We start from the raw sequence: 57,671 nt of genomic DNA on the forward strand, positions 1-57,671 counted from the left end.
AATATACTTTTTGTTGGAACTCCTGGAGTGGGCAAGACTCATCTTGCTACTTCCTTAGGAATAGAGTGTGCAAAGCACAGATACTCTACATACTTCATTCATTTTCAGGAATTAATTTCACAATTAAAAAAAGCTTTAGCAGAAAACCGATTAGAAACTAGATTAAAACATTATTCAAAGTATAAAGTATTAATAATAGATGAAATAGGGTACTTACCGATAGATACAGATGCAGCTAACTTATTCTTTCAACTAATATCTAAAAGATATGAGCGTCATTCAACTATAATAACTACTAATGCTGCTTTTTCTAACTGGGGTGAAATATTTGGTTCAGCTACTTTAGCTCATGCTATATTAGATAGATTATTACATCATTCTCATGTTATTTCAATTAAAGGACCTTCATACAGACTTCAGTCAAAAATTGAATATTTTGACAGTTCTTCTGAAAACTATTGATTCGCTTTTTTGTACAAAATTATTTTCCACTTTTCGTACAAAGTTATATTGACATTTACATTTTAGCAAATTCTTTACGATCTTTATAACTTACATATTTAAAAGAATTTCTTAGCTGATGTATTATGCATCTTTGTATTTCTGATTTAGGAAATGCAGCCTGGATAGCTTCTTTAATTCCAGTTAAACCATCTACACTAAATATTAAAACATCTTCTACACCCCTGTTTTTAAGTTCATTTAAAACTCCTAACCAAAACTTTGAAGACTCACTTTCACCTATCCATATTCCTAGAATGTCTTTAAAACCTTCTAAAGTAACACCTAAAACCACATAGGCTGCCATATTTTTTACATGTCCATTATCACGTACTTTAAAATGTATAGCATCTAGAAATACGAAAGGATATATATGATCTAAAAGTCTATTTTGCCATTCTTTAACTCTAGGCATAACCTTATCAGTTATTTTACTTACCATATCTGCTGAAAGATTAATTCCATAAATATCTTTTATTTGTTCATTTATATCTCTAGCTGACATTCCTCTAGCATAAAGTGATATTACTTTTTCTTCTATTCCAGATATATCTGTTTTATTCTTAGGAATTACAATAGGCTGAAAATCTCCATTTCTATCCCTAGGTACTTCAATATCAATCTCTCCATATTTAGTCTTTACAGTTTTATTGGTATATCCATTTCTCTTATTATCTGTTTTTTTATTTGTTCTATCTCCCTTACTGTAACCCAGTTCCATTTCAAGTTCCGCTTCAAGCATTTCCTGAAGAGCATCCTTAAACATATCCTTTAAATATTCATAAAGATCGTCTGCTGTTTTTAAACCTCCTTCTGAAATCATTTGTCTTAATACTTCTTTAGGTAATGTGCTCATAAAAATACTCCTTTCTGACTTAATATTATTTTAGATTCTTGCCAGAAAGGAGCTTAAAATTACATCCAGACACAGATTTTATTACACTACCTATGAGGTAGATGATTAATTCATCTACCTCATACTCGTTTACTTTTTATATATTCTATTATGGGTATTACAGATTGAAAACATAATGCATAACATAAGCAAAACATAAAGATTAATAGAATTGTGATATCAGCATTTTTTAGAATAATATCTTGTTTTTGTATAATTGTAATGAAACTATATAGTCCTAAAGCAGCAAAGAATAAAAATCTTAATATCCAGTAAAGGAAAAATTTAAATTCCTTACTCATATCATCAACTCCTTTTTGTTAGTTAGTAAATTATAATAACTGTATCAAGTTTGAATCAAGGCAAAATTTATAATAAATTAACAGTTGGAATGTATAACTATTTAAATGGGTAAGGGTATACAAAAGCAGATTTATAGTAGATATTGAAAAAGTTATCATTTAGGTCAGGACAGTATTGCTTAAATGTTTTATAGTTTCTAAATGAGTGTCTTAATGCAGCAAATATCATTTGTTTATAAGGTTTATCTATTTGTTGAATTTCATGCTCTAATTCTGCAATTATAGTTTCAATGTTATTTAATTCAAATAGTGGATATTTAGTGTTTATGTAGCCGCAAATTTCAGGATTCAATTTAGATAAAAAATAAGCATCACTATTGCTAAAAACTTTGCAATAATCATTATTGAGTTCATCTAATATACTCAAGGGGATTTTGGTGAGGTCAAAATCAATAATTTTTGCATCAAAACCTTTTTGTTTAAGCCAATATGCTATTGAAGATGGTTCGTCGATTCCATCGGTTTCTATTAGGAATTTATTTAAATTTTCTAATGCCTTTTTTGAAAGTATATTATTATTGTTAACATGTTTTCTTGGCTTATTTAATAGCGATATGATCCTGACATCCCTATATAATTTGTTTTCAATTGGAAATATTTTAACTAAAGTTTCAATTTTATAAAAACGCATAATTTTAACCTCCTATTTTAGTGCCAAAGGGAATTTCTTTATTGCTTTATTTAAATGATTCATATCAAGATGAGTATAAACTTTAGTAGTATTTAGATCTTCATGACCTAAAAGTTTCTGAACACTTAGAAGATCTGCACCATTTTGAATTAGCAAAGTTGCGAATGAATGTCTACATTTGTGAATTGTATAGCCTTTGCCTTCTAAGCCTGACAATTTGATGTATTTTCTAAATAATGTCTGAAGGCCTGTTATACTAAGTCTATTACCTGTCGATGAAATAAATATTGCGTTATTTTTTAATGGTAATCTTGTTTGTAAATAGTTCCATAAGTCTTCATCGAGAGGGCTAAGCAAAGGAATAATTCTTTCTTTATTACCTTTTCCTTTTTTTACTGTAAGTGTATTGTTTTTAAAATCTACATCTTCCCAATTTAATGAAAGTAATTCGCTTCTTCTAACTCCAGTCATAATTAGCATTTCAAGAATTACTTTATCTCGAAGTGAGGTTTCGGATTTGTACTTCATAGGTGCATTTACTAGTTTTTTAAATCTTCTTCAGCAATAAAAATTGGAACTTGATCTGGCTCTTTTGGAGCATGGATGGGGAGCATTGGGTTTTTCATAATATATTCCATTTCGAGCAGGTATTTAAAAAAACTAGAGAGAGAATGAATTTTTCTCCTGATTGTTCTTACTTTATATTTTTTTTCAATTTTTAGATGTGTTATATATCTTCTCAAATCAGGTGTTCTTATTTTCTCAACATCAAGTGTGATTTTATTGTTTTTAAGAAAGGTTAAAAAAACAAAAAAGTCAGTAGAATAACTTGTTATAGTCGATTTTGAAGCATTTTTTTCTGCTTTTAAATAATTTAAAAATTCATCAAATAAATCTTCAATATTGTACATAACCCTTCACCTCCATTTTGTACAGAACCCAATAAATTTTTAGTTGCATAAAAAGAAATAATAATTTATAATTCTAGTTATGTACTGCAATTTTAAGTACATAACTTGGAGTTCTGTGCAATATTTTTATTCTTTGAAATATAGCCAAAAATAAAAATGGCTTAAAATAGCCATTTGCAGCACAAAAAGCATTCTTAAAAATGTTGATATAGAACTCGGCTTATAGACTTGCTCGTATATTGATAACATCTGCATTACAGCAGATGTTATTTTGATTTTGCCACCATTTAGTTTAGATTTTGATAACATAGATTTACAAGTAAATGAACAATACCATTAATTTGAAAGATATGACCATGTTTTATGGTCTTTTTTTTATAGTTTTGATAAAAGGTCAATGAAAATTAAATATTTTCGTATAAAGAATTTGGAGATTATAAATGCATATGTGATATAATTAAAATCAAAGTGTAAAGTGGACCGGGAAAGAGGTGAGATTGTATAAAAATGTTAAAATATACATCTACATTAAATCAATGCCTTTTTTGTATTTAGAACTTAAAAAGGCTGCCGCTTTTAAATTACAAGGTTTTAATGATATTGACATAAAAAGAAAAGCCATTAAAAGCAAATTTATTGGCTAAGATTTAAGATGGAGGTGAAGAAGTGAGATTTATTGAAAATTTATTTATAAAAAGTTTTAGAGGAATTAAAAATTTAGAGTTGAATGATTTGGGAGATATTAATATTTTTGTCGGAAAGAACAATAGTGGTAAAACATCTGTATTAGAAGCAATTGGAATTCTTCAATATCCTCTTGAGATAGGAAATATTATAAAGATAGGTAGATCAAGAGAGATATTTAATAATAAGAGTTCAGCCTATACGATTTTTACTAGCATGTTTAATAAAAATCTTAAAAACATAGAGATAAAAGCAAATGTTAAAAATAAAAGTTTTGAAATATCAATTAAGGGTAACGAATTTTCAATTTTAACGGAAAATGTTTATTCAGAAATTAAAGAGTTTGAAGGACAGATACTAGTTAAACATGACAATAGTATTTTTGAAAAAAATATAAAGTTAAATCAGAACGATAAAGACTTTAAAATAATTGGCGATTTTAAATTAATACCTATAGAATATGTTACTCCAGCAGAACATTTACTTAAGAATGTTTCTAATGAGATTATTAAGAAAGGTAAAAAGAAGGAATTAATAAATTTACTTAAAATATTTGATAAAGATATAATTAGTCTTGAAATGATAGAAGAACAAAAAAAGATAGTTCCATATATTGAACATAAAAAACTTGGATTAATGCCTTTATCTACATATGGAGATGGGCTTAAGAAGGTACTTTTATTGGGTTCATCTATTATAAAGGCAGAAAATGGAGTGTTGTTAATAGATGAAGTTGAAACAGCAATTCATATAGATGCATTAGTTGAATTTTTTAAATGGTTTGTAAAAGCATGTAATAAATATAAAGTACAAGTATTTATGACAACTCACAGCATTGAGATTATTGATAGTATTTTAGAAAGCCAGAAAGATTTAGACAATACTAGTTTTTTGAAAGATTCTTTAAGGATAATAACTATCAAAAATAGCACTGAGGGAGAAAAAACTAAAGCCAGAATATTAAATGGATTAGAGGCATATGACAGCAGAATAGACTTTGGGATGGAGTTGAGATAATGAAAAGCATACTACTGTGTGAAGGGAAATCAGATGCTATTTTGATTAGTTATTATCTTAATAAAGTTAAAGGATGGGAATTTTACAGAAAAAAAGATAAAAGAAAAATAAATATTCCTGTAAGAAATATACAAAATGAAGAAGCAAATTGGTATAGACTGGGTGATGATTTATTAGCCATTTGGGGTGTTGGAGGGAAAGACAATTTTAAATATGCTATTCAACAAGTTTTAAAAATAAATAGACTAGCAGATAAAGAAGATGCATTTAATAAAATTATTATTTTGACAGACAGAGATTATTCAGAAAGTGATGAGGATTTACTTAATGAATTAAGTGAGTATTTAGAAGAAGTTGATTTACGAAATAATGAATGGTCAGAAAAAGAATATACTAATGAATTTGAAGAATCTATAATAGTTAGAATACTTCCTATTATTATACCATTCAATAAAAATGGAGCATTAGAAACGTTTTTAATGGACGCTATTTGTGAAATTGGCAAGGAAGAATGTTATATTGTTGAAAAGAGTAAAGAATTTATAGCAGGTTTTGATTTAAATAAATATGTCAACACCCAAAGATTGAAAGTAAAAGGAGAATTGGCAGTAACTTTTGGAGTAATGTTTCCACAAAAGACATTTGCTTTAATTGATGAGATGCTTAAAAGTGTTGACTGGGAAAAATATAAAACTATACAAAACGGATTTAAAAAGTTAGAAGAAATATAGAAATAAGCAGGTGAAAATATGAATCTAAAAGAAATAAAGAACATATTAGAACGAAATTTTGATAAAGAACCTTCGGATGGTAAAAATAGGCATATAATTTTCTGATATGATTCAGATGAGTATGTTTTTATTACAGATTATTTAGCAGAGTTTTTTAGGAAAATGAGAAAAAGATCCTACACAGATGCTTTTGATAGATATTTTAGATTGGGAAATAATTTAAACCAAAGAGATGTTATAGCAGTTAGAAAAACAGTTTCTGAACTTGTAAAAATTATATATCCTAATGGAGAATTTAAAAAAGATGATATAGAGGAGATTCTAAAGTACGCTTTAGTTGGGAGAAGAAGGGTAAAAGAGCAATTGAAGAAAATTGGTGGTATGGAATTTTATGATGTTCATTTTTCTTACATAGATAAAGAAAGTTTTAATGAAGAATTTGTAACTGTACCAGAGCAGGGTGGAGGCAAATTAATTCCAGGTAGAATCATTTTTAAAATATTCTGAAATTTTAACTTTTTATTTTGTCGTCGACCTTCAGTAGTGTAAAAATACCTGGGGATCGACGACTTTTTGTTTTGAGCAAAAAATGTGTAAATTTCAATATATAGAGATGTTAAATCATAGTAAATTAGTATGAATTAGCATAAAAAACAATAAATTGACACAAACTAAAAGATATGATAATATCAACATGTGCAATGGATTATTAGACTACCTATAAGGAATTGAAACCCTCCTATCTATCTGCTGATGATACAAAGAAAATATCTATTATTAGACTACCTATAAGGAATTGAAACAGGTATTTGTAATAATTTAAAAAGGAGTGAAAAAATGCAGATTATTAGACTACCTATAAGGAATTGAAACAGGTATTTGTAATAATTTAAAAAGGAGTGAAAAAATGTATTATTAGACTACCTATAAGGAATTGAAACGTAACAGTTGTTGAAAATAAAGCAATATTAAAACAATTATTAGACTACCTATAAGGAATTGAAACATGCATCTATCAAAGATTTAGAATTTTGCTCAGCCATATTATTAGACTACCTATAAGGAATTGAAACTACGGTATACCTAAGTCTTGTAAATAAGTAATTACGTCGTTACTAGACTACCTATAAGGAATTGAAATTTAAATTAGCAAAATCCAATAATGACCTGCTCATTAGTTATTAGACTTCTTATAAGTTTTGAAGAAATACAATTCTTAATTCTCAATTTTCAATTATCAATTATCAATTCTCAATTATCATTATTAGGCTACCTATAAAGAATTAAAATAAAGTATAAGTAAACATTTTAAATTTTTTAGTTGCATAAATCTAAATATTTATTTATAATTCTATTTACATACTAAAATTTTAAGTATGCTTAATTGTATAATATCGACACTAGCATGAAGCTAGTGTTTTTATGTTTGTTTAAAAATTTCAATATAAAAAATATAATATTTAAACAAAATAAAATTAAAATACACAGTGAATTGAAAATTATTTACAGCAAAAATACTGGAGGGGAATGAAATGATTTTTGTTTTTGGACATAGAAATCCTGATACAGATTCTGTTGCTTCTGCAATAGCTCTATCATATTTAAAAAATAAATTGGGATACAATACAATTCCTTGTGTACTAGGAGATTTAAATAAAGAAACGGAGTATATATTAGATAAATTTGAAATTGAAAAGCCTAAACTGCTTGATAATGTAAAAACTCAAATAAAGGATTTAGATTACGATAAAGTAGATAGTATAGGACCTTACGATACAATATTAACGGCATATAAAATCATGGAATCGAGAAAAATAAGAACACTTCCTATAGTTGATAAAAGTGGTAAACTGCTAGGAATTGTTACAATGAAAGATATAGCAATGGAATTAATAAGAGGAGATTTTTATTCATTAAAAACTAGAATAAATAATATAGTAGATAATTTAGAAGGAGAAATTTTAGTTGGAGAAGATAAAGAAATAGAAGGAAAGATTTCAGTTGTAGCTTTTTATTATGATACTATAAAAGAAGATAAAATATTGAATGAAAATAGTATAGTTATAGTAGGGGACAGATACGACATAGTTGATTATTCCATAGAATGTAAAGTAAAATTGATAATAATTACAGGTGGAAAAAAGCTACCTGAAAAATATCTAAAAAAAGCTCAGAAAAACAATGTAGATATTATTTCGGTTAAAGGAGATACTTATACTATTTCTAAGTTAATAAATCAATGTAATTACATATCTTCTATAATGAAAGATAGAGATATAATTAAATTTTATGAGAGAGAATATTTAGAAGATGTAAAAGAAGTTTTACTGACAAGTAAGCATTCAAATTATCCAATAGTAAATGACGATAATCAATTTTTAGGTTTTATGAATAGACGACATATATTAAATCCAAATAGAAAAAAAGTTATATTAGTTGACCATAATGAATCTAATCAAAGTATTGAAGGATTAAGCGAAGCAGAAATAATTGAAGTTGTAGACCACCACAAGATAGGAAATATTTCAACATCTAGTCCTATATTATTTAGAAATATGCCTGTAGGAAGTACATGTACCATAGTTTATAAAATGTATAAAGAATATGGTATTGATGTAGAAGATAAAATTGCAGGAATACTGATTTCGGGTATAATATCAGATACCATGTTTTTTAAATCACCTACTACAACTGAAGAAGATAAAAAAGCTGTATATGAATTAAATAGTGTATTAAAGTTAGACTTAGAAAAATATGCTATGGATATGTTTAGAGCAGGAACTTCTCTTGAAGGACAGAGTATAGATGAAATATTTTTAAAAGATTTTAAGGAATTTACTGTAAAAGAAAAAACAATAGGAATTAGCCAAGTTTTTACTTTAGATATAGAGCAAATATTCAATAAAAAAGATGAATTTTTAAGTTATATAAATGACATTCATAAAAATAAGCAGTATTATTTGACGCTACTTCTTATAACAGATATTTTAAAAGAAGGTTCATATATATTTTATAAAAGTGAAAATGATAAGATAATAACAGTAGCTTTTAATAAAGAAGGCAAACAGGGAATGTTTGTTGAAAGTTTAGTTTCTAGAAAAAAACAAGTTTTACCTAAAATATTAGAAGCCATTGAACTGTTCAATCAATCGATTTAATGGAGAATTATATATTTCCGAGGCAATAGTGTAATTTTAACAAAATAGTACAAAATAAATATAAAAATTATTTCCAAAAACCATCTGCATGACGTTTTATGTCAAAAGATGGTTTTTTTTAATTTCAAGAGGATTAAATACATCATATATAGAAAAAATATATATGTGTTTTAATAGTAAAAAATATTTTTTAATTTGTGATTTAAAGCAAGTAACTTTTAAAATTACTATTTAAATTTAATGTTAATATAGAGGAAAAAGAGGAGGGTGTGAAATAGTGAACAAAATAGTTGTTTTTACTGGTGCAGGAGTATCAAAGGATAGTGGAGTACCTACATTTGAAGATTTAGGGGACTTAAGACAAAAGTTAAGCAGGAGATATTTTAATGAAAATCCTGAAGATTTTTATAAAATTCTAAAAAAACTTGACGATACAGCAAAAAAAGCAGAGCCAAACCCAGCTCATATAGCTATTGCAAAATATAATATACCTGTAATAACTATGAATATTGATTCACTACATAAAAGAGCAGGAAGTACTAATGTAATAGAAATACATGGAAATTTAGAATATGTTTATTGTCCAAAATGCAGAAAGAAATATGATATAGAAATTGCATATAAAAATATATACAGCAAATGCTGCAGTGAAGTATTAAATCCTAATGTAGTTTTATATGGAGATATGATACCAAAATATACGGAGGCATTAGAATTGGTAACTAATACAGAGATGTTATTAGTAATAGGAACTTCATTTTATACATCAACAGCAACTGATTTAGTTGGATGGGCAAAAAGAGCTGGAGCTAAAATAGAAATAATAAATCAAAATGCAAAGGAATTAGTTCCAAAGTTTTTAAGAGATTTTTTTAATAAATAATTTAAGATTATATATATTAATTTTTTCATTATTATTAGTTGTTGATAATTGTGCTTTTATATAGTTTCTAATTTTAAAGCATATAACATTGACAATAATTATATTATGTAAACATGATATAGAATTTGTTTAGTGAAAGGAGTGCCTACAATCAAAAAAAAATCATTTTCAAGATATACAAATTTAGATTTATTAAAAGCGATATTTAAGTTTTTTAAAAGAATAGGAGTATTGCCAAAATTTTTATTAGATAAAGATGTAAGCATATTTAAAAAAATTATTATTTTATTAACACTTTTATATGTTATTTCACCACTTGATATATTACCTGACCCTATTTTAGGTTTTGGAATTATTGATGATGCTGTATTGGCTGTTTATATAATTTCTATGGTATCTGATGAACTTGATAAGTATATTGAGAGTCGAAAGAAAAAAGATATTAAATTTAATAAAGATAAAGTAATAGAAACGGTAGAATACGAAGTAAAAGATGATGATGAAGTATAAATAGATATATAATAACGAACTTTTTTTATAAAAATATTTATAATGTACATAAAATATGATATACTAGCGGTAGTAATAAAATAAGGCAGGTGTTAGTGATGTTAAATGATGTTAAAGAAATTTTATTTAATGAAGAAGAAATAAAGGAAAAAGTAGCCGAATTAGGTAAGCAAATTAGTAAAGATTATGAAAACAAGGATTTAGTTGTAGTTGGAGTTTTGAAAGGGGCAAATGTTTTTTTAAGTGATTTAATTAGAAAGATTAGTATTCCTATTACTATAGATTTTATGGCAGTATCAAGTTATGGTTTTTCAACAGAAAGTTCGGGAGTAGTTAAAATATTAAAGGATTTGGATTTTAGTATAGAGGGAAAAAATGTACTAATAGTAGAGGATATAGTTGATACAGGACTTACATTAAAATATTTGTATGAAAATTTAAAATCTAGAAAACCAAAGAGTATAAAAATTTGTTCACTTTTAGATAAACATGAGAGAAGAAAAGTAGATATTGAAGTAGACTATATAGGTTTTGAAATTCCCGATGCTTTTATAGTAGGTTATGGAATAGATTATGCAGAAAAATATAGAAATTTACCTTTTATAGCTTCTTTAAAAGAAGAAGTATATAGCAAATAAAAATGGTATAATTATTTTTATATTTTAGTATAAAAGTTTCCAATATCCTAATACTAATATTGTTCAAACAATATTAGTAGGAGGGATTTTATGGCTAATGCCCCTAATTTTGAGGAAATTAAAGAAAGATTTAGAAATGCAGATTTAGATGAAAAGATAAGAATATATACGACAACTTCAGGGTTGACTGTGGAGCAGTTTAAAGAATTGTTGAGAATGTTTCCACTTCAGCATCTTGACAAATTAGAAAGAGCAATGGCGTAATTAAAGCCCCAATTGGGGCTTTAATTATTCAACAACTATTTCTTTAGAATTTTCCCATAAACCATGAATATTGCAGTAGCTTAATGCATAAATAGTTCCGGATTTATTAAGTTTTATGTGAGTTACAGCTATTGGTTCATCATAAACATTTCCTTCTCCGTGAGCGGTAAATTTAAAATCGCCTATTTCTACAGGAAATTTATCATCTTTTCCGTGGAAAAATACTTTAAACCATGATATATGATGTTCAGCTGTATTGGGATGTTTTATTTCATCGCCAACAGAAATTTTTAGTTCAAAACCTTCTCCAGCTTTTACTTTTTCTGGACAGTGAATTATAGGTACATGTTTTTCACCTTTCCAATCACCAGTTTGTAAAAATTGACTTAAACTATTCATAATTATTATTACCTCCTAAATATATTTTAAAATTAAGTATAATTGTCTTTTAAATATATATCCAATAAATATTAAAATAAAACATTATTTTATAATTTATTAGTATAAAAAATTATAGTAATATAAAAATAAGAAAAAATTTAAGGATAAAATTGGAGGTGTATTGTATGGCTATTGTTGAAGTTACAACAGTGCCATTGGGGACTGGCAGTACAAGTTTAAGTAAATATGTAGCAAAATGTCATGAAGTTTTAAAAGAAGAAAAAAATATTAAATTTCAATTGACTCCAATGGGAACAATAATAGAAGGAGATTTAGATACTATATTAAAAGTTGTTAGAAAAATTCATGAAGTTCCATTTGAAAATGGAGCATTGAGAGTATCTACAACTATTAAAATTGACGATCGAAGAGATAAAGAGTTGACAATGGAAGGAAAAGTAAAATCTGTAATGGCTAAGCTTTAAAAAATATTTTGTTAGATATAAACTTTTTTTAAAAGATTGACAGAACAAAATGTTTATATCATAATAAAATTTGTATTATGTATACATATAAAATAAAAATCAAATGTACTAAGGAGGAAAAAATATGAGCGAATTAATGATTCCAGTTGGACTATCTAATCGTCATGTACACTTAAGTAAGGAGCATATTGATATTTTATTTGGAGAAGGTTATGAGTTGACAAAGTTTAAAGACCTTTCACAACCTGGACAATATGCTTGTAATGAGAAAGTAGATATTGTTGGACCTAAGGGAACATTAAAAGGTGTTAGAATTTTAGGACCAGCAAGAGGACAAACACAAGTAGAAATTTCAATTACTGATGGTTTTGTTTTAGGTGTTAAACCACCTGTAAGAGATTCTGGAGATTTAAAAGATAGCCCGGGAGTAAAAATAATTGGGCCTAAAGGGGAAGTAGAATTAAAAGAAGGAGTAATAGCAGCAGCAAGACATATACATATGCATACAAGCGATGCTGAAAAATTTGGAGTAAAAGATAAAGATATAGTAAAAGTAAAAGTAGAAGGAAAAAGAGGTTTAATATTTGAAAACGTTTTAGTGAGAGTAAATCCTAACTATGCATTAGAATTTCATGTTGATATAGATGAGGGAAATGCAGCATGTCTAAAAAATGGTGACAAGGTTGAATTAATTAAGTAGTTTAAAAAAGTTATATTAAAATAATTTTTTAAAAGGGTTCATCTTATTTTTGTATACAATAAAGGATGAATCCTTTTTATTTTTATAATAAAAATACGAGTATTATGTGAAAAAAGAAAAAGTTTAGTTGACTTTTAAAATTTTTAAAATATAATATAAGTGAGTACTCACTCATTTGAGGAGGTTATATAATTATGAAGAAGAAAATTTCAAAGAGTACAGAAGAAAGAATTTTAGATGCAGCAATAAAGATTTTTAGTAAAAAGGGTTATTCTGCTGCAACTACTAGTGAAATTGCAAGAGAGGCAAAAGTAGCTGAAGGTACAATATTTAGGTATTTCCCAAAGAAAAAAGAATTGCTGCATGGGATATTATTAAAAGCTATAGATATATTTGGAAAAGAAATAATCATAAAACCATTAGAAGAAATAATAGAAGAAAACAAAGATAAGTCATTAGAAGAAATTTTAAAAGTTATAATAATTAATCGTGTAAAGATTTTTGAAGAGTATTTTGATTATATAAAGGTTATATTATGTGAAATACAATTTCATGATGATATAAGACAGTTGTTTATTGATAAAATTTTAAAAAAAATAATAGAAACTGTTGAAAGATTAGTTGATATTGCTAAAGATAGAGGTGAAATTAAAGATATTGAATCTATGATTATAATTAGGTCTGTAATTGGTATGGTTTTTATGATGCTTATTCAAAGGCAATTTGTACCATTAGAAACTTCTATAAGTAATATTGAAGAAGAAATAGATTTAATTATTGATATTTTTATGAACGGTATAAAAAAGAAAGATTAGTTTTTGGGGGGATAGTTAATGAAAAAAATTGTAATTGTTTTATTGATATTAAATGTTTTTCTTACTTCTTGCAGTATAAATTTTGATAATAGTCAATCAACCTATACAGGTACTATTGAGGCAGAAGAAATTAAAGTAAGTTCTCAAATAGGAGGAATAGTAGAAAATATATTTGTTGAAGAAGGACAAAAAATAACAATAGGTGATAGGATTGCAGATATAGATGTAAAGGACTTAAAGATTCAACTTAAAAAAGCTGAAAATCAATTTAAAATTGCTAAGACAAAACTTGAGGAAATTTTAGACGGAACGAGAAGTGAAAAGATAAAAGCTGCAAAAGCAAATACAGAGAAGATTAAAGCCCAGTTGGAAGGTGCACGAAAAAATTATGAATACAGATTAGAAAATTATAATGATTTAAAACAACTTTATAATAAAGGTGTAGTTTCTAAACAACAGCTTAAAGATTCAAAAGCAGTATTAGATTTAGCTGATGCAAATTTAAAGAGTATCGAAAAACAATATAAATCTTCTATTGCAGAGCTGAATTTGCTATTAAATGGTGCAACAGAAAAAACAATAAAAACTGCTCAATTAGAAGTTAAACGTGCAGAAATAGAAATAGATCAGTTAAAAAATCAAATTGATAAGTGTAGTATAAAAAGTCCTATTGATGGCGTAGTTCAAACATTAAATTTTAAAAAGGGAGAATTGATTTCAAAAGGTGCTGTAATAGCAACAATTATAAATACAAATAATCTATGGCTAAAAATTTATATTCCAGAAAAGGAGCTTCATAAGATAAAACTTGGAGAAGAAATTAATATTTTTACAAATTTTGAAAACAAAAAAATTATTAAAGGTAAAGTAGTATATATATCTTCTGAAGCAGAATTTGTTCCTAAAAATGTAGAATCAAAGGAAAGTAAAGAAGAAATGGTGTTTGAAGTAAAAATAAAACTATTTGATAAAGATAATGATTTAAAACCTGGTATGTTAGCTGATGTAAAACTAGGGGTGAACAACAAATGATAGATTATGTTGTAGATGTCAAAAATTTGAGGAAAGTTTTTAATAATTATGTTGCAGTAGATGATATAAGTTTGAAAATTTCAAAAGGAAAAATTTTTGGTCTATTAGGTCCAAATGGAGCTGGAAAATCAACTACAATAAGAATGTTATGTGGAGTGTTAACTCCCACTTGTGGTGAGGGGAAAGTTTTAGGTTATGATTTATATAAAGAAGGAGAAAAGATAAAACAAAATATTGGATATATGTCTCAAAAATTTAGCCTTTATGAAGACCTTACAGTTTTAGAAAATCTTAAATTTTATTCCAATATATACTCTCTTTCTAAAAATACAATAAAAAGAAGAATTGAAGAATTAATTGAAATGGCTGGGTTAAAAGGCAAAGAAAAGACTATTACAAAAAATCTATCTGGCGGTTGGAAGCAGAGATTAGCTTTAGGATGTGCTTTGCTGCATAAACCTAAACTACTTATATTAGATGAACCAACTGCAGGTGTCGACCCAGTTTCAAGAAGAATATTTTGGAATATGATTTATGAATTAGCAAATCAAGGTATAACTATATTAGTTACGACTCATTACATGGATGAAGCTGAAAGCTGTGATGAAATAGCTTTTGTATTTAGTGGGAAAATACTTACAAAGGGGACGCCAAAAGAATTAATCAGAAGAAAAAATAGCAGAAATTTAGAAGATGTATTTATTAGTTATGTAGAGGAGCAAATGGGTATTAAAGTAAATTATTCTTTTGTAGAAAGAAATGTACTTAGCAATAAATTGGAAGGTGAATAAAAGTGAGCATGCAAAGACTTGTTACTATAATAAAAAAAGAGTTTATACATATAAAAAGAGATAAAGCTAGTTTAGTAATAGCTGTAGCAATGCCTTTAATTTTTATATTAATATTTGGTTATGCAGTAAATACTGATGTTGAGCATATAAGTATTGCTGTTTTTGATAATGATAAAACTTTTGAAAGTAGAGAGTTTATAGATAAATTTTCTGCTTCAAATTATTTTGATATAAAAATATATACAAATAGCATAAATGAAATAGAAAAATTGATAAATGAAGGGAAAGTGAAGGGAGCACTTATAATACCGCCAAATTTTGCTAGAAAATTATATAGGAATGAAAGTAGTGAAGTTCAACTTATAATTGATGGTTCTGACCCTACTATTGCTAGAACTGCACTACAAAGTGGATTGCTTATTTCAAAAATGTATTCTTTAAAAATGCAGATGAAAAGTTTAATACAAAAGGGAATTAATCCTGATGCAATAAGTTCAGTTGATATGAGAACTAGAGTATGGTTTAATCCAAATCTTGAAAGCAGTAAATTTACAATACCTGCTCTTATTGGGCTTATAATGCAAAATATTACAGTCATGCTAACAGCTTTTACTCTTGTTAGAGAAAAAGAAAAAGGAACTATAGAACAATTAATAGTTACACCGATAAAACCTATGGAATTAATAATAGGTAAAATGATTCCTTATATTTTAATTGGTTCAGTAGATTTTTTTATCGCATTATTTTTTGGAACTTATTGGTTTAATGTATCAGTACAGGGAAATATTTTTTTATTAATTGTACTGGGATTAGGTTTTGTGGTGTGTGCACTAGCAATAGGAATGTTAATATCAAGTGTTTCTAAAAATCAGCTACAAGCTATGCAGATGAGTTTATTGTTTATTTTACCAAGTGTATTATTGTCTGGGTTTATATTTCCTAGAGAAGCAATGCCTTTTCTAATAAGATATGGAGGAAGTATTATACCATTAACATATTTTATAAATATATTAAGAGGTATAATTTTAAAGGGAGTAGGTATAAATTATTTATGGAAAGATGTATTTATATTGTTCATTTTTAGTGTAAGCTTATTGACAATTGCTGCAATAAAATTTAAAAAGAAATTAGATTGATAAATAAAAGGTACCTCTGAATGGAATTTCAGAGGTACTTATATTGCAGTATTTATACATTAAATCTGAATAAAATAACATCTCCATCTTTAACTATATAATCTTTTCCTTCGAGTCTTACTAATCCCTTTTCTTTAGCAGTAGTCATATTACCTGCTTTTACAAGTTCTTCATAATCTATTACTTCAGCTCTAATAAATCCTCTTTCCATATCTGAGTGTATTTTTCCAGCAGCTTGAGGTGCTTTAGTACCTTTTTTGATAGTCCAAGCTCTTACTTCTTTAGGACCAGCAGTTAAAAAACTGATAAGACCAAGTAGAGAGTAACTAGCTTTTATTAACTTTTCTAAACCGGTTTCTTTTATACCTAATTCTTGTAAAAAGTTTTTCTTTTCATCTTCTTCTAATTCAGCAATTTCTGATTCTATTTTTGCAGAGATAACAACAACTTCAGCATTTTCAGTTCTTGCAAATTCTTTAACTTTTTCGACATACTCATTATTGCCGCCATTTTCGATAAGGTCATCTTCGGAAACATTTGCAACATAGATTATAGGTTTATAAGAAAGTAGGTTTAAACTCTTAACGAATTTTTCTTCTTCATCAGAAAATTTTAAGATACGAGCAGATTTTCCATTTTCTAAAGTCGATTTGATAGTATTTAAAATATCTAATTCACTTTGTAAGGATTTATCTCCTTTTAAAAGCTTTTGAGTTTTTTCTATACGTCTTTGCAGAAGTTCTAAGTCTGAGAATATGAGCTCAAGGTTAATAGTTTCAATATCTCTAATTGGGTTAACACTGCCTTCGACATGAACTACATTGCTGTCGTCAAAACATCTTACTACATGTATTATAGCTGCAACTTCTCTTATATGAGATAAAAATTTATTACCAAGACCTTCACCTTTACTTGCTCCTTTAACAAGACCTGCAATATCATAAAATTCAATAGAAGTAGGAACTACTTTTTCAGAGTTATACATTTTTTCTAATACTTCTAATCTATGGTCGGGAACTGCTACTACACCTACATTTGGTTCTATAGTACAAAAAGGATAATTTGCAGATTGAGCACCGGCTTTTGTAATGGCATTAAATAGTGTACTTTTACCTACATTTGGCAAACCGACAATTCCTAATTTCATATTTATTCTTCCTTTCGATATTTTTTCTTTAGTACATACAGAATAAATTATAAAACATAAATATTTTTAAAGCAATAATGATAGAAAATCTTTCTTTTAAATTGTCAAACATATTTTTATTTTAAAGCAATACAATTTAGTATAGTTTTGTAAAGATGAAGTTTAGTTTATAGAGAGGTGGCAAAAATGAATTTTTACAATAAATTTTTACTTTTATTAAAAAGTTTAATTTTAGGTATTTTATTAGTATGTTTCTTAATATTTAATGGAATTTTTGAAAAGATGACAATTGTAATAATAGTACTTATCATAGTTAATATTATAAAAACGTTTAAATTAAATATACAGTATATAATAAGATTAATATTAGGTTTAATAGTAGGTTATGTCATTTTTAGTATAATAATTTATTTTCATGTAGTAAAGTATAATGAATATTTTTTGAATATAGGAAACGAGTTTTTAAATGAAAAGAATTGTGGGGTTTTAATTGTTTCTGATGGAGAAGCATCGATATTTGATTCTTATTTAATATTAAAGTGCTGTTATAAAGAATCTAATTTTTTAGAACTAATAGTTGCACCTTTTAAAGTATTTAAATATAAGCTGGCATATGAAAAATTAGGGAAAAGTGATTATATTAATTTAATAGAAAATTTAAAAGAAAAACTGCAAAATCGTTTAGGAGAAGGGTATGATATATATATATCTTATTTAAATGTAAAACCTTATTTTGAAAAAGAAATATGTAGGTTAAGTGAAAAATATGATAAATTAATAGTAGTTCCACTATATTTAACTGAGAATAAAGAATTAAAAGAAATCAAGGAAGTTTTAAAAAATTATTCTGATGATAGTATTTTTATTAAAATTATACCTTCATTTTGGGAAAGTGAAAAATTAAATAGGCAGATTGCAAAAAAAATTTTATCAAATATAGGAGAAGATGAAAAAAAACTTGTTGGTATCGTAATAGTTAACAGTGATAAATATTCCAATAAAAATCAGATAATTATTTTTATAAATAAGCTGATTAAAAATTTAAAAAAAGAAGGATTTGATAGTAATAAAATTGTCTATACGGATTTAAATAAAGATATAGATTTATTATTACAAGCTATTAGTAATATTAGAGAAAAAGGAATAAGTGAAATTATTGTTGTTAGTATATCAGATATTACTGACAAAATTTTAGTACAAAGTAATGTGAAGCAATTAATTAAAAAAATATCGAAGCGTGAAGGAATAAGGATAATTTATCTGAATGGCTGGGGAATAGGAGAAAATTTGTTAAATGAATTAGAGTATAAAATTAGATTATTGAATTTGCAAGATTAAATAAAAAATATAATCTTGCACTTATATATAGATTATAATAAATATAGATATATTTTCTATGTTAATATGTATTATTAATCATTATTTTAATAATAATAAACTATATCCAAAGATAAAAAGGAGGGTGTAATTTGTTAAAAAGGTTAAATTCTATAGAGATTGCTAAATCAGTTAGATTGCATACTATTAAATCTGATAAATTTAAAACATATTTGATAGGAATATATATGCAAAGACCGCTTTCTAATGAAGAAGCTGCAAAAAATGCTTTGTTATCACAAATACTCACAAAGGCAACAAAAACATATCCCAATTTTTTAGACTTGAATAAAAAACTAGAAAATTTATATGGTACTATAGTTAACAGTGATATTGCTAAAAAAGGTGAAAAACAGATTATTCAATTTAAAATGCAAATTTCAGATGTAAACCATATATGCGATAAAAATATTGTAAATGAGTGCTTAAAAATATTTAATGAAATTATAAATGAACCCGCAGTAGAAAATGGCAGTTTTATTGAAAAATATTTTAGGCAAGAAAAAGAAAATCTTAAGGAAAAAATAAAGAGTAGAATTAACGATAAGAGGAAATATGCTGTTGACAGATGTATTGAAGAAATGTGCAAAGATGAACCTTTTAGCATTTATGAATATGGAAATTTAGATGAGTTAGAAAAAATTGACAATGACACATTGTTCAGCCACTATCAAAATGTATTAGAAACTTCTCCAATAGATATATTTTTTATAGGAGATATAGATGAAGAAACATCTAGAAAATTAATATCTGAGAATTTTGATTTCAAAAGAGGAGATATAATAGATATTCCAAGAGAAAATATTAAGAAGGAAACTTATGTAAAAGAAGTAGAAGATAATCTAAATGTAAATCAAGGAAAATTAACTATTGGTTATAGGACAAATATTCCTTATGAAAGTGAATTATATGAAAGTTCGATACTTTTTTCTAGTATACTTGGAGGAGGACCTAATTCAAAGCTTTTTCAAAATGTAAGAGAAAAAAAGAGTTTATGCTATTATATATATTCTAAAATAGATAAATTTAAATCTATTATGCTTATAAGTAGTGGAATAGAATTTGATAATTTTGATAAGACAAAAAAATTAATTATAGATGAAGTTAAAAAGCTTCAAGATGGAAAATTTACTGAAGATGACATTGAAATAGCTAAAAAATCTATTATTACTTCTATAAAATCATTATCAGATAGTCCAAATATGCTTATAGATTTTTATTTTTCACAAACTTTAAGTGGTGTTAGTGAAGATTTAGATGGTATAATTGCAAAAATACAAAGAGTAAAAAAAGACTCAATTATTGAGGCAGGAAAAAAATTCAAATTAGATACAATTTATTTCCTAAATAAAAATAGGGAGGAAAGAAAATGATTTTTAAAGAAATACATAGTTCAATGCTAAATGAAAAAATGTATAAAATAAAACTTGATAACGGTTTAGATATATTTATAATACCTAAAAAAAATTTTACTAAAAAGTATGCAATATTTGGAACTAGATACGGTTCTATTGATAATAAATTTAAGTTGCCGGGTGAAAATGCAGCTATAGAGATGCCAGAAGGAATAGCTCATTTTTTGGAACATAAACTGTTTGAAAGCGAAGAAGGCGGTGTGTTTAATAGATTTTCTAAACTTGGTTCAAATGTAAATGCATATACAAATTTTAATTCTACATGCTATTTGTTTTCATGTACAGATAAATTCTATGAGAATTTAAGTATTTTAGTTGACTTTGTACAATCTCCATATTTAACTGATGAAAATGTTGAAAAAGAAAAAGGGATTATAGAACAGGAAATACGAATGTATGAAGATAATCCAAATTGGAAAGTATTTTTTAATGCATTAAAGGGTTTATATAAAGAACATCCGGTAAGAGTAGATATTGCTGGAACAGTTGAAAGCATATATAAAATAACAAAAGAAGATTTATATAAATGCTATAATACTTTTTATGTTCCAAACAATATGATGATTTGTATAGTTGGAGATGTAGACAAAGATGAAACCATTTCTACTATTGAAAAAAATTTGAAAGAAAGTTTTAAAAAACTAGAGGGAAATGTAGAAAGAATTCTGCCAAAAGAAGATGAAAATATTAATATGAAAAAAATAGAAGAAAATCTTTCTGTATCTATGCCTTTATTTAATATAGCTTTTAAAGATAATAATATTGGTTTAAAAAATAAAGAGCTACTTGAAAAAGATATACAAACAAAAATCATATTAGATATGCTCTTTGGAAAGAGTTCAAATTTATATAAAAAGCTGTATGATGACGGTCTTATAAATGAAAATTTTGAAAATGAATATACTTTTGATATAACTTATGGACATTCAATGATAGGTGGAGAATCCAAAGAACCTAAAAAAGTTTATGATATGATTTGCAGTGAAATAGACAAAATAAAAAAAGAAGGGTTAAATTCTAAAGATTTTGAGAGAGTTAAGAAAAAAATGATAGGTCAGCATATAATGTATTACAATTCAGTTGAATTTATTGCAAACATGTTTACTTCCTATTACTTTAAAGGTATAAATCTGTTTGATTATATTGATGTATTAAATAAAATGAATATTGAAGAAGTATCTAGTCGTTTTGAAAAACACTTTGATATTGAAAAAAGTGTTATATCAATTATAAATCCTAATTAATTTGACTTATATTTATATTGTAATTATAATAAAACTAGGTTGCCTATTGGCAACCTCATATTATTTAATAGGGAGTGACGAATTTGAATCCGGTAGCATTTAAAATATTTGGTATTTCTGTGAGATGGTATGGCATTTTGATTTCTTTTGGAATGCTCTTAGGAACTCTTTTGGCTGTAAGAGAATCCAGAAGAGTAAATATTGATGAAAATAAATTGATTGATTTGATTTTAGTTGTAATTCCATGTGCTATAATTGGTGCAAGGCTTTATTATGTAATTTTTAATTGGAGTTATTATAATGGAGATATAATGAAGATTATAAATATAAGAGAAGGCGGTTTAGCTATACATGGAGGGGTAATAGCTGGATTTATATCGGGATATTTATTTACTAAGTATAATAAACTCAGCTTTTGGAAAATAGCAGATATAATTGCTCCAAGTTTAATATTAGGACAATCGATAGGGAGATGGGGTAATTTTATTAACAAAGAAGCTTATGGTAGACCTACAAATTTACCGTGGGCTATAACAGTTGATGGTGTAAAGGTGCATCCAACATTTTTATATGAATCACTTTGGGATTTTGCTATATTCATATTTTTAATGAAATATAGAAAAAATAAAAAATTTGATGGGGAAGTTTTTTATTTTTATATTATATTATATTCGATAGGAAGATTTTTTATTGAGGGTTTAAGAATTGATAGTCTAATGCTTGGACCGTTTAGAGTTGCTCAGCTTTTGAGCCTAGCTCTTATAGTTATATTTACATATTTATTAATTAAAAGGCGTAAAAAAGAAAATTTGTAATATAATTGAAAAGATATTGTAACTTTATTTTTCTTGACAAATTATGGCATGTGTATTATCATTTTTACATATTAATTATATGTGAGGTTGTAAAAAAAAATACTTTGAGGTGGTAATGTGTCGCAGTTTGATTTTCCTAAAAAAGATATAAGTATTTTACGGAAAGAATTGCAGATTTTGAGTGAGCAAGTTGATGACATATCAAGATTAACTAAATTAAGCAGCAAAATAGACGAAATGATTAGTACAAAGATGAAAGAGAATATTAAAAAAACTATTACTCATTAAACGGGAATATACTTTTAAATAGTTAATATCCTAACTATAATCAGTTGGGATATTTTTGTTTTTTGAAAAATAGTACTATAGTTTTAAAAAAATATTTATTTTTAAGAAGGAATACCTCATTTGCTATCGAAATAATGATATAGTGGGTTAAAGTGGGTTAAAGTGGATTAAGTTCCACTGTAATGGAGTGGGATATATGTTTATAGGAGAGTATATACATACTATTGATAATAAAGGTCGGATAAATATTCCATCTAAATTTAGAGAAAAATTGAGTGAAAGATTTTTTATAACAAAAGGTCTTGATAATTGTCTTTTTGTATTTCCAGAAAGTGAATGGAATATATTTGAAGAGAAATTAAAGAGATTACCTCTAACAAACAGAAATGCAAGGGCATTTGTTAGGCTATTTTTTTCTGGAGCAACGCAGTGTAGTATAGATAAACAGGGAAGAGTTACTATTCCGCAAAATCTTCGTGAATACGGCAAACTGGAAAAGGAAATAGCTATTATAGGTGTATCTACTAGAATAGAAATTTGGAGTAAAGATATTTGGGATGATTATAATAATTCTGCGAATATTAGTTATGATGAAATAGCTGAAAAAATGGCTGAATTAGGAATATAGGAAGGAAGATAAAAATGGATTTTAAGCATATTACAGTTTTACTTAAAGAAACGATTGAAAATTTAAATATAAAACCAGATGGCATATATGTTGATGGAACACTTGGAGGTGGAGGTCATTCTGAATTGATTTGTTCACATTTAAACAATGAAGGACTGCTTATAGCAATAGATCAAGATGAAGATGCAATAACTGCTTCAAGACTCAAATTAAAAAGATTTGAATCTAATATAAAATTTGTTCATGATAATTTTTCTAATATAAAGAATATATTAAATAGTTTAGGAATTGATAAAATAAATGGAATAGTTCTTGATTTGGGAGTATCGTCATATCAACTAGATAAAGGCGATAGAGGTTTTTCTTATATGCATGATGCAAAGCTTGATATGAGAATGGATAAGAGTAAAAACTTTACTGCTGAAGATGTTGTAAATACGTATTCAGAAGAAAAGCTTGAAAATATTATAAGATTGTATGGAGAAGAAAAGTGGGCATCGAGAATAGCAAACTTTATAGTACGAGAGAGAAAAAAGAAAAAAATAGAAAGAACAGGAGAGTTAGTTGAGATAATAAAAAGTGCAATACCAGCTAAGGCAAGAAGAAGTGGACCTCATCCTGCAAAGCGTACTTTTCAGGCAATACGTATTGAAGTCAATAATGAATTAAATATATTAGAAGATACGATAAAAGATGTAGTAGAGTTTTTAGAAGTTGGTGGAAGAATTTGTATAATAACTTTTCATTCTCTTGAAGATAGAATAATAAAGAATACTTTTAAAAAGCTTAGTAGAGGATGTATCTGTCCGCCAGATTTTCCAATTTGTACGTGTAATAATAAGAGTAAACTGAAAATTATTACAAAGAAGCCTATATTTCCATCGGAAAGAGAAATAGAATTAAATCCTCGTTCAAGAAGTGCAAAATTGAGAGTTGCTGAAAGGATTTAGTTCTAAAGAAAAGGGGGAGAGAATAAGTTGTTAGTAGCTAAAAAAAAATATCATTATGATTATAATATAGATAAAAATTTTAAATTAAATTCAGATAAACCTGAGAGTAATAAAAAAGCAAGTAAAAATACTAGAAAAGATACAATAAGAAAGGTAAATGCAATTGTATATGTATTATTGGTATCATTAATATTTTTTCTGATTTTATACAGGCATGCACATATTTCTGAAACTAAATATAGAATAAATGTGCTAAATAGACAGATTAACAAGTTAGAAAGAGAACTTCAAGATTTAAAAGCTGAGTTTGATAGAAAAACGAGGTCTGAAATAATTGAACAAAAAGCAATAAAAGAACTTCATATGCAGTATCCTCAATATTCTCAAATAGTTTTTTTGACTGTAGATGATAATCTAGATTTATCATCTACAGATGAAAAAAACATAAATGCAAAGTTAGATCAAAAGGATAAACAAAGTAACAAAAAATTTTCTTATTTAAAAAAAACATTAAAAAAGTTATACTCTTTATTAGATTAATATTCTTAAGGAGGATTTGGTTTGGCTAATCCAAGCATTACAAATAAAAAAAGGCTTGTTCTTGCATTGTTTTTTGTATGTTTTGTATTTACATTTTTAATTCTTAGATTGGGTTGGATACAAATTGTAAATAGTGAAAAGTATAGGATTTATGCAGTTAGACAGCAAACTAGAGATGTTCCAATACCAGCAAAACGTGGAACAATTTACGATAGAAATGGAAAAGAATTAGCTACAAGTATTACTACATATACAGTATGGGCTACACCTTCAGAAATTAAATCTGATGAAGTTACGGCAAAGAGTTTATCTGATATTTTGGGAATTGAAAAAGATGAAATTTATAAAAAAATAAGTAATAAAAAATCTGGACTTGTTAAAATAGCTAAATGGATAGATAAAGAAAAAGCAGATAAGATTAGAAAAGAAAAATTAAGAGGAATTAGAATAGCAGAAGATAATAAAAGATATTATCCTTATGGAAATTTTGCTTCTTACATATTAGGGCATACAACAGATGATAATAGAGGGTTAGTAGGTGTAGAACTTCAATATGATAAAGTTTTAAGTGGACTGCCGGGAAGATGGATTAAAAATACAGATGCTGCCGGCAGACAGCTTCCATATGGAATAGAAAAATACTACAAACCTGAAAACGGATTAAATTTAGTGCTTACAATAGATGAAGTAATTCAGCATTTTGCGGAAAAAGCAGTTGAAAATGCTTTAGCTACTACAAAATCTAAAAGAGTAATGGCTATCGTTATGGAACCTAAGACAGGGGATATTTTAGCTATGGCTGTTAAGCCAGATTATGACCCTAATAATCCAAGAGTTCCATTAGATAAGGCAGAAAAGGAAAGATATAAAACTTTAAGTATAAATGAAAAACAGAAATTATGGAATAAAATGTGGAGAAATCCTATAGTGAGCGATACATATGAACCGGGTTCAACTTTTAAACTAATTACATCAGCAGCAGGTTTAGAAGAAGGAGTAGTTGAACCAAATTCACCTTTTTATTCACCGGGGTATGCAATTGTAGCTGGGCATAAAATTAAATGCTGGAGATATTATAGACCACATGGACATGAAACGTTCACTGAAGCTGTACAAAATTCATGTAACCCTGTTTTTATTGAGGTAGCTCAGAGATTGGGACTTGATAAATTTTACAAATACCTTAACGCTTTTGGATTTACTGAAAAAACAGGTATTGATTTACCGGGAGAAAGTAATGCTATAGTTAGAAATAAGAAAAATATAGGACCAGTTGAACTTGCTACAATGTCATTTGGACATGGTATATCAGTAACTCCTATACAGCTTATAACTGCTATTTCTGCAGTAGCTAACGATGGTAAACTGATGCAGCCAAGAATAGTAAAAGAATTGACAGATGATGCAGGAAATGTAATACACAGATATGAACCTAGATTTGTAAGACAGGTTTTATCTGAAAAAACTGCAAGAGAATTGAGAATGATTATGGAAAAAGTAGTTACTGACGGTTCTGGAAAAAAGGCATATGTTCCTGGTTTTAGAGTTGGAGGAAAAACTGGAACAGCTGAAAAAATTATAAATGGCAGATATTCAAAGGGAAGTGTTTATTCATCATTTGTTGCAATTGCCCCTGTAAATGACCCTAAAATAACGGTGCTGGTTATTTGTGATGAACCTCAGGGAATTCATTTTGGTAGTTTAACAGCAGCACCCGTAGCAGGTGAAATAATCAGAGATACTTTAAGATATTTAGAAGTAGAGCCTCAATATAATGAAGAAGAAAAAGCTAAATTTGAAAGAAAAGATGTTGTTGTACCTGAAGTGAGAAGTTTAACGCTATCTGAAGCTTCAAAAATACTGTCAAAAAATAATTTGGATTTTGGTACAGAACCAATAAGTGCTAAAGAACCAAATATGATAGTTGTAGATCAGTTTCCTAATCCGGGTGCAAAAGTACCTGAAAAATCTATGGTAATATTATATTTAAAAAAGAGAGAATAAAATCAACTAGATTTAGAAAGTGTGATATAATATAATCGATTTGCTAGGAAAAGAGGCAATTTAAATTAAGTATACAGCTTAATTTAAATTGCCTTTTAGTAAGTTGTATATAGAAAAACTTTTATTTTAAGGAGAGGTATACATATGAATTTAAAAGAAATATTGATTGATATTGAATTTGATAAAATATTTGGGGATAAATTTGTAAAAGTCGATGGAATATGCTATGACTCTAGAAAAGTTGAAAAAAATTACTTGTTTGTATGTATTGAAGGATTTAAAACTGATGGACATAAATATATAAAAAATGCCATTGACAAAGGTGCAAGTGCAGTAGTTATTGAAAAGATAACAGAAGATATTGAAAAATATATCGAAGAGAATAATGTAGTTTTTGTTAAAGTAAATAATAGTAGAAAAGCTCTTTCAAAAATTGCTTCTAATTTTTATAAAAATCCGAGTAAAAAACTAAAAGTTATAGGAGTAACAGGAACGAATGGTAAGACTTCTATTACTCACCTTATAAATACTATACTTAGAGAAAATAATTACAAGTGTGGGTTAATAGGAACGATACAGAATGAAATATCTGGAAAAGTATATAAAACGAGTAGAACAACTCCAGAAGCAGTAGAACTTCACAATTTATTTAATGAAATGGTTCAAAACAAAGTAGATGTATGTACTATGGAAGTTTCTTCTCATTCTTTAGATTTGCATAGAGTAGATGATGTAAATTTCAATATAGGAATATTTACAAATTTAACAGAAGACCATTTGGATTATCATAAAGATATGAGAAGTTATAAAAATGCAAAGATTAAGTTGTTTTATAAAACTTCAGATGTGAATATAATTAATATAGATGATAAATATGGAAAAGAAATTTATGATGAAATAAAAAAGATTAATACAAAAATATTGACATATGGATTAAACAGTAGATGTGATATTTATGCTAAAGATATTGATATGAAGGATTCATTTTCAAGTTTTACTTTAATTACTCCAAAATATTCAGGTAGAATTAGAATAAATATACCGGGATTATTTTCAATATATAATATACTTGCTTCAATATCTGCATGTTATTCATTAGGTTTAAATTATGAACAGATTTTAAAAGGTGTTAATTCTATAAAACCAGTTAGAGGAAGATTTGAACTTGTAGAAAATGATAGAGGGATAAAAGTTATAGTAGATTACGCACATACTCCTGATGCATTGAGAAATGTACTTAGTACTATCAAAGGATTTGTAAGAGGAAAAATTATAACTGTATTTGGATGTGGTGGAGAAAGAGATAGTGCTAAAAGACCTGTTATGGGAAAAATAGCTACTGAATTATCTGATTATGTTATAATTACAAATGACAATCCAAGAGGTGAAAAGGAAGATAAAATAATAAATGACATACTCAAAGGAATAGATTTTAATGAAAAATATACTGTAATCAAAGATAGATATGAAGCTATAAAAAAAGCGTTAGAATTTGCAAATAAAGATGATGTTGTCCTTATAGCTGGAAAAGGACACGAAACATATCAGATTATTGGAGATAGAGTTTATGATTTTAATGATAAAGCTGTAGCTGAAGAAATATTAAGGAGGTAATATGTTTGGAAATAAGTATAAAAGATATACTTTCTGCAACAGGTGGGGAAATTTTATCTGGAAATGAAAATTTGATAATAAGTGGTATATCAATAGATTCTAGAAAAATAAAAGAAGGATATTTGTTTATACCTATTATAGGACAAAGATTCGATGGACATATGTTTATAGAAGATGCTTTTTCTTTAGGTGCAGTAGCAGCTTTAACTAGTAGAGATTTAGATATAAAAATAAGCGAAGACAAAACTATAATAAAAGTTGATGATACATTGAAATCGTTACAAAAAATAGCACAGTTTCTTTTAAAAAAAACTGATATTCCAGTTGTAGCTGTAACTGGGAGTACAGGAAAAACTACAACTAAGGAATTTATAAGCAGTGTTTTATCTGAAAAATATAAAATTCTTAAAAATGAAGGAAATTTTAATAATCATATAGGACTTCCTCTTACTATTTTAAAATTAAAAAAAGAACATGATATAGCTGTTTTGGAAATGGGAATGAGCAACAGAGGAGAGATAGATGTTCTTTCGAAGCTTACAAAACCTAAAATTGGTATAATAACAAATATTGGAATATCACATATAGAAAATTTAGGTTCTAGAAAAGCAATTTTTAAGGCAAAAATGGAAATAGCTAATTATATGGATAAAAATTCAATTTTAATTGTTAATGGAGATGATGATTTTTTAGGTACTTTGAAAAAAAGTGAATTTGATTTTAAAATATTTTCAGTTGGTTTTAAGAAGACAAATGATATATATGTTGAAAAGATAATAAATTCAAATACAAATGAAGTAGAATTTTTAGTGTGTATAGAAAATAAATCGTTTAATTTTAAAATAAAAGTACCGGGAATACATAATGTTTACAATGCACTTTTTGCAATTGCAGTTGGTGTAGTTTTTAAAATACCTATTGATGATATAATTAAAGGTTTAAAAAAATATAAAGGCAGTAAAATGAGATTAAATATATTTAAAACATCTAAAGGAATAACAGTTATTAATGATTGTTATAATGCGAGTCCAGATTCAATGAAGGCAGCTTTAGAAATTCTTAAAAACATTGAAGGTAAAAGAAAAATAGCAGTACTTGGAGATATGTTTGAGATGGGTGAGTATTCAGAAAGTGCACATAGTGAAGTTGGAAAAATGGTAGTAGAAAAGAATATAGATTTACTTATAACAGTTGGAAAAGAGTCAAGAATGATTGCTAAAACTGCTATTGAAAAAGGTTTGAAATCAGAAAGAGTTTTTACAGCAGAAAAAAATGATACAGCAATTAATTTAATTAAAGATATAATAAAACAAGATGATGTTATATTAGTAAAAGGTTCTAGAGGCATGAAAATGGAGGAAATAGTACATTTTTTACAAGAGAGGAGTTAAATTAAATGATACAGTATAAACAGCTAATGATTACAATTGGTATATCGTTTTTTATTGCATTAATATTAGGACCGATAGTTATACCTATACTTCAAAAACTTAAAGCAGGACAGAGTATTAGACATGAAGGACCTAAAACCCACTATTCTAAAGCGGGAACTCCTACAATAGGTGGTATTATTATAATTGCAGCAGTGTTTATAACTACAATTTCTTCTGGAAGATTAAATACAGATTTATATATTGTAATGTTTGCAACATTAGCTTTTGGATTTATTGGCTTTATTGATGACTTTATTAAAGTAGTCTTAAAACGCAATTTAGGTCTTAAAGCTTATCAAAAGTTAATCGGGCAGGTTTTAATAGCTATTGGTATTGCTGTATATCAGGCTAAAATATCGAGTTATGGAACGCAAATATTAATACCTTTTTTCAATAAGCATTATTTAGATTTGGGAATATTATATATACCTTACATAGTTTTTGTAGTAGTTGCTACTACTAACAGTGTAAATTTAACAGATGGATTAGATGGTCTTGCTGCAGGTGTTACTTTAATTGTTTCTTCATTTTTTAGTTTAGTAGCTTTAAATTGGGGGTATCCAAGTATTGCAGTATTTTGTGGAGCTTTAACAGGAGCTTGTTTAGGGTTTTTAAAATTTAATGCACATCCTGCAAAAGTATTTATGGGAGATACAGGTTCTATGGCATTAGGAGGAGCAATAGCTTCTGTAGCTATATTAATGAATTTGACTTTATTTATTCCCATAGTTGGCGGGATATATTTTGCTGAAGCACTATCTGTAATCATTCAAGTTATTTCGTTTAAGCTGACAGGTAAAAGAGTATTTAAGATGAGTCCACTTCATCATCATTTTGAATTGTGTGGTTGGAAAGAAACTAAGGTAGTTATAGTTTTTTGGAGTGTTACATTAATTTTATGTATAATAGGATTATATGCACTTAAGTAAATAAGGCGGTGATTATATGGATTTAAAAGATAAAAAGGTTTTAGTTGTAGGTATGGCTAAATCAGGAATTCATACTGTAAAAATATTAAACAAATTAGGAGCTAAGATAACTGTCAATGATATAAAGAAAGAAAATGAACTTGGTGAAATTTTAAGTGAAATAAAAAATATTTGCAGTGATTTTATTTTAGGTAAACATCCTGAAAATATTGATAAATTTGACCTTATAATACTTAGCCCCGGAGTTCCTACAGACATTGAATTTGTAAAAAGAGCAAAAGAAAAGAAGATTCCTATAATTGGAGAATTAGAATTAGCATATAGACTTAGCAAAGGCAAATATATAGCTATTACAGGAACTAATGGAAAAACAACAACTACTGCTTTAACTGGTGAAATTTTTAAAAGTGCTGGATTTGAAACTTTTATCGTTGGAAATATAGGAATAGCTGCAATTTCAAAAGCTTTAGAAACTGATGAAAATTCAGTACTAGTTACAGAAGTTAGCAGTTTTCAGCTTGAAACGATAAAAGATTTCAAACCTAAAATCTCTGCAATATTAAATATTACGCCTGATCATTTAAACAGACATAAAACTATGGAAAATTATATTGAAGCAAAGACTAGAATTTTTATGAATCAAAATAGTAGTGATGATATTGTTGTACTTAATTATGATAATATTGAAACTAGAAATTTATCAAAAAAGGTTAAGTGCAAAACAGTATTTTTTAGTAGGAGAGAAAAACTTGATGAAGGAGTATTTGTTGAAAATGAATATATTGTCGTTAAATTAGATGGAAATGAAGAATATATATGTAAAGTTGATGAAATATATATACCGGGAAATCATAATTTAGAAAATGCTTTAGCAGCAGTAGCTATATCTTACAGCTATGGGATAAAAAAGGAAATAATGCAGAAAATTTTAAGAGAATTTAAAGGCGTAGAACATAGATTGGAATTCGTAGATGAAATTGACGGTATAAAATTTTACAATGATTCAAAAGGAACAAATCCTGATGCATCTATTAAAGCTATAGAAGCTTTAAAAGGACCTCTTGTTTTAATTGCCGGGGGAATGGATAAAGGAAGTAGTTTTGATGAATTTATAGATTCATTTAAAGGAAAGGTTAAAACATTAATACTTTTAGGAGAAACATCAAATAAAATTAAAGAAACGGCAATTAAAAAGGGTTTTAACAATATCTTTTTGGTAAACAATATGCAAGAAGCTGTTACAAGAGCATTTAATGAAGCACAAAAAAACGATATTGTATTATTATCTCCGGCATGTGCTAGTTGGGATATGTACAAGAATTTTGAATATAGGGGAAGACATTTTAAAGATTGTGTATACAATTTGAGGAGGTCATAAAATGGCCCGTAAAAATATAGACTTTTCTCTAATGATTACTACATTTATTTTAGTTGTCATTGGTATAATAATGGTTTTCAGTTCAAGTGCGTATTATTCTCTTAATAAATTTCAAGATAGTTTTTATTTTTTAAAGAAAGATTTGATGTGGGCTTTAATAGGAACAGGAGCAATGTTTTTTGCAATGAATTTTGATTATAAAAAGCTCAGAAAGTATTCTTTTCCAGCTTTTTTGATAAGTATTATTTTATTGATATTAGTTTTAACGCCACTTGGAATTTCTATCAATGGTGCAAGAAGATGGCTAGGAGTAGGAAGTATAACTTTTATGCCTGGAGAAATCTCAAAATTATGTGCGATATTATTTGTAGCTAATAGTCTTTCAAACAATATAAAAAATATTAAAAGTTTTTTTAAAGGAATTTTTCCATACTTGCTTATAATTGGACTGTATTTTAGTTTAATAATATTTCAGCCAAATTTAAGTACAGCTGGAACTATTTCACTGATTATAATGGCAATGCTCTTTGTAGCTGGAATGAGATGGATACATATGATATTCCTCGGTTCTTGTGGAGTAGGACTTTTGATTGTCATGATAATACTTGCTCCATATAGAATGAAAAGAGTAGTTGGTTTTTTAGACCCTTTCGCTGACCCAAAAGGTACGGGGTATCAAGTTATTCAATCGCTTCTTGCACTAGGTTCTGGAGGAATTTTTGGAGTAGGTTTAGGAAAGAGTATACAGAATAAATTATATATTCCCGAACCTCAAAATGATTTTATTTTTGCTACAATAGGAGAGGAGTTAGGTTTTATTGGATGTATAACAGTTATACTGCTCTTTTTATTTCTAATATGGCGTGGAATTAGAATTGCAATAAATGCACCAGATATATTTGGATGTTTAGTTGCTACAGGTATAACATCTATGATAGCAATACAAGTTATGATTAATATTGCTGTTGCGACTTCTTCAATGCCGGTTACTGGAGTACCGCTACCTTTTATTAGTTTTGGTGGAAATGCATTAGTTATATTTATGGCGGCAATAGGAATACTGCTCAATATATCGAGATATGCAAGTATAGATGATAAATAAATTTATAAAATGTCAAAAAATACTTTTTGTAACATCTCTGGGAGTTGTGAATAGTATAATAATATATTGTCTTAATTGAAACACTCCCGGAGGTGGAACTTGTGTCAAAATACCTAATCAATGGTGGAAATAAATTAAGTGGAAAAATAGGAATAAGTGGGGCAAAAAATTCTGTTTTGCCAATATTGGCAGCTTCTATAATTAATGGAAAAGAAAATATAATTATTGGTTATCCAAACTTAAGAGATGTAGAGACAATGATAGAAATATTATTGTCTATAGGGTGTAAAGTTAAAAGGGATTCAGATTGTATAATAGTAAATTCTGAGAGCTTAAATACATGTGAAATTCCAGAACATTTAGTAAGAGAAATGAGGTCTTCTATATTTTTAATGGGACCTATGCTTGGAAGATGCAAAAAGATAAAAATCAGTTACCCCGGAGGATGTGAAATAGGACCAAGACCAATAGACTTACATCTTAAAGGATTAAAAGAAATGGGAGTAAATATTATTGAAGCCCATGGATTTTTAGAATGTAGCGTTGAAAAGTTAAAAGGTGCTGAAATACATCTTGATTATCCAAGTGTTGGTGCAACTGAAAATATTATGATGGCTGCTGTATTGGCAGAAGGGAAAACTGTAATAAGAAATGCGGCAAAAGAACCTGAAATATTAGACTTACAAGATTTTCTGACTGGAATGGGTGCAAAGATAGAAGGAGCAGGAACTAGCATTATACAAATTGAAGGTGTAAAAAGTTTAAATGGAGTTCAGCACAAAATAATACCAGATAGGATAGTAGCTGGTACGATTTTAACAGCTGCTGCTATTACTAAAAGTGAAATAATGGTAGAAAATGTCATAGCAGACCACTTAGTTTCAACAATTGCAAAATTAAAAGAGGTTGGTTGTCAGTTAAATATAAAAAATAATCAAATTAAAATAAAACCACCTAAAGTCATAAAGTCAGTTGAAATTTTGAGAACTTTACCATATCCGGGTTTTCCAACAGATATGCAGGCACAATTTATGGCACTTTTAAGCATAGCAAATGGCACAAGTATAGTAACTGAGACGATATTTGAAAATAGATTTAAACATACTGAAGAATTAGTTAGGATGGGAGCAAAAATTAAAGTAGATGGAAGAGTAGCAGTTATTAAAGGTGTAAAGAAATTAACAGGAGCAAATGTTTCTGCAAATGATTTAAGGGGTGGAGCTGCATTAGTTTTAGCAGGTTTAGCTGCTGAAGGAACTACTATTGTTGACAATATTCATCATATTGAAAGAGGATATGATAATTTAGACATAATGTTTAAAAATTTAGGAGCAGATATTAAGCGGATTGATTAAGTAGCGGCAATTGCTGCTATTTAATTATTTTTCTGTTATAGGACAGGCTATTGAGGTGAAAGCATGTATAAATCTAAAAATCAAATTACAAAAAAGGTAAAGTATGGTAAACTAAAAATATATATAATTATATCTATTTTGATTTTAGCTTTGATGTTTATATTAGTATTTAAAACAAATTTTTTTTCAATTGATGAAATTATAGTAAAAAACAATAATGAAGTTTCTCGTGATGTAATAATTGCTTATTCAGGTATTCAACTCCATAATAATATTTTTAAGATAAAACTATCCGAAATTACAAAGAAAATTGAAAAAAATCCATATATAAAAACTGCAAAAGTTTCGAGAAAATTACCTAATAAAATAGTTATAGAAGTCATTGAAAGGAAAAGATTAGCAGCTATTTTTTATATGGGAATATATTTTATAATAGATGATGAAGGATATGTTTTAGAAACAAAAAATAAAGTAAAAGATGTAGTTGTCATAGAAGGTTTTGAAATAAATAGATTTTCTGAAGGAGAAAAAATTGATTTAAGTGGTAATGAAGATTTGAGAAAAGTATTAACTCTCTGTAGTTTAATACAAAAATCCAATATAGATATAAAACCTAAAATATATTATAATAATGGAAATATAAATATTACTATTGAAGATAAATTAAAGGTTAAATTTGGAAATGGAGAAAATATTGATTATAAATTTAAGGCTTTTTTGAGTATATTAAAATATTTAAAAAGCAAAGATATTTATACAGGTGTAATTGATATAAGTACTAATGGTTATCCAGTATATCGTCCTTTTGATGAATAGGGGGAATATATATGAAAAAGGCTAAAGATAAATTTTTTATTGGTTTTATGTGTATTATTTTAGGAATAGTTTTAGCTATGCAATTTAGAATAGTTCAAGGTAGTTATTTAGAAGGTGCTATACCAAGTCAAAGAGCTTTAGAACTTGAAAGTGAACTAAAAAAGATTAAAGAAGAAAAGCAGCATTTATTACAAGAAATACAGTCTTATGAAAAAAAATTAAAGGAAATTGAAGAATCTGCATCAAAGGATAATGTACTTATTAAAAATCTCAATAAAGAATTAAAAAAATATAAAATTATAGCTGGATTTGAAAGTGTTAAAGGACCTGGAATTGAAGTTGTAGTAGATGACCCTCCTAAAACTTCAGAATTTGGAAATGATTATAGTGTTGCTTCTGTAAAATATGATTTACTTCTCAGTTTAATAAATGTACTTAATTCAGCAGGTGCAGAAGCTATTTCTGTAAATGGACAGAGAATTATATCTACTACAGGTATTTTATATGCCAATAACAGTGTAAAAATAAATTCCGTTCCAACTGCACCACCATTTATAATAAAGGCAATAGGAAATCCAGATACATTAGAATCTGTACTCAATTTTAGATTTGGTATAGTCTGGGATATGAGAGAAAATTATCTTTTACAAGTAAATATAAGAAAACTAGACGAAGTAGTGATACCAAGATATAATGATATTGTCAAGTTTAGATATGCTAAAACTATAAATGAAAAATAAGATAGTTGGAGTGGAAGTATGTATAAAAATAAATTGAATATTTTCTTGTTAACTTTAATATTGGGAATTACTATTTCTCTGCAAATAAGGAGTTTTAATAAAGAATATGAATATGTTCCTTTAAGAGTTATATATGATTATAAAAAACAAATAGATAAGGAAAAAACAGAGTTGAAAAAATTAAAAGAGGTTATTAATGATTATACTGCTAAAATTAATGAGTATGAAGATGCAAAAATTAGAGATGGAGATATTACTAAAGTACTAAAAAAAGAATTAAATGAAGTTAAAAAGATTTCTGGATTTACAGATGTTGAAGGACCGGGTATAATCATAATTATGAATGATGGTAGTAGGAAATTATATGAGGGTGAAAACCCAAATGTCCTTATAGTTCATAATATAGATGTACTTAATATAATAAATGATTTAAAAAATGCAGGTGCAGAAGCTATTTCAATTAATAATCAAAGACTGCTTTTTAATTCGGAAATTGACTGTTCAGGATATACGCTTAAAATTAACAAACAAGAATTTGCACAGCCTTTTATTATAAAGGCTATTGGAAATCCAAAACAATTAGAAGCTGCTGTAAAAGCACCTGGAACTTATGGCAATCTTTTAAAAGAAATAGGACTTTTTTTTGAAGTTAATACCAGTGTAAGCATTAAAATTCCTAAATATAGTGAAGAATTAATTTTTAAGTATTTGCAAATTAAAGAAGGTGAATAGATTGATTATAGGTATATTAGGTATTATAATTGGATTAATGATAGGTTTTTATCTTCCAATCACTTTTCCTACTACTTATTCTTTATACATGTCAGTATCTATATTGGCGGCAATTGATTCAGTCTTTGGAGCAATTAAAGCTAGTATGGAAAACAAATTTAATCCAACAATTTTTGTAACAGGTTTTTTAGGAAATGCAATTATAGCTGGAGTTTTAGCTTATATTGGAGATAGGATGGGAGTACCTTTATATTATGCAGCTATATTTACTTTTGGTTCTAGATTATTCCAAAATTTTGCAATAATTAGAAGACAAATAATAGAAAAATATAGTAAGAATTAAAATATTTTATTAAAAAGAAGGATATTAAAATGTTTTGTTGAATTTACTATTAAGACTATGTAGCAAAGCAGTTTTTATAATAATTATTATTTTATTTTTTCTGAAAAAAGATTAATTTACATATTGACAATATGAAATACTTGCTCATCTTCATGAAGGGGGTTATTACGTGTTAGAATTTGATATTGATGTAGAACAATTTGCACAAATAAAGGTAATTGGTGTTGGCGGCGGTGGAAATAATGCTGTAAATAGAATGATAGATTCCAGTTTAAAGGGAGTTCAATTTATAGCTATAAATACTGATAAACAGGCTTTATTTACTTCAAAGGCTGAATATAAAATCCAAATCGGAGAAAAACTGACAAGAGGTTTAGGTGCTGGAGCAAACCCTGAAATAGGGAAGAAAGCTGCTGAAGAAAGCAGAGATGATATATATCAAGCTCTACAAGGAGCTGATATGGTATTTATAACAGCAGGTATGGGTGGTGGAACAGGAACAGGAGCAGCACCTATAGTTGCCGAAATCGCTAAAGAAATAGGTATATTGACTGTTGGAGTAGTTACAAAGCCTTTTATCTTTGAGGGTAAAAGAAGAATGATGCATGCTGAAAAGGGAATAGAAGAACTTAAAACAAAAGTAGATACTTTAGTTACTATTCCAAATGACAGATTACTTCAAGTAGTTGAAAAAAAGACATCAATTGTAGATGCTTTTAGAATAGCAGATGATGTGTTAAGACAAGGTGTACAGGGTATTTCCGATTTGATTGCAATACCCGGACTTGTAAATCTCGATTTTGCAGATGTAAAGACGATAATGTTTGAGCAAGGACTTGCTCACATGGGTATAGGAAAAGCAAATGGAGAAAATAGAGCAGCTGAAGCTGCAAAACAAGCAATACAAAGTCCTTTGCTTGAAACATCTATAAATGGTGCAAAAGGAGTTTTACTTAATATAACTGGAGGTTCAAATTTAGGCTTATTTGAAGTAAATGAAGCTGCTGAGATAGTTTCTCAAGCTGCTGACCCAGATGCCAATATAATTTTTGGTGCTGTTATTGATGAAAGTTTAAAAGATGAAATAAGAATAACAGTAATTGCTACAGGTTTTGAACAAAATAATAAAAATAATGAAGTAAATTTAAAAGCTGATAATGTAGTTGAGCAAAATAATAGAAATACTAATGATACTGAAATATTAGATATTCCTACTTTTTTAAGAAGACACAGATAAAAACAAAAATATAATTATTTATATGATAAAAGACTATTTAAAATAGCTAACCTATTTTAAATAGTCTTTTTATTTTTTGTCGATTTATTTAATAATTTATAGAATAAAAAATTGCCTTCGACTTCAAAGAATGACATTTTTTTAGATATAAGATTAATATAATAGACATATATGAATAACATATTGAATATGTTATATATTAATAAACTGTCTCCTTATTTTTGGGGGGTATGAAATGATTGAAGTATATGGAGAATATTTATTTTTAGAAAATTTACTTATGAATTTTATTATTTTGCATATTACAGGTTATTTTTCTAAATATCAAGGTAGTAATATAAAAATTGTATTGGGGGCAATTGTAGGAGCATTATATTCATTTGTGATTTTTTTTCCTAATTTACATTTTTTACTTACTTTTTCAATGAAATTAGTTGTGTCTATGCTGATTATTGTTATTTCATTTACACCTGAAACATTCAAAAAGTTTTTTAAATATATGTGTTTATTTTATTTAATATCATTTATATTTGGCGGAACAACATTTGCTATTTTTTATTTTACAAATTTTAATTCAATAGTGAGTAATGGAATTTTTTATACGGATAGTATTAGTATAAGAATTTTAATGTATTCTGCTGCCATAGGATATATATTGATTTTAATATCAATGAATTATATAAAATCAAAAATTTCTAAAGAAAAAATTTTAAAAAAAATTGTTATTGAATTTGATAGAAAGAAAAAATGCATAAATGCTTTAATAGATACAGGAAATTCACTGTCTGACCCTATTAGCAAATTTCCTGTAGTAATTGTAGAATATAGTGCCATTGAGGAATTATTACCTGAAGAAATAAGAAATTTTATAAGAGATGATAATTTAAATGAATTGGAAAAATTAATCGATATATTAAGTCGCAGTAGATGGGTTAGTCGATTTAGGATTATTCCATATACATCTTTAGGAAAACAAAATGGAATATTAATAGGTTTTAAACCTGATTATGTTGAGATGGAAGACGAAGGAAAAAAAATAAGCATTGATAAGACAATCATAGGAATATCTACAAATAAACTTTCAAGAAATGGAGATTATAAAGCTTTAATTAATCCAGATATATTAGTTTAAAAAGAATTAGGAGGGTCTTATATGTCTATTTTAAAAAAGATTAAATTGAATATAAAAATTTTCATATTTAAGTTAATGAGGAAATTAAATATTTTTGAAGAAGAAGTATATTATATTGGTGGAAATGAAGCTCTGCCTCCGCCACTTAGTTTAGAAGAAGAAGCATTATTTATAGAAAGACTTCAACAAGGTGATGAATCTGTTAGAAGCGTATTAATAGAGAGAAATTTAAGACTTGTTGTATATATAGCAAGAAAATTTGAAAATACAGGAATTGGAATTGAAGATTTAATATCAATTGGTACTATTGGACTGATAAAAGCTGTAAATACTTTTGACCCAAATAAGAAAATAAAATTGGCTACATATGCTTCAAGGTGTATAGAAAATGAAATACTTATGTTTTTAAGAAGAAATAATAAAGTCAAAACGGAAATATCAATAGATGAACCGCTTAACATAGATTGGGATGGAAATGAATTATTATTATCAGATATTTTAGGAACTGATAACGATTTGATTTATAAAAATTTAGAAGAAGAAATTGATAAACAATTGTTAAAAATAGCATTAAAGAAACTAACTAAAAGAGAAAAAAAAATAATGGATTTGAGATTCGGACTAACTAATGGAGAAGAAAAAACTCAAAAAGAAGTTGCTGATATGCTTGGAATATCTCAATCATATATTTCAAGACTTGAAAAGAGAATTATTTTTAGATTAAAAAAGGAAATAAATAGAATGATTTGAAGATGGCAAAAATTTATAAAGCCATCTTTTTTACATTCAAAAACAGTTTTATTGTTGATTGTATATTTTATATTCCAATTTTTGTATTAAGTCAATATGGAGTATTAAAAATTATTTATTAGGCAATAATTTGATAATGAAAGGGGGAATTAAGGAAAAAGGAGGCAGTATAAGATGTATAATAACAAAGTAGAAATTTGTGGAGTTAACACATCAAAATTACCTGTACTTACAAATAAAGAAATGAGAGAATTATTTCCGCTCATTCATAATGGAGATAAAAAGGCAAAAGAAAAATTTATAAGAGGCAATTTACGTTTGGTATTAAGTGTTATTCAACGCTTTAATAATAGAGGAGAACATGTTGATGATTTATTTCAAGTCGGATGTATTGGACTCATTAAGGCAATTGATAATTTTGATTTGAGTCAGAACGTAAAATTTTCAACATATGCTGTACCTATGATTATTGGTGAAATAAGAAGGTATTTAAGAGATAATAATGCTATTAGAGTTAGCAGGTCATTAAGAGATAAAGCATATAAAGCGTTACAAGTTAGAGAACAACTTTTGAATAAAAATGCTAAAGAACCTACTATTACTGAAATTTCTAAAGAATTAAATCTATCTAAGGAAGACGTAGTTTTTGCATTAGATGCTATTCAAGACCCAATATCTTTATCAGAACCAATATATCAAGATAGTGGAGATGCAATTTACGTGATGGACCAAGTTAGTGATGAAAAAAGTGTAGATGAAACTTGGTTAGAAGGAATTGCACTGAGGGAAGGACTTAGAAAATTAAATGATAGAGAAAAATTGATATTGACACTTAGATTTTTTAAAGGAAAAACTCAAATGGAAGTAGCAGAAGAAATAGGAATATCTCAAGCACAAGTTTCAAGGCTTGAAAAAACAGCTTTAAAACATATGAGAAAATACATAAGCGACTCCATATAAGGGGTCTTTTTTATTTTATATAGTCATAAAAATCAATTTTTAAAATATTATTATTTTGAAAAGTATTTATTAAGTAGAGGTGAAGTAAATGATAACTATTACTGAATTGAGGATGAAAGAAGTGATAAATTTAGCAAATGGAAAGAGAATAGGTTATATACAAGATTTAGAAATTAATCTAGAAAACAATAGGATAGATGCAATTATTCTTCCAAAGGAAAATAAATTTTTAAAAATATTTAGTAAAGACAATGATTACATAATTTCTTGGAAAAAAATAGTTAAAATCGGACAGGATGTAATATTAGTTGATATAAAAGACCCTTTATATGAAGAAGAAAAAGAATTTGTCTCAAGAATAACAGAAATAAAGAAAAATAAGAAAACTTTTGAAGAAAAAAAAGACGATTTATATTAGACTAAACAGATTGTATGGTATATAATTTTAGTAAACTAATCTAGGAGGTTTAGTTTAATATGAATTGCCCATATTGTTTTCATCATGAAACAAAAGTAGTAGATTCAAGACCTACAGAAGAAGGACAAGCAATAAGACGAAGAAGGGAATGTATTAGATGCAAAAAAAGATTTACGACATATGAAAAAATTGAAGAAATACCACTTATAGTTGTAAAAAAAGATGGAAATAGACAGTCATACAATCGAAGTAAAATAATGAATGGAATTATTAGAGCTTGTGAAAAAAGGCCAATATCTATGCAAAAAATTGAAGAAACAGTAGATAAGATAGAAAGACATTTGAATAATAGTTTGGAAAAAGAAATTTCTTCAAAATATATTGGTGAGCTAGTAATGAATGAACTGAAAAATTTAGATGAAGTAGCATATGTAAGATTTGCTTCTGTATATAGGCAATTTAAAGATATTAATACTTTTATGGAAGAATTGAAGAAGATATTGAGAGAAAAAAATAATTAAATATTGTAATTTAAAATCGAAAGAATGGTTGTCATAGTTCAGTTTATCTGAAAAATGACTAGACCATTCTTTTTTAATTTAATACAACCTTGTTGATTTTTAAAAAGGATTTTGTGAAATAATAATTAAGAAAAAACTTATAACAGAAAAAATAAAAGGAGGTTAATTATGCAAAACTACATAGTTTCAATAATAGTTTCGATACTTACAGGAGTTTTTGCAAGAGCATATATGATGAAAATTGACCATAGACAGTATCCAAGTTATCCACAAGGATTTTTATCACATATAACGCTTGGATTAATAGCTGCATCTTTAGGTGCAGTAGCAGTACCGGCATTATCTACAAAAGAATTTGGAGCAGTTACTTTTTTAGTATTAGCAGCTCAGCAGTTTAGAGATGTAAGAAATATGGAAAGACAGAGTTTAGATAATATAGAATCTACGGAATTAGTTCCAAGAGGTACTGCATACATAGAAGATATAGCAAAAGCTTTTGAAGCTAGAAATTATATGGTTATACTCACTTCACTTTTTACAAGTATATCCATGAACGTTTTAAATTTTTTTAAAGTAAATAAAGGATTTCAAGTTGTATTTGGATTTATTACGGGATTTATAATAATGTCAATATTAAAGAGATTTTTAACAAGACAGTTAGTAGAAGAAATAGCTGAGGTTGTACCAGCTAAAATCAGTTTTGATGGACCTCTGCTTATGGTTAATGATGTTGTAATAATGAATATAGGTTTAAAAGATTCTAGGAAAATTTATAAAGAAATAGGAATTGCAATAGAAATAATACCTAAAGATGCTAATGCTCGTGAAACATTATCAAATATGGGACAAAGACAAGCTATTCAGCATCAAGCAGCTACACAACTTGGAATTAGGAAAGATATTGATGAACCTGATTTTACGCCTCTTATAAGAAGAAACCCACATAATGGAAATCTTGTCATGGCATTTATACCTATGAAGCCTAATCAGGATTTATTAATAGAAGTTGTAAAAAAAACACCCGTTTTGGAAACTTGTAGGAGAAAACCTTTAGAGGCAAACTTAAATTAATAAGAAAGGAGTAGTAATATGGATTTTGGAATTAAAGAAAACATAATAGCAATTATAACTTTAAATAAAAATGTAACATCTTCAACAGCACCCGTTTTTTATGTAAATAATGAAGATGAGCAGGAAAAAACAGCTCTGCTTATTGCAAAAATTACTCTAGGTATGGTTCATGACTTGAGAAATGGAGTCTATGTTGTAGTTAGACATTAATTTTACTTGACTTACTAAACATATTCATTATAATATAACAAATGGTATATATTTTTAATTTTTTATGAAGCAGGTGTAGAAATGAACAAATTTCACAATAAGAATATTATTGCAAATATTGTAAAAGGAAGTATTGCAGAAGAAATTGGAATTGAGCCAGGAGATGTACTTCATTCAATAAATGGCAGGGAAATTAACGATATTATTGATTATCTATATCATACAGCAGATGAATATTTAGAAGTAGAAATAGAAAAAGAAAATGGAGAAATTTGGATTTTAGAAATAGAAAAAGAATATGATGAAGATTTAGGAATAATATTTTCCAATCCTATACTTGATAAAGCAAATCACTGCAGAAATAAATGCATATTTTGCTTTATAGACCAACTACCTAAAAATATGAGAAAGAGTTTATATTTCAAAGATGATGATTCAAGATTATCTTTTTTACAGGGGAATTTTGTAACCTTGACAAATTTATCCGATAAAGATATTGATAGAATTATAGAATACAATATTAGTCCGATTAATGTTTCTATCCATACTACTAATCCTCAATTGAGGGTAAAGATGTTAAATAACAAAACAGCAGGAAATATATTAGAAAGATTAAATAAATTAACTAAAAATAGAATACTAATAAACGGACAAATAGTTTTATGTCCTAATATAAATGATAAAGATGAGCTCGATAGAACAATTGAAGATTTATATCCTCTATATCCTAATCTTCATAGTTTAGCCATAGTACCTGTTGGTGTTACAAAATATAGAGAAAAATTATTTCCTTTAAAACCTTTTACGAAACAGCAGTCTATTGAAGTTATAAAGCAAATAGAAAAATGGCAGTCTTTTTTAAAGCAAAAGATTAATACGAATTTTGTATATTTATCTGATGAATTTTTTATAACTGCTGATTATGATTTGCCAGAATATGAAGAGTATGAAGGTTTTCCTCAAATAGAAAATGGAGTAGGTTTAATACGAAAATTTGAATTTGAATTTTTAAGTTTTTTAAAAAAGCTTCCTTCAAATTTAAAAGTAAAAAAAGATGTAAGTGTTATTACAGGAACATCTGCAAAAAAATTTATTGAAGGATTAGCTAAAAAATTGATGAATAAGTTTAAAGAATTAAATATAACAGTTCATGTAATAAAAAATGAATTTTTTGGTGAAACAATAACAGTTGCAGGTTTAATAACAGGACAGGATATTATAAAACAGCTTAATGGAAAATATTTAGGTGATAGAGTAATAATACCAAAAAGTATGTTAAAATCAGATGAGGATATTTTTTTAGATGATATTTCAGTTAAGGAATTAGAAAAAAGATTAAAAACTAAAGTATTAGTTTCACAAGTAAATGGAAAAGATTTTATAAAAAAAATTATAGAATGATTATTGGAGGAATTCATATGTCTAAACCAATAGTTGCAATAGTTGGTAGGCCAAATGTCGGCAAGTCGACTTTTTTTAATAAAATTGCAGGAAAAAGAATATCAATAGTTGAAGATAAACCAGGTGTTACAAGAGATAGAATATATACAGATGTTGAATGGCTAAATAGACACTTCACATTAATTGATACTGGGGGTATAGAACCTAATTCCAAAGATGTTATTATATCACAAATGAGAAGACAAGCAGAAATTGCTATAGAAACAGCTCATGTTATAGTTTTTATGGTTGATGGAAAAGAAGGAATTACTACTGCAGATGAAGAAATAGCTTCTATGTTGAGAAAGACAAATAAGCCAATAATATTTGTGGTAAATAAGGTGGATACTAATAATTTGCCTGATACTTTTTATGATTTTTACACATTAGGGATGGGAGAACCGATACCTATTTCTTCTGTAAATGGTCTTAATTTAGGAGATTTATTAGATGAAATAATTTCAAAATTTCCAGAAACCTGTGAAGATGAATATGAAGAAGATGTAATAAAAGTAGCTGTTATCGGAAAACCAAATGTTGGTAAATCTTCGCTTATAAATACGATTTTAGGAGAAGAAAGAGTTATTGTCAGTGATATAGCTGGTACGACTCGTGATGCAATAGATACGCCATTTGAATTTAATGAGGACAAATATGTATTTATTGATACTGCAGGAATAAGGAGAAAGAGCAGAATATATGAAAATATAGAAAGATATAGTGTTATCAGAGCATTAACTGCAATTGAAAGAAGCGATGTTTGTCTATTAGTAATTGATGCTACAGTTGGAGTAACTGAACAAGATAAAAAAATAGCAGGATATGCTCATGAAGCTGGAAAAGCTAGTATTATAATAATAAATAAATGGGATTTAGTAGAAAAAAACAATCATACTTTTAATGAATATAAAAGAGATATAAGAAATCAATTATCTTTTATGTCTTATGCTCCTATATTGTTTGTATCTGCTAAGACAAAACAAAGAGTTCATAAAATTTTAGAATATATAAAGTACGTTTCTAATCAACATTCTCTGAGAATTTCAACTGGAGCTTTAAATGATGTCATAAGTGAAGCAATACTTTTAAATCAGCCTCCGTCAGATAAAGGCAAGAGGTTAAAGATATATTATGCTACTCAAGTTTCTGTAAAGCCTCCTAGAATAGTATTATTTGTCAATGATAAAGAATTAGCACATTTTTCTTATATAAGGTATTTAGAAAATCAAATAAGACAAAATTTTGTATTTGAAGGTACACCTATTGTTATCGAATGTAGAGAAAAAAAGAGAGACTTTTAAATCTATTGGAAAGTAGGTTGAAAATATGCAGAGAAAAAAAATTGCCATTTTGGGAGCTGGCAGTTGGGGAACTGCTTTGGCTCTAACTTTGGCTGAAAAAAATCATATAATTCATATGTGGACACGAAATGAAAAAGATATAAATGATTTAATTAAATATAAAGAAAATAAACGATACTTAGCTGGTTTTAAATTACCTGATAATGTTTATTATTTTACTGACATTATTGACTGTATAAAAAATTGTGAAATAATTGTTCTTGCAGTTGCTTCACAAGCTATAAGAAGTGTTTTAGAAAAAATAAAAAATAGTGTATATATTAATCAGTTATTTGTAAATGTATCAAAGGGAATAGAAAAAGGTAGCTTGATGAGAATATCTGAAATAGTTTATGATTATTTTCCTGAAAATCATTATGTAGTTCTTTCAGGGCCATCTCATGCAGAAGAAGTATCTAGAAAGATACCTACTACAATTGTTGCTGCTTCAAAAAATAGGTGGGCTGCAGAATTAGTTCAAGATATTTTTATTACTCCAAATTTAAGAGTATATACAAATCCAGATGTAGTTGGCGTGGAAATTGGAGGTTCTTTAAAAAATGTTATTGCTCTTGGAGCAGGAATTTGTGATGGTTTAGGGTTTGGAGATAATGCAAAAGCAGCATTAATGACTAGAGGAATAAGAGAAATAGCTAGATTAGGGGTAGCTATGGGAGCTTATTCAAGTACTTTTGCTGGACTTACGGGAATAGGCGACCTCATAGTTACTTGTACAAGTATGCATAGTAGAAATCGCAGATGTGGAATATTATTGGGACAAGGACATTCACTTGAAGAAGCAGTATCATCTATAGGTATGGTAGTTGAGGGCGTATATACTACATCAGCGGCATATAAATTATCTCAAAAATACAATGTTGAAATGCCTATAACAGCAGAAATATATAAAATCATATATGAAGGATATTCTGCAAGAGAATCGGTTTACAGTCTTATGTGTAGAAGTAAAACTCATGAAATAGAAGAAGTTATTGAGCAAAATATAAGTGGATGGTAATGTCAATAAGAGCTGGCTTACCATCCTGCCTGTTAAAGCATATGCATTTTTCTGAAACTATTTATCAAGTTTTTTTACTAAAGCTTTATAATTATTCGCTTTTATTTTTTCAATCTTTTAGTCTTATTTTGTTTACAGTTTGAAGTATCTATATTTTATAGGTGCTTTTTTAAAACTTAAAGTTAACATAATAAATTTATAGTTAATAAAAGCTATATTTGATAAAAAATAAAATATGAATGTGCTATAATACTTATAGTTATGGCATATAAAAAGTAATTATTACATTTAATAGAAATGAAGGTGCTTTTATGAGTTATAATGTAAAACTTAAGACATTTGAAGGACCTTTTGATTTATTATTTCATTTAATCGAAAAATCCGAAATTGATATATACAATATACCTATATCAGATATTACAAATCAATATTTATCTTATATTAATAAAATGAAAAGTTTAGATATGGAAGTAGCAAGTGAATTTCTCGTAATGGCTGCTACTTTGCTTGAAATAAAATCTAAAATGCTTTTACCTAATGCTGAAGAAGAGCAGCTTGAATTTGATGTCAAGGGAGTAGACCCTCGCAAAGATTTAGTAATAAAATTGATTGAATATAAAAAGTTTAAAAATATAGCAGAATATTTTAAGAGTAGAGAAGAAGTATATGGAAAGGTGTTTTTTAAAAATCAAGATGATTTAGAAAGTTATATAAACAAGGATAAAATTAAGCTGGTAAATATGAGTATGGAAGAAAAATTGTTAGTTAATGCTATTAAAAAGGTATTATCAAAAACTAATAAAATAGATAAAAATAGAAGACAATTTTTTAAAGAACTGAAAAGAGAAATCTATACTGTTGAGGATAAAATAAATTTATTTCAAAAAAAACTTGAAAAAGTTGAGAGCATTAAATTTTACGAACTGTTTGACAAAAATACCAGCAGATTAGAAATAATAGTAACATTTCTGGCTTTATTAGAATTATTAAAATTGAAAAAAATATCAGTTAAACAAGATAAATTATTTGATGAAATAATTATTTTTAAAATAGGCTAAGGAGGAATAAAACTTAAAAATGGATGATAAAGAAATAAAATCTATAATTGAATCTATATTGTTTGTATGGGGAGGGCCACTTCATATAAATGAATTAGCGAGAGTACTTGATATATCTAAAGAAGAAGTGAAAAAAAATGTTTTACAGCTTAAAGATGAAATGGAAAAACATAATAGAGGAATAAGAGTAATACAAGTTAATGATTGTTATCAATTATGTACGAAAATAGAGAGTCATCCATATATAGAAAAACTCTGTATTACATCTCAAAATAAAGGATTGTCTCAGCCTACATTAGAAGTTTTAGCTATAATTGCTTATAAGCAGCCTATAACGAGGTATGAAATTGAAAATATAAGGGGTGTAAAAAGTGATAAGGCAATAAATACTTTATTGGAAAGAGAGTTAATAGAGATAAAGGGGAGATTAGATAAAATAGGTAGACCAATTTTGTATGGAACTACAGATGTTTTTTTGAAGACATTTGGATTTAAAAGTTTAGATGAACTACCTGAAGTTGAAGAAATAGAAAAATTAGATTTTTTACTAAAAAAAGAATAAGAGGCATAATAAAAATTAAATATGCCTCTTATTTTTTATTTGCAAGTATAAGAATTAACTCTCTCAATACTTTTGAAGCTACTGCCGTAGATACTCCAGTTGGGTCATAATCAGGTGCTAATTCAACTATATCTGCACCGATTATATTTAAACTATCAATCGTTTTTAATATATTAATCATATCATTAAATGATATACCGCCGGGTTCAGGAGTACCTGTTCCGGGAAATACAGATGGGTCTAATATATCTAAATCAATAGTTACATAGACTGGCTTGTCTTTTATTAAATTTACAACATCTTTAAGTTTATCATAATTAAATTTGTTTATGAAAGTATGTCCTTCTTTTTCAGCCCATTCAAATTCTTCTCTCAAGCCAGAACGAATTCCAAATTGAAAAATTCTATTATCACCGAGAAAATTCCAAATTTTTTTGATTACAGTTGAATGTGAAAGAACTTCTCCCATATAATCATCTCTTAAATCTGTATGTGCATCAAAATGGAGTAGTATTAAATCACTATACTTTTCATAAAGAGCTTCTACAACAGGTAGAGTTACTAAGTGTTCTCCACCTATCATTAGAGGTTTTTTATTATTGTTAATAATAGTTTTAGAAAAATCTTTTATTTTTTTTAATGTTGAAATCGTGTTTCCAAATGGAATATCTATATCACCTGCATCATGGATTTTATAATCAAGTAAATCTCTATTGAAATATGGACTGTATGTTTCTAAACCATAAGAGTCTATTCTGATTTTGTAAGGTGCAAATCTTGAACCGGGTCTAAATGTACAAGTACCATCAAAAGGAGCTCCAAAAATAACTAATTTGCTTTCTTCAAAATTATCTTCACAGCCTATAAAACAGTACTTATTAAACATTTCCATTGTTAAATTTCTCCTTTACATAGTTTGGTATTGCAAAAGCACCTTTATGAAGATTTGTATTATAATATTTCGTATCGATATTTAGTGAATTCCATGTTTTAGATTTTAAATCTTTTACAGGATTATATTTTTTCGATGCAAAATTGAAAAGCCAGTATCCGCCGGGATAAGTTGGTATATGAGCTTGATAAATTTCAACAATAGGAAACATCTTTTTTAGTTTTTTATAAGAGCTAATACCTACTTCAAAGAATTTATCATAAACTGGAGTTTCATTTTGATTTATTAGTATACCATCTTCTTTTAAAGCTTTGAAGCAGTCATTATAAAAGTCTGTTGTAAAAAGACCTTCTCCCGGTCCTATAGGGTCAGTTGAATCTATCAATATCAAATCATAAGTATTTTCCTTATCTTTTACAAATTTTATTCCATCTTCATATAGTACACTTACTTTTTCATTGTCTAATTCACATGAAATAGTTGGAAAAAATTTTTTTGCAACATCTACAACCATTTTATCTATTTCAACCATATCAACATGTTCAATAGCAGGATATTTCATCAATTCTCTCACAGTACCTCCATCTCCACCACCAATAACCAATACTTTTTTAATATTAGGATTTACTGCTAAAGCAGGGTGGACAATCATGTCATGATATATAAATTCATCTTTTTCAGTAACCATAACAAGTCCATCTAAAGTCATAAGATTACCATATTCATAAGTAGCCAGTACATCAACTCTTTGAAAATCACTTTGTGCTGAAAAAAGATGTTCTTTTATTTTTAATGAAAAACTTACATTATCAGTATGTTTTTCCGAATACCATAATTCCATGAACATATACCTCCTTGAATATATACATAAATTATTATATGAAAAAAATAAAATTATATAAATCTATTATAGGAAAATATTAGTTGCTTAATATTGTCATTACTGTTATTCTAAGAAAATTAGTAAAACAAAACAAAAAAGTGGGACTATATACCCACTTTGTATTTTACATCGGTATATTCTTCTTTAGTAAATCTTTTTATTTTATCAACCATACCTCTAGGAACTTCAATCGTTTCAGTTTTTTCAGCTTGTAGCTTTTCTTTTAGATATTCAAAAGCAATCCAAGGATTTACTTCATCACCACAAGTATATAAATCGACAGAAGCATATCCAAGTTCAGGCCATGTGTGAATAGTGAGATGAGATTCTTGTATGACAACAACTCCACTTACTCCCCAAGGATTAAACATATGAAAACAACTTTCAACTACTGTTGCATTAGCTTTTTTAGCAGCATCAATTAAATACCTTTCAATTAAATTGTGGTCATTGATTATTTCTTGATTGCAGTTGTAAAATTCAGCTAAAATATGTCTTCCTAGTGATTCTATTTTCATAAAAAGCACTCCTTTCTAAAAAGTTGGTGGTGTAGATATCCAAAGAACTGTTGCAGGTTTATTGTAGGAATTTTCTAAATAATGGGTTTTATTTGATTTAAAATAAAAGCTTTCTCCATTTTTTATTTTATATGACTGTTTTCCAACATGAAGGATAACTCTCCCTTTTAAAATATATCCAAATTCTTCACCTTCATGGGGCGCATCAATTTTAGTTTTGCTGTTTGGCAGAAGCGTCAATAAAATAGGTTCCATTGCATTTTTTTGAGCATTTGGAATTAACCACGATATAGAATAACCTAAATTTTCGTCTATGAGGTCATATATATCATTTTTTGTAAAAACAATCTTTTCTTCAACTTCTTCATTAAAAAAGTTTCTAATATCTGTTCCCAGAGCTTCTAAAATATCCATTAATGTAGCTATTGAGGGAGAGGTCAAATTCCTTTCTATTTGAGATATAAAGCCTTTTGTCAAGTCACATCTTTTAGCTAATTCATCTTGAGTTAAATTATTTAAAGTTCTAAGTCTTTTTATTTTTTCGCCAATATTCAAAATACCACCCCATGTTAAAAATATAAAAAATTATTTTTACTAAACCATATGTTTAGTAATACTACTATTTAATTTTATTAAACTTTTTGTTTACATATATTAAATATATATTTTTTTTAAAAAAAGTCAATAGCTAATTTTTAATTTATAAAATAAATTTAAATAAAATTTTAGTTTATTGTTTGAAAAAGCAAATATTTGTTAATGATACAGATATATGGATTTATAGGAGGTAGTTAGATTGCTTGTAGGAATTATAATAGTTCTTTTAATTCTAATAATTATGTCAAATATTGATATAAATATTAAGTTTTTAAAAGATAATAAAAATGATGAAATAGTTATAACTGTAAAATTTTTTTACGGAATTTACAAGTATAAAAAAGAAATTCCTTTGATAGATATTGATATTGAAAATAGAGATGTAAAATTAGAGATAAACGAAGAAAGTGAAGATACAATGACTACTGGAATTATCAGTGAAAAAAACGAAAAACTTTCTATCCAAGATATCCTAAATAAAATAAAAGAAATCAAAAAAATTATAAGAAAATATCATATGCCAATAGATTATTTGATAAAAAAATCTTATTGGCAGTATTTATATTGGAATACTGAAGTTGGATTAAATGACCCGGCTTTTACAGGTTTTTTTACGGGATTGATATACATATTAAAAACAAATATTTTTTCTTTTTTATTCAGTAAAAATATTTGTTTTAAAGAATTAGATTTAAAAGCTATACCAAATTTTAAAAGTAGTAAAGTTAAAACAAGTATAAATTGTATATTTAGTATTAAAATGGGCTATATTATTATAGCAGGATTGAAATTTTTAAAAGTTAAATATTTGTGATTTTAATACTTAAAAGGTGGTGCTTATGTTGAATGAATATCCTATTCAGGCTCTTATGAAAACTACACTTGAAAGTTTAAAAGAAATGATTGATGTAAATACAATTGTGGGAGAACCTGTAGAAACTCCAGATGGAACAACTGTAATTCCAATTTCAAGGGTTTCTTTTGGATTTGCATCAGGTGGAGGAGAATATAAATATAATAATGATTCTGATAGCAAAGAAGATATGAATAAATTTCCATTTGCCGGAGGAACAGGTGCAGGAGTATCAGTACAGCCCGTTGCTTTTATGATAGTTGGAAATAATAAGATAAAATTAGTTTCAGTAGATCAAAATGCAAATATGTTTGAAAGCTTAGTCAATTTAACATCAAAATTTATTGATAAATTAGAAAGCAAAGGAAAAGATGAACCGGAAAAAAGAATAGAAAATAAAAATTAAAGAGCGGATAAATAAAATACCGCTCTTTATTGAATTATTTGTATTTTGCACATAATAATGGAGTGATGATATTGAAATATTTAAATTTAAAAAAATTTATCTGTTTAATTATTATTAGTGCACTTTTAATTCCTAACTTATCGTGGGCAAATTCTGCTTCAAGTGCTATAGTAATGGAAGTTAGAACAGGTAGAATTTTATATGCTAAAAATATTCATAAAAAACTGCCTATGGCTAGTACTACTAAAATAATGACTGCTTTACTAGCAGTAGAAAATAGTAATTTAGATGAAAAAGTTAAAATACCGCCTAATGCAGTTGGAATAGAAGGTTCTTCTATTTATTTAAGAAGTGGCGAAATAATAACATTAGAAGATTTACTGTATGGACTCATGCTCTGTTCAGGGAATGATGCAGCAGTAGCAATTGCAAATTATATATCTGGAAGTGTTGAAGAATTTGTAAAATTGATGAATAAACGAGCTAAAGAAATTGGTGCGAAGAATACTAATTTTATGAATCCTCATGGTTTACATCACAAAAATCATTATACTACAGCTTATGATTTAGCATTGATAACTAGAAAAGCTCTATTAAATGATGAATTTAAAAAAATTGTAAGTACAAAGAGGTGGATTGCAAACAGAAAAGGATATAATTGTTTTTATAATAAAAATAAAACTTTAAGACAGTTTAGTGGTGGAGATGGAGTTAAGATAGGATATACAAAAGCAGCTGGAAGATGTTTAGTTGCATCTGCTACTAGAAATGGTATGCAAATTATAAGTGTAGTTTTAAACGATTATAATTGGTTTGAAGATTGCTACAACTTGATGGAGGAATCATTTAAAAAATATAGACCTTATAAAGTCTTAAGTAAAAATAAAAGAGTAAAAAGTTTTACAGTATTGAATGGAAAAAAGAATAAATCTTATTTAGCAGTAAAGCAAGATATTATTATACCAGTAAAAAAAGAAGAAGAGAAAAAGGTGATAGTTGTATTTGAAAACAGAAAAAAAGTTCAAGCACCTGTTGCTAAAGGACAAATCTTAGGAAAAGCAAAAGTGTATATTGGAGATAAATTACTTGCTACAGCAGACCTTATAGCAACAGAAGATATTAGAAAGAACAGTTTTTTAGATTTTATTAAAAATATTTTTAAAAGAAAATAATTTTTTGTACTCCTGATTTCAGGAGTTTTTTATTTTTATGTAACAGAATTAATTGTCAATCAATATTCTAATATTATAAGGCTATTTTTAAAAGTGAGGGATTTAAGTGAGTGAAAAAATAATGTATGAATGTATTGATGCCGGTAGTGAATACTGCCCATGTTATTTAGCAGAAACAAATGATTGTATTACATGTTCACACTTACAGGGAAAAAGTTTTTGTGACTGCAATTGGAGGGGGGTTTGTATTTATCAAGAATATGTTTGGAATAATAAAAAAGCAAAAGAAACTAGAAAATCTTTTAATGGAAAAATTTTAGAAAAAAAATTTATTGGAAAAAATTTAATCATATTTAAAATTGCAGTCTTAAAAACTTTAGCAAGACAGTTAAAGCAGCCGGGTTCTTATGTATTTGTAAGAAATCCCGATAAATCTGAGTATTTTGATGTACCTATGTCAGTTATGTATTCAGATGAAAACACAGGTGAAATTCATATAGCGGTACAAATAATAGGAAGCAAAACAAAATCATTGATAGATTTAGAAGATGAAATAATAGTTCGAGGACCTTATTGGAATGGACTTTTTGGTATAAAAGCTCTTAAAACTACTTTAAATTCAAATACATTAGTAGTTGCAAGAGGAGTAGCATTAGCTCCAGCTGTTTTAGTTTCTAAGTATTTAGTTAAAAACAATAATAAAGTTACATTAATTTTGGATAGGGGAAAATTGGAAGAAATATTTATTTATGAATATTTAAACAAATTAAATGCTATTGTAATTGAATCGGATATCACTTCAGAAAGTGGAAAAATTCTCATAGAAGAATTACTTAAAAATAATAAATATGAGCTCTGCTACAGTGGTGGTTCTGAAAGGCAGCATAAAGAAATAAACAAGCTATTGTTAAAATTTTCACCTGAAACAAAATATGTTATTTCAAATAATAAAAAAATATGTTGTGGTGAAGGAATTTGTGGTTCATGTGCAGTTAAAATAGGAGAAAATATTATAAAAACCTGTAAAGCACAGATAGATTCTGCTTATATAGTCAGAAAGGGGGAAGAAGATAGATGACTAAAGTCATAATAATTGGCGGAGGATGGGCAGGCTGTGCAGCAGCAGTAACTGCTAAAAAAGCTGGTGCAGACGTATTATTGTTAGAACGGACAGATATGCTTTTAGGACTTGGAAATGTTGGAGGAATAATGAGAAATAATGGAAGATATACAGCTGCTGAAGAAGCTATTTTACTGGGTGCAGGTGATTTGTTTAAATTGACAGATAAAGCATCAAGACATGTAAATATAGATTTTCCCGGACATAAACATGCTAGTTTATATGATGTATGCAAAATGGAACCAATGGTTAGAAGATATTTAATTGAAATGGGAATAGAAATTAAATTTAAAACACGTGTTGTAGATGTTCAAATGAAGGATAATACTATAAATGGAATAGTTCTTGCAAATAATGATATAATTTATGGAGATGTATTTATAGAAACTACGGGTTCAACAGGTCCTATGGGAAACTGCTTGAAATATGGTAATGGATGTGCTATGTGTATACTTAGATGTCCTACATTTGGACCAAGGGTAAGTATCAGTATGAAAGCAGGTATAGAAGATATACTTGGAAAGAGAAGTGATGGTTCATATGGTGCGTTTAGTGGTTCATGTAAGCTGAATAAAGATTCTTTAAGTGAGGAAATTGTAAGAGAATTAAATGAAAAAGGAGTAGTAATACTTCCTCTACCTAAAGAAGATATAAATTTAGATAAACTAAAAGTAAAGGTTTGTCAGCAATATGCTTTAAAAGAATTTGCCGAAAATATTATACTACTCGATACAGGTCATGCAAAACTTATGGCACCTTTTTATCCATTAGAAAAATTAAGAAAGATAAAAGGATTAGAAAATGCAAGATTTGAAGACCCTTATTCAGGAGGTATAGGAAATTCTATAAGATATTTGTCTATTGCACCTAGAGAAAATTCTATGAAAGTAAAAGGTATTGACAATTTATTTTGTGCTGGTGAAAAATCTGGTCTTTTCGTTGGACATACCGAAGCAATAGTTACAGGAAGCTTAGCAGGACATAATAGTGTTAGACATGAAAAAGGACTGAAACTGCTTGAACTGCCTGTTAATATAGCTATTGGAGATTTAATTTCATTTGCAAATAAAAAAATTAAAGAGGAAGATGGACTAAAAAATAGATTTACATTTGCTGGTTCAGTATATTTTGATAGAATGAAAGAGCTTAACTTATATTCAACTGATAGAGAATTTCTTAAAAAGAAGATAAAAAGATTGAACTTAATAAATATTTTTGAAGAAAAGATAGTTTAATTTTAAAAATTACAAATGATGAAGGAGATATGCAGTATGAGATTGCAAAAATATATTGCTATGGCAGGTATTGCTTCAAGACGAAAAGCTGAAGAATATATAAAACAGGGAAAAGTAAAAGTAAATGGAAAGATAGTTACAGAAATGGGAGTAAAAATTGACCCAGATAAAGATGAAGTTTATTTTAATGGCAAAAAAGTATTTATACAAGATAAAAAAATATATATAATGTTAAATAAGCCGGAAGGATATGTAACTACACTTTCTGATGAATTTAACAGACCAAAAGTTATTGATTTGATAAGTGGAATTGATGAAAGAATTTATCCTATTGGAAGATTAGATTATAATACATCTGGTTTGTTATTATTAACTAATGATGGAGATTTGACTAATAAATTAACTCATCCTAAAAATCATATTGATAAAATTTATATAGCTAAAATAAAAGGAATTATAACAGCAGAAAAGATGAAAAAATTTTGCAGTGGAATTGACATTGGTGGATATATTACAGCTCCAGCAAATATAAAATTGATAGAAAAATATAAAAAGAATTGTTTAGTAAAAATTATAATTCATGAAGGTAAAAATAGACAAATTAGAAGAATGATGGATATACTAGGTCATCCAGTTATAACTTTAAAGAGAATAGCCATAGGAAAATTATCTTTGGGAAATTTAAAAAAAGGCAGTTGGAGATATTTGAGTGAAAAAGAGGTAAATTATTTAAAATCAATATAAAATTTGTTAAGAGTTGTTCAAGAAATTTTTCAATTAATTGCTGGCAACTCTTAACTTCTTGATTTTTTTAATTCAAAAGAAAAGGTAAGGTGGAAGGTGAAAAAATATGATAAAAATAGAAATACCGTCTGAAAAAGATAAAATTTGCATTAGTAATCT

Annotated in this window: 62 protein-coding genes, 2 pseudogenes and 1 CRISPR repeat array (1 of these 65 running past the window's edge); of the genes and pseudogenes, 54 read left to right on the forward strand and 10 right to left on the reverse strand. The window is 27.2% G+C overall.

The window, feature by feature from the left end; translation table 11 throughout:
- The coding region (gene istB / locus BUA90_RS00015) for an IS21-like element helper ATPase IstB (protein WP_094756639.1) at positions 1-462 on the forward strand (462 nt) is incomplete at its 5' end.
- Between the two features lie 61 nt (positions 463-523).
- Here istB and BUA90_RS00020 read toward each other — a convergent pair.
- The 4 genes and pseudogenes from BUA90_RS00020 to BUA90_RS12580 all read right to left on the reverse strand — a co-directional run.
- Positions 524-1,357 (reverse strand): annotated as a pseudogene (locus BUA90_RS00020) (IS256 family transposase); the annotation flags it as partial.
- A 438-nt stretch (positions 1,358-1,795) separates the two neighbouring features.
- The gene (locus BUA90_RS00030; RefSeq protein ID WP_072965321.1) at positions 1,796-2,389 is read right to left on the reverse strand and encodes a hypothetical protein; all 594 of its coding nucleotides are present in this window, start codon (positions 2,387-2,389) and stop codon (positions 1,796-1,798) included.
- Between the two features lie 12 nt (positions 2,390-2,401).
- Positions 2,402-2,917 carry a tyrosine-type recombinase/integrase gene (locus BUA90_RS12575; RefSeq protein WP_243109687.1) on the reverse strand — a complete coding sequence of 172 codons (516 nt, stop codon included), beginning with the start codon at positions 2,915-2,917 and terminating at the stop codon, positions 2,402-2,404.
- Positions 2,918-2,928: 11 nt separating this feature from the next.
- Complete coding sequence (locus tag BUA90_RS12580; RefSeq protein WP_242945001.1) at positions 2,929-3,300, reverse strand: tyrosine-type recombinase/integrase; 372 nt, start codon at positions 3,298-3,300, stop codon at positions 2,929-2,931.
- 666 nt (positions 3,301-3,966) lie between these two features.
- Between BUA90_RS12580 and BUA90_RS00040 the strand changes: the two genes are divergently transcribed.
- The 8 genes and pseudogenes from BUA90_RS00040 (at position 3,967) to BUA90_RS12475 (ending at position 11,185) form a co-directional block, all read left to right on the forward strand.
- Positions 3,967-5,001 carry an AAA family ATPase gene (locus BUA90_RS00040; protein ID WP_072965322.1) on the forward strand — a complete coding sequence of 345 codons (1,035 nt, stop codon included), beginning with the start codon at positions 3,967-3,969 and terminating at the stop codon, positions 4,999-5,001.
- Entirely contained in the window at positions 5,001-5,732 is a 732-nt protein-coding gene (locus BUA90_RS00045) for a DUF3226 domain-containing protein (RefSeq protein ID WP_072965323.1), read from the forward strand. The genes BUA90_RS00040 and BUA90_RS00045 overlap by 1 nt, the downstream gene beginning before the upstream one ends.
- Positions 5,733-5,858: 126 nt before the next feature.
- A pseudogene (locus tag BUA90_RS00050) lies at positions 5,859-6,239 on the forward strand (BREX system Lon protease-like protein BrxL); the annotation flags it as partial.
- 198 nt (positions 6,240-6,437) lie between these two features.
- Positions 6,438-6,873: direct repeats of the CRISPR family, unit length 30 nt; unit sequence ATTATTAGACTACCTATAAGGAATTGAAAC.
- A 391-nt stretch (positions 6,874-7,264) separates the two neighbouring features.
- Positions 7,265-8,890, forward strand: coding sequence for a putative manganese-dependent inorganic diphosphatase (locus tag BUA90_RS00055; protein ID WP_072965324.1), 1,626 nt, complete (start codon positions 7,265-7,267; stop codon positions 8,888-8,890).
- Between the two features lie 277 nt (positions 8,891-9,167).
- Positions 9,168-9,773, forward strand: coding sequence for an SIR2 family NAD-dependent protein deacylase (locus tag BUA90_RS00060; protein WP_072965325.1), 606 nt, complete (start codon positions 9,168-9,170; stop codon positions 9,771-9,773).
- A 141-nt stretch (positions 9,774-9,914) separates the two neighbouring features.
- On the forward strand, positions 9,915-10,283 hold the full coding sequence (locus BUA90_RS00065) for a YkvA family protein (RefSeq protein WP_159429975.1): 369 nt from the start codon (positions 9,915-9,917) through the stop codon (positions 10,281-10,283).
- 98 nt (positions 10,284-10,381) lie between these two features.
- On the forward strand, positions 10,382-10,921 hold the full coding sequence (gene hpt / locus BUA90_RS00070) for a hypoxanthine phosphoribosyltransferase (RefSeq protein WP_072965327.1): 540 nt from the start codon (positions 10,382-10,384) through the stop codon (positions 10,919-10,921).
- A 90-nt stretch (positions 10,922-11,011) separates the two neighbouring features.
- The gene (locus tag BUA90_RS12475) at positions 11,012-11,185 is read left to right on the forward strand and encodes a hypothetical protein (RefSeq protein ID WP_094756642.1); all 174 of its coding nucleotides are present in this window, start codon (positions 11,012-11,014) and stop codon (positions 11,183-11,185) included.
- Positions 11,186-11,209: 24 nt separating this feature from the next.
- Here the strand turns inward: BUA90_RS12475 and BUA90_RS00075 are convergent, their stop codons facing one another.
- Positions 11,210-11,584, reverse strand: coding sequence for a class II SORL domain-containing protein (locus BUA90_RS00075; protein WP_072965328.1), 375 nt, complete (start codon positions 11,582-11,584; stop codon positions 11,210-11,212).
- A 167-nt stretch (positions 11,585-11,751) separates the two neighbouring features.
- Here BUA90_RS00075 and BUA90_RS00080 point away from each other — a divergent pair, with 167 nt between their 5' ends.
- The 6 genes from BUA90_RS00080 to BUA90_RS00105 all read left to right on the forward strand — a co-directional run bounded on the left by BUA90_RS00080 (position 11,752) and on the right by BUA90_RS00105 (position 16,525).
- Positions 11,752-12,051 carry an MTH1187 family thiamine-binding protein gene (locus BUA90_RS00080; protein WP_072965329.1) on the forward strand — a complete coding sequence of 100 codons (300 nt, stop codon included), beginning with the start codon at positions 11,752-11,754 and terminating at the stop codon, positions 12,049-12,051.
- A 124-nt stretch (positions 12,052-12,175) separates the two neighbouring features.
- Positions 12,176-12,751: a phosphate propanoyltransferase gene (pduL, locus tag BUA90_RS00085; RefSeq protein WP_072965330.1), complete on the forward strand. Its 576-nt coding sequence runs from the start codon at positions 12,176-12,178 to the stop codon at positions 12,749-12,751.
- Between the two features lie 194 nt (positions 12,752-12,945).
- Complete coding sequence (locus BUA90_RS00090) at positions 12,946-13,566, forward strand: TetR/AcrR family transcriptional regulator (RefSeq protein WP_072965331.1); 621 nt, start codon at positions 12,946-12,948, stop codon at positions 13,564-13,566.
- Positions 13,567-13,584: 18 nt separating this feature from the next.
- Positions 13,585-14,598, forward strand: a complete 1,014-nt coding sequence (locus BUA90_RS00095) for an HlyD family secretion protein (protein ID WP_072965332.1) — start codon at positions 13,585-13,587, stop codon at positions 14,596-14,598.
- Positions 14,595-15,389: an ABC transporter ATP-binding protein gene (locus tag BUA90_RS00100; RefSeq protein ID WP_330390614.1), complete on the forward strand. Its 795-nt coding sequence runs from the start codon at positions 14,595-14,597 to the stop codon at positions 15,387-15,389. Before BUA90_RS00095 ends, BUA90_RS00100 begins: the two co-directional genes overlap by 4 nt.
- Positions 15,390-15,397: 8 nt before the next feature.
- Positions 15,398-16,525: an ABC transporter permease gene (locus BUA90_RS00105; RefSeq protein ID WP_330390622.1), complete on the forward strand. Its 1,128-nt coding sequence runs from the start codon at positions 15,398-15,400 to the stop codon at positions 16,523-16,525.
- 52 nt (positions 16,526-16,577) lie between these two features.
- Here BUA90_RS00105 and ychF read toward each other — a convergent pair whose 3' ends face one another.
- Positions 16,578-17,672, reverse strand: coding sequence for a redox-regulated ATPase YchF (ychF, locus tag BUA90_RS00110; protein ID WP_072965334.1), 1,095 nt, complete (start codon positions 17,670-17,672; stop codon positions 16,578-16,580).
- A gap of 186 nt (positions 17,673-17,858) precedes the next feature.
- On the opposite strand from ychF, the gene BUA90_RS00115 reads away from it, so the two are divergent.
- The 32 genes from BUA90_RS00115 to scpB all read left to right on the forward strand — a co-directional run bounded on the left by BUA90_RS00115 (position 17,859) and on the right by scpB (position 49,092).
- On the forward strand, positions 17,859-19,010 hold the full coding sequence (locus tag BUA90_RS00115; protein ID WP_072965335.1) for a ferrochelatase: 1,152 nt from the start codon (positions 17,859-17,861) through the stop codon (positions 19,008-19,010).
- 131 nt (positions 19,011-19,141) lie between these two features.
- Complete coding sequence (yfmF, locus tag BUA90_RS00120) at positions 19,142-20,422, forward strand: EF-P 5-aminopentanol modification-associated protein YfmF (RefSeq protein WP_094756643.1); 1,281 nt, start codon at positions 19,142-19,144, stop codon at positions 20,420-20,422.
- Positions 20,419-21,708 carry an EF-P 5-aminopentanol modification-associated protein YfmH gene (gene yfmH / locus BUA90_RS00125; RefSeq protein WP_072965336.1) on the forward strand — a complete coding sequence of 430 codons (1,290 nt, stop codon included), beginning with the start codon at positions 20,419-20,421 and terminating at the stop codon, positions 21,706-21,708. Before yfmF ends, yfmH begins: the two co-directional genes overlap by 4 nt.
- An 83-nt stretch (positions 21,709-21,791) precedes the next feature.
- Entirely contained in the window at positions 21,792-22,523 is a 732-nt protein-coding gene (gene lgt / locus BUA90_RS00130; protein ID WP_072965337.1) for a prolipoprotein diacylglyceryl transferase, read from the forward strand.
- A gap of 117 nt (positions 22,524-22,640) precedes the next feature.
- Complete coding sequence (locus tag BUA90_RS12320) at positions 22,641-22,811, forward strand: hypothetical protein (RefSeq protein ID WP_159429976.1); 171 nt, start codon at positions 22,641-22,643, stop codon at positions 22,809-22,811.
- 196 nt (positions 22,812-23,007) lie between these two features.
- Entirely contained in the window at positions 23,008-23,439 is a 432-nt protein-coding gene (gene mraZ, locus BUA90_RS00135) for a division/cell wall cluster transcriptional repressor MraZ (RefSeq protein WP_072965338.1), read from the forward strand.
- Positions 23,440-23,453: 14 nt separating this feature from the next.
- Positions 23,454-24,389, forward strand: coding sequence for a 16S rRNA (cytosine(1402)-N(4))-methyltransferase RsmH (gene rsmH, locus BUA90_RS00140; RefSeq protein ID WP_072965339.1), 936 nt, complete (start codon positions 23,454-23,456; stop codon positions 24,387-24,389).
- A gap of 27 nt (positions 24,390-24,416) precedes the next feature.
- On the forward strand, positions 24,417-24,929 hold the full coding sequence (locus tag BUA90_RS00145) for an FtsB/FtsL family cell division protein (protein ID WP_072965340.1): 513 nt from the start codon (positions 24,417-24,419) through the stop codon (positions 24,927-24,929).
- A 21-nt stretch (positions 24,930-24,950) separates the two neighbouring features.
- Complete coding sequence (locus tag BUA90_RS00150; protein ID WP_072965341.1) at positions 24,951-26,933, forward strand: stage V sporulation protein D; 1,983 nt, start codon at positions 24,951-24,953, stop codon at positions 26,931-26,933.
- Positions 26,934-27,077: 144 nt separating this feature from the next.
- A complete protein-coding gene (locus BUA90_RS00155) occupies positions 27,078-28,547 on the forward strand; it encodes a UDP-N-acetylmuramoyl-L-alanyl-D-glutamate--2,6-diaminopimelate ligase (RefSeq protein ID WP_072965342.1) in 1,470 nt (489 codons plus the stop codon).
- 5 nt (positions 28,548-28,552) lie between these two features.
- Complete coding sequence (locus tag BUA90_RS00160) at positions 28,553-29,938, forward strand: UDP-N-acetylmuramoyl-tripeptide--D-alanyl-D-alanine ligase (RefSeq protein WP_072965343.1); 1,386 nt, start codon at positions 28,553-28,555, stop codon at positions 29,936-29,938.
- 5 nt (positions 29,939-29,943) lie between these two features.
- Entirely contained in the window at positions 29,944-30,909 is a 966-nt protein-coding gene (gene mraY / locus BUA90_RS00165) for a phospho-N-acetylmuramoyl-pentapeptide-transferase (protein ID WP_072965344.1), read from the forward strand.
- 16 nt (positions 30,910-30,925) lie between these two features.
- Complete coding sequence (gene murD, locus BUA90_RS00170; protein WP_072965345.1) at positions 30,926-32,287, forward strand: UDP-N-acetylmuramoyl-L-alanine--D-glutamate ligase; 1,362 nt, start codon at positions 30,926-30,928, stop codon at positions 32,285-32,287.
- A 1-nt stretch (position 32,288) separates the two neighbouring features.
- Positions 32,289-33,389: a stage V sporulation protein E gene (gene spoVE, locus BUA90_RS00175; protein ID WP_072965346.1), complete on the forward strand. Its 1,101-nt coding sequence runs from the start codon at positions 32,289-32,291 to the stop codon at positions 33,387-33,389.
- A gap of 101 nt (positions 33,390-33,490) precedes the next feature.
- The gene (gene murA / locus BUA90_RS00180; protein ID WP_072965347.1) at positions 33,491-34,744 is read left to right on the forward strand and encodes a UDP-N-acetylglucosamine 1-carboxyvinyltransferase; all 1,254 of its coding nucleotides are present in this window, start codon (positions 33,491-33,493) and stop codon (positions 34,742-34,744) included.
- Positions 34,745-34,807: 63 nt separating this feature from the next.
- Complete coding sequence (locus tag BUA90_RS00185) at positions 34,808-35,560, forward strand: cell division protein FtsQ/DivIB (protein WP_072965348.1); 753 nt, start codon at positions 34,808-34,810, stop codon at positions 35,558-35,560.
- Positions 35,561-35,571: 11 nt separating this feature from the next.
- Complete coding sequence (locus tag BUA90_RS00190; RefSeq protein WP_072965349.1) at positions 35,572-36,300, forward strand: DUF881 domain-containing protein; 729 nt, start codon at positions 35,572-35,574, stop codon at positions 36,298-36,300.
- An 18-nt stretch (positions 36,301-36,318) separates the two neighbouring features.
- Positions 36,319-37,032 carry a DUF881 domain-containing protein gene (locus tag BUA90_RS00195; protein WP_072965350.1) on the forward strand — a complete coding sequence of 238 codons (714 nt, stop codon included), beginning with the start codon at positions 36,319-36,321 and terminating at the stop codon, positions 37,030-37,032.
- A gap of 1 nt (position 37,033) precedes the next feature.
- Complete coding sequence (locus BUA90_RS00200) at positions 37,034-37,375, forward strand: small basic family protein (protein WP_200793456.1); 342 nt, start codon at positions 37,034-37,036, stop codon at positions 37,373-37,375.
- 169 nt (positions 37,376-37,544) lie between these two features.
- Complete coding sequence (gene ftsZ, locus BUA90_RS00205) at positions 37,545-38,612, forward strand: cell division protein FtsZ (protein ID WP_072965351.1); 1,068 nt, start codon at positions 37,545-37,547, stop codon at positions 38,610-38,612.
- 235 nt (positions 38,613-38,847) lie between these two features.
- On the forward strand, positions 38,848-39,744 hold the full coding sequence (spoIIGA, locus tag BUA90_RS00210) for a sigma-E processing peptidase SpoIIGA (protein ID WP_242945002.1): 897 nt from the start codon (positions 38,848-38,850) through the stop codon (positions 39,742-39,744).
- 21 nt (positions 39,745-39,765) lie between these two features.
- Complete coding sequence (sigE, locus tag BUA90_RS00215; RefSeq protein WP_072965352.1) at positions 39,766-40,494, forward strand: RNA polymerase sporulation sigma factor SigE; 729 nt, start codon at positions 39,766-39,768, stop codon at positions 40,492-40,494.
- A 174-nt stretch (positions 40,495-40,668) separates the two neighbouring features.
- Positions 40,669-41,454, forward strand: coding sequence for an RNA polymerase sporulation sigma factor SigG (sigG, locus tag BUA90_RS00220; RefSeq protein WP_072965353.1), 786 nt, complete (start codon positions 40,669-40,671; stop codon positions 41,452-41,454).
- An 88-nt stretch (positions 41,455-41,542) separates the two neighbouring features.
- Complete coding sequence (locus tag BUA90_RS00225; protein ID WP_072965354.1) at positions 41,543-41,872, forward strand: YlmC/YmxH family sporulation protein; 330 nt, start codon at positions 41,543-41,545, stop codon at positions 41,870-41,872.
- A 59-nt stretch (positions 41,873-41,931) separates the two neighbouring features.
- Complete coding sequence (gene nrdR, locus BUA90_RS00230) at positions 41,932-42,393, forward strand: transcriptional regulator NrdR (protein WP_072965355.1); 462 nt, start codon at positions 41,932-41,934, stop codon at positions 42,391-42,393.
- Between the two features lie 168 nt (positions 42,394-42,561).
- Positions 42,562-43,464, forward strand: a complete 903-nt coding sequence (locus BUA90_RS00235; protein ID WP_072965356.1) for a YIEGIA family protein — start codon at positions 42,562-42,564, stop codon at positions 43,462-43,464.
- Positions 43,465-43,482: 18 nt separating this feature from the next.
- Positions 43,483-43,674 (forward strand): capping complex subunit for YIEGIA, encoded by a 192-nt coding sequence (locus BUA90_RS00240; RefSeq protein ID WP_072965357.1) that lies wholly within the window; start codon positions 43,483-43,485, stop codon positions 43,672-43,674.
- 81 nt (positions 43,675-43,755) lie between these two features.
- Complete coding sequence (locus tag BUA90_RS00245; protein WP_072965358.1) at positions 43,756-45,075, forward strand: DUF512 domain-containing protein; 1,320 nt, start codon at positions 43,756-43,758, stop codon at positions 45,073-45,075.
- A 17-nt stretch (positions 45,076-45,092) separates the two neighbouring features.
- A complete protein-coding gene (gene der / locus BUA90_RS00250; RefSeq protein ID WP_072965359.1) occupies positions 45,093-46,415 on the forward strand; it encodes a ribosome biogenesis GTPase Der in 1,323 nt (440 codons plus the stop codon).
- 25 nt (positions 46,416-46,440) lie between these two features.
- Positions 46,441-47,472 (forward strand): NAD(P)H-dependent glycerol-3-phosphate dehydrogenase, encoded by a 1,032-nt coding sequence (locus BUA90_RS00255; protein ID WP_072965360.1) that lies wholly within the window; start codon positions 46,441-46,443, stop codon positions 47,470-47,472.
- Between the two features lie 311 nt (positions 47,473-47,783).
- The gene (locus BUA90_RS00260; protein ID WP_072965361.1) at positions 47,784-48,530 is read left to right on the forward strand and encodes a segregation and condensation protein A; all 747 of its coding nucleotides are present in this window, start codon (positions 47,784-47,786) and stop codon (positions 48,528-48,530) included.
- 19 nt (positions 48,531-48,549) lie between these two features.
- Positions 48,550-49,092 carry an SMC-Scp complex subunit ScpB gene (gene scpB / locus BUA90_RS00265; protein ID WP_072965362.1) on the forward strand — a complete coding sequence of 181 codons (543 nt, stop codon included), beginning with the start codon at positions 48,550-48,552 and terminating at the stop codon, positions 49,090-49,092.
- A 28-nt stretch (positions 49,093-49,120) separates the two neighbouring features.
- Here the strand turns inward: scpB and speB are convergent, their stop codons facing one another.
- From speB to BUA90_RS00285, 4 genes are all read right to left on the reverse strand, one after another.
- On the reverse strand, positions 49,121-49,984 hold the full coding sequence (gene speB, locus BUA90_RS00270; protein WP_094756644.1) for an agmatinase: 864 nt from the start codon (positions 49,982-49,984) through the stop codon (positions 49,121-49,123).
- Positions 49,971-50,825 carry a polyamine aminopropyltransferase gene (gene speE / locus BUA90_RS00275; RefSeq protein WP_072965363.1) on the reverse strand — a complete coding sequence of 285 codons (855 nt, stop codon included), beginning with the start codon at positions 50,823-50,825 and terminating at the stop codon, positions 49,971-49,973. The genes speB and speE overlap by 14 nt, the downstream gene beginning before the upstream one ends.
- A 146-nt stretch (positions 50,826-50,971) precedes the next feature.
- Positions 50,972-51,385, reverse strand: coding sequence for an adenosylmethionine decarboxylase (speD, locus tag BUA90_RS00280; protein ID WP_072965364.1), 414 nt, complete (start codon positions 51,383-51,385; stop codon positions 50,972-50,974).
- A gap of 15 nt (positions 51,386-51,400) precedes the next feature.
- Entirely contained in the window at positions 51,401-51,940 is a 540-nt protein-coding gene (locus BUA90_RS00285; RefSeq protein ID WP_072965365.1) for a helix-turn-helix domain-containing protein, read from the reverse strand.
- A 241-nt stretch (positions 51,941-52,181) separates the two neighbouring features.
- On the opposite strand from BUA90_RS00285, the gene BUA90_RS00290 reads away from it, so the two are divergent.
- The 7 genes from BUA90_RS00290 to BUA90_RS00320 all read left to right on the forward strand — a co-directional run.
- The gene (locus BUA90_RS00290; RefSeq protein WP_072965366.1) at positions 52,182-52,796 is read left to right on the forward strand and encodes a DUF2953 domain-containing protein; all 615 of its coding nucleotides are present in this window, start codon (positions 52,182-52,184) and stop codon (positions 52,794-52,796) included.
- A gap of 25 nt (positions 52,797-52,821) precedes the next feature.
- Entirely contained in the window at positions 52,822-53,241 is a 420-nt protein-coding gene (gene ytfJ, locus BUA90_RS00295) for a GerW family sporulation protein (protein ID WP_330390615.1), read from the forward strand.
- A 71-nt stretch (positions 53,242-53,312) separates the two neighbouring features.
- Positions 53,313-54,413, forward strand: coding sequence for a D-alanyl-D-alanine carboxypeptidase family protein (locus BUA90_RS00300; protein ID WP_242945004.1), 1,101 nt, complete (start codon positions 53,313-53,315; stop codon positions 54,411-54,413).
- 106 nt (positions 54,414-54,519) lie between these two features.
- The gene (locus BUA90_RS00305; protein WP_072965370.1) at positions 54,520-55,491 is read left to right on the forward strand and encodes a sulfide/dihydroorotate dehydrogenase-like FAD/NAD-binding protein; all 972 of its coding nucleotides are present in this window, start codon (positions 54,520-54,522) and stop codon (positions 55,489-55,491) included.
- Complete coding sequence (locus BUA90_RS00310; protein WP_072965372.1) at positions 55,488-56,768, forward strand: FAD-dependent oxidoreductase; 1,281 nt, start codon at positions 55,488-55,490, stop codon at positions 56,766-56,768. The genes BUA90_RS00305 and BUA90_RS00310 overlap by 4 nt, the downstream gene beginning before the upstream one ends.
- 36 nt (positions 56,769-56,804) lie before the next feature.
- Entirely contained in the window at positions 56,805-57,512 is a 708-nt protein-coding gene (locus BUA90_RS00315; RefSeq protein ID WP_242945005.1) for a pseudouridine synthase, read from the forward strand.
- A gap of 106 nt (positions 57,513-57,618) precedes the next feature.
- Positions 57,619-57,671: the beginning of a GNAT family N-acetyltransferase gene (locus BUA90_RS00320; RefSeq protein WP_072965376.1), read on the forward strand. Its footprint extends 418 nt past the window's final position; 53 of the gene's 471 nt are visible here — the first part of the coding sequence; the start codon lies at positions 57,619-57,621; the stop codon falls past the right edge of the window.

The sequence above is a fragment of the Caminicella sporogenes DSM 14501 genome, from assembly GCF_900142285.1.
GTDB lineage: Bacteria > Bacillota > Clostridia > Peptostreptococcales > Caminicellaceae > Caminicella > Caminicella sporogenes.

Bases quoted from the DNA above. Each gene is read 5' to 3' on its own strand.
- sigG (WP_072965353.1), top strand. From the start codon at position 40,669: ATGTATAATAACAAAGTAGAAATTTGTGGAGTTAACACATCAAAATTA.
- BUA90_RS00105 (WP_330390622.1), top strand. From the start codon at position 15,398: ATGCAAAGACTTGTTACTATAATAAAAAAAGAGTTTATACATATAAAA.
- mraZ (WP_072965338.1), top strand. From the start codon at position 23,008: ATGTTTATAGGAGAGTATATACATACTATTGATAATAAAGGTCGGATA.
- BUA90_RS00075 (WP_072965328.1), bottom strand. From the start codon at position 11,584: ATGAATAGTTTAAGTCAATTTTTACAAACTGGTGATTGGAAAGGTGAA.
- ychF (WP_072965334.1), bottom strand. From the start codon at position 17,672: ATGAAATTAGGAATTGTCGGTTTGCCAAATGTAGGTAAAAGTACACTA.
- BUA90_RS00100 (WP_330390614.1), top strand. From the start codon at position 14,595: ATGATAGATTATGTTGTAGATGTCAAAAATTTGAGGAAAGTTTTTAAT.
- ytfJ (WP_330390615.1), top strand. From the start codon at position 52,822: ATGTTGAATGAATATCCTATTCAGGCTCTTATGAAAACTACACTTGAA.
- BUA90_RS00080 (WP_072965329.1), top strand. From the start codon at position 11,752: ATGGCTATTGTTGAAGTTACAACAGTGCCATTGGGGACTGGCAGTACA.
- BUA90_RS00185 (WP_072965348.1), top strand. From the start codon at position 34,808: ATGTATAAATCTAAAAATCAAATTACAAAAAAGGTAAAGTATGGTAAA.
- BUA90_RS00260 (WP_072965361.1), top strand. From the start codon at position 47,784: ATGAGTTATAATGTAAAACTTAAGACATTTGAAGGACCTTTTGATTTA.
- BUA90_RS00195 (WP_072965350.1), top strand. From the start codon at position 36,319: ATGTATAAAAATAAATTGAATATTTTCTTGTTAACTTTAATATTGGGA.
- murD (WP_072965345.1), top strand. From the start codon at position 30,926: ATGGATTTAAAAGATAAAAAGGTTTTAGTTGTAGGTATGGCTAAATCA.
- BUA90_RS00090 (WP_072965331.1), top strand. From the start codon at position 12,946: ATGAAGAAGAAAATTTCAAAGAGTACAGAAGAAAGAATTTTAGATGCA.
- hpt (WP_072965327.1), top strand. From the start codon at position 10,382: ATGTTAAATGATGTTAAAGAAATTTTATTTAATGAAGAAGAAATAAAG.
- pduL (WP_072965330.1), top strand. From the start codon at position 12,176: ATGAGCGAATTAATGATTCCAGTTGGACTATCTAATCGTCATGTACAC.
- BUA90_RS00190 (WP_072965349.1), top strand. From the start codon at position 35,572: ATGAAAAAGGCTAAAGATAAATTTTTTATTGGTTTTATGTGTATTATT.
- scpB (WP_072965362.1), top strand. From the start codon at position 48,550: ATGGATGATAAAGAAATAAAATCTATAATTGAATCTATATTGTTTGTA.
- BUA90_RS00095 (WP_072965332.1), top strand. From the start codon at position 13,585: ATGAAAAAAATTGTAATTGTTTTATTGATATTAAATGTTTTTCTTACT.
- BUA90_RS00235 (WP_072965356.1), top strand. From the start codon at position 42,562: ATGCAAAACTACATAGTTTCAATAATAGTTTCGATACTTACAGGAGTT.
- yfmH (WP_072965336.1), top strand. From the start codon at position 20,419: ATGATTTTTAAAGAAATACATAGTTCAATGCTAAATGAAAAAATGTAT.
- BUA90_RS00315 (WP_242945005.1), top strand. From the start codon at position 56,805: ATGAGATTGCAAAAATATATTGCTATGGCAGGTATTGCTTCAAGACGA.
- BUA90_RS00245 (WP_072965358.1), top strand. From the start codon at position 43,756: ATGAACAAATTTCACAATAAGAATATTATTGCAAATATTGTAAAAGGA.
- BUA90_RS12575 (WP_243109687.1), bottom strand. From the start codon at position 2,917: ATGAAGTACAAATCCGAAACCTCACTTCGAGATAAAGTAATTCTTGAA.
- nrdR (WP_072965355.1), top strand. From the start codon at position 41,932: ATGAATTGCCCATATTGTTTTCATCATGAAACAAAAGTAGTAGATTCA.
- speB (WP_094756644.1), bottom strand. From the start codon at position 49,984: ATGGAAATGTTTAATAAGTACTGTTTTATAGGCTGTGAAGATAATTTT.
- BUA90_RS00225 (WP_072965354.1), top strand. From the start codon at position 41,543: ATGATAACTATTACTGAATTGAGGATGAAAGAAGTGATAAATTTAGCA.
- sigE (WP_072965352.1), top strand. From the start codon at position 39,766: ATGTCTATTTTAAAAAAGATTAAATTGAATATAAAAATTTTCATATTT.
- speD (WP_072965364.1), bottom strand. From the start codon at position 51,385: ATGAAAATAGAATCACTAGGAAGACATATTTTAGCTGAATTTTACAAC.
- rsmH (WP_072965339.1), top strand. From the start codon at position 23,454: ATGGATTTTAAGCATATTACAGTTTTACTTAAAGAAACGATTGAAAAT.
- der (WP_072965359.1), top strand. From the start codon at position 45,093: ATGTCTAAACCAATAGTTGCAATAGTTGGTAGGCCAAATGTCGGCAAG.
- BUA90_RS00155 (WP_072965342.1), top strand. From the start codon at position 27,078: ATGAATTTAAAAGAAATATTGATTGATATTGAATTTGATAAAATATTT.
- spoVE (WP_072965346.1), top strand. From the start codon at position 32,289: ATGGCCCGTAAAAATATAGACTTTTCTCTAATGATTACTACATTTATT.
- BUA90_RS12580 (WP_242945001.1), bottom strand. From the start codon at position 3,300: ATGTACAATATTGAAGATTTATTTGATGAATTTTTAAATTATTTAAAA.
- BUA90_RS00310 (WP_072965372.1), top strand. From the start codon at position 55,488: ATGACTAAAGTCATAATAATTGGCGGAGGATGGGCAGGCTGTGCAGCA.
- BUA90_RS00055 (WP_072965324.1), top strand. From the start codon at position 7,265: ATGATTTTTGTTTTTGGACATAGAAATCCTGATACAGATTCTGTTGCT.
- BUA90_RS12475 (WP_094756642.1), top strand. From the start codon at position 11,012: ATGGCTAATGCCCCTAATTTTGAGGAAATTAAAGAAAGATTTAGAAAT.
- speE (WP_072965363.1), bottom strand. From the start codon at position 50,825: ATGGAATTATGGTATTCGGAAAAACATACTGATAATGTAAGTTTTTCA.
- mraY (WP_072965344.1), top strand. From the start codon at position 29,944: ATGATACAGTATAAACAGCTAATGATTACAATTGGTATATCGTTTTTT.
- BUA90_RS00240 (WP_072965357.1), top strand. From the start codon at position 43,483: ATGGATTTTGGAATTAAAGAAAACATAATAGCAATTATAACTTTAAAT.
- BUA90_RS00045 (WP_072965323.1), top strand. From the start codon at position 5,001: ATGAAAAGCATACTACTGTGTGAAGGGAAATCAGATGCTATTTTGATT.
- BUA90_RS00255 (WP_072965360.1), top strand. From the start codon at position 46,441: ATGCAGAGAAAAAAAATTGCCATTTTGGGAGCTGGCAGTTGGGGAACT.
- spoIIGA (WP_242945002.1), top strand. From the start codon at position 38,848: ATGATTGAAGTATATGGAGAATATTTATTTTTAGAAAATTTACTTATG.
- BUA90_RS00115 (WP_072965335.1), top strand. From the start codon at position 17,859: ATGAATTTTTACAATAAATTTTTACTTTTATTAAAAAGTTTAATTTTA.
- BUA90_RS00030 (WP_072965321.1), bottom strand. From the start codon at position 2,389: ATGCGTTTTTATAAAATTGAAACTTTAGTTAAAATATTTCCAATTGAA.